This is a genomic window from Psychrobacter sp. TWR1-1-1 (genome assembly GCF_049895865.1).
Classification (GTDB): Bacteria; Pseudomonadota; Gammaproteobacteria; order Pseudomonadales; family Moraxellaceae; genus Psychrobacter; species Psychrobacter immobilis_A.
Genome location: NZ_JAFCTE010000012.1, coordinates 1 through 57,671, shown reverse-complemented (window position 1 = coordinate 57,671; position 57,671 = coordinate 1). Strand labels below are relative to the sequence as shown.

Here is a 57,671-nt window from a genome sequence, read left to right as displayed (position 1 = left end):
TACGTCTACGTAATCGTTGTGCTATCACCGGTCGTCCTCACGGTTACTTCCGCAAGTTTGGCTTATCACGCAATATGCTGCGTGAGCGTGTCATGCAAGGCGATGTGCCTGGTGTTCGTAAAGCAAGCTGGTAAGGGGTAACTATATGAGTATGCAAGATACCGTTGGGGATATGCTAACCCGTATTCGTAACGCACAAATGGCTAACAAAGTATCGGTAGCAATGCCGAGCTCTAAATTACGTAAATCAATTGCTGATTTGCTAGTTAGCGAAGGTTATGTGGCGAGCGCTGTTGTTACTGAAGAAGCAAACAATAAAGCAACCCTATCTATCGAATTGAAATACTTCGAAGGCCGCGCTGTCATCGAAACGATTCAACGTTTTAGCCGTCCTGGTTTACGCCAGTTCCGCGGTAAAGACGCTATCCCTACTGTTAAGCAAGGTATGGGTGTTGCTATCGTATCAACTAGCCAAGGCATCATGAGTGATCGTGCTGCACGCGCTGCTGGTATCGGTGGTGAAATCGTCGCATTTGTAGCGTAAGCTACACGACGATAAAGTCTATTTGATGATTGTTAGACTTCTATTGATTGAGTAATAATGAATTATTTCAAATTGATAGGTGTCTAACGCAGTCAACTATGCTAAACTAACACGCTTTTTAGCCTGTTAGTTTTTTCGCTAATATAAAGAAGTTAATTTTTTAAGGAATATTCCTATGTCTCGTGTGGCTAAAGCCCCAGTGACACTGCCAAACGGCGTAAGTGTTACTTTGAACGATCGGCAGGTCGAAGTGAAAGGCAAGAACGGCATTTTGTCTTTACGCCTGCATGAATTGGTCGAGCTGAAACAGGAAGATGATGCGATCATTTTCTCACCTACAGTCGATTCAAAAGAAGCTATGATGCACACTGGCACCATGCGCGCTCTTGTTAACAACTATGTTAAAGGCGTGAATGAAGGCTTTGAAAAGCGTCTTCAGTTAATTGGTGTTGGTTATCGCGCACAAGTTGCTGGTAACAAGGTAACTTTGAACGTTGGTTACTCTCATCCAGTAGAATATACGTTGCCTGAAGGTGTGTCAGCTGAAACCCCAACGCAAACTGAAATTGTTTTGAAATCAAACAATAAACAGCAGCTTGGTCAAGCAGCGGCTAATATCCGCGGTTTCCGCCCACCTGAGCCTTATAAAGGTAAAGGTATTCGTTATAGTGACGAGCATGTGATTCGCAAAGAAGCCAAGAAAAAATAAGGTGAGTTGAAATGTTTGATAAAAAAGCAGCTCGTCTGCGTCGAGCTAAGAAAACCCGCGCGCATATCCGTTTCTTAGGCGTTCATCGCTTAACGGTTACTCGCACGCCAAAACATATTTATGCCCAGATTATCTCTCCTACCGGTGGTGAAGTGATTGCTCAGGCATCTACCTTAGACGGCAGCTTGCGCTCAGGCGCGACTGGCAATGCTGATGCAGCAACGTCTGTGGGCCAAATGATCGCAGAACGCGCAAAAGCAGCTGGTATCACTAAAGTTGCCTTTGACCGTAGTGGTTTTAAATATCATGGTCGAGTTAAAGCTTTAGCAGAAGCAGCTCGCGAAAACGGATTGGAGTTTTAATCATGGCTAGAAATGATAAAAATGATAAAAATGAACAGACTGACGGTCTAGTAGAACGCTTAGTTACCGTTGATCGCGTTGCAAAAGTTGTTAAAGGTGGTCGTATTTTCTCTTTCACTGCATTGACTGTAGTGGGCGATGGCAATGGTCGTGTTGGTTTTGGTCGCGGTAAAGCACGTGAAGTGCCAGCTGCTATCCAAAAAGCACTAGAAGCTGCCAAACGTAATATGATTACTGTTGAGCTTAATGATGCAACTTTGTATCATCCGATCAAAGCACGTCATGGTGCTAGTAAAGTTTATATGCAGCCTGCATCTGAAGGTACTGGCGTAATCGCTGGTGGCGCAATGCGTGCTGTATTAGAAGTTGCTGGTGTCAAAGATGTTTTGACTAAATGTTATGGTTCTACCAATACTGCTAACGTTGTTCGCGCAACGTTTAACGGTTTACGTGATATGTCAACTCCAGAGAAGATGGCAGCAAAACGTGGTAAATCTGTAGACGAAATCTTGGGTTAACTTAGACTAGGTGAGTTACGATGAAAAAAATGAAAGTCACTCAATTTAAATCGGGTGCCCATCGCCTAAAGAGCCACAAAGCGAGCTTGAAAGGATTGGGTTTACGCCGTATTAATCATACTGTTGAAGTAGAAGATACACCTTCAACACGTGGTATGGTCAATCGCGTTAACTACATGGTAAAAGTGGAGGAAGCGTAATGGGTCTTAGATTAAATGAATTATCACCAGGTGTTGGCGCAAAGAAAACTGCCCAACGTCGTGGTCGTGGTATCGGTTCAGGTCTTGGTAAGACTGGTGGTCGTGGTGTAAAAGGTCAGAAATCTCGTTCAGGTTCTAGCATACGCTCAGGATTTGAAGGTGGTCAAATGCCTTTATATCGTCGTCTACCGAAATTTGGTTTTACCAGTAAAATGGCAATGAAGACGGCTGAAGTACGTCTTTCTGAACTAAATAAAATTGATGGCGATGTGGTTAGCCTTGAAACACTTAAAGCTGCTAACCTAATCCGTCACGACATGAAGCGTGCCCGTATTATGTTGTCAGGCGAAGTCACTAAGGCTTATACCTTTAAAAGTATCAAAGTGACTAAAGGCGCTAAGCTAGCAATCGAAGCTGCTGGTGGTAGCATCGAGGAGTAGTAACGTGTCAAAACAATCAATGTCATCGACTGGTATACCGCTCAATCCATTTGCATTCATACGCAAGTATGATGAATTATGGACGCGTTTATTATTCTTAATCGGCGCATTGGTTGTTTATCGTTTAGGGTCACATATTCCAGTACCGGGCATCAATCCGGTCAACTTGGCTGATCTGTTTTCGCGCAACGAAAACACCATTTTGAGCATGTTTAACATGTTCTCAGGTGGTGCACTAGAGCGTATGTCCATTATGGCGCTCGGCATTATGCCGTATATTTCAGCATCGATTATTGTACAGATGATGTCTGCAGTATTGCCATCGCTTGAAGCCCTCAAAAAAGAAGGCGAAGCGGGACGACGTAAGTTGAACAAGTACACCCGCCAAGGGACACTTGCTTTAGCCCTAGTACAGTCATTAGGAATGTGTGCTGGCTTAATCAGTCAAAATCTTACTTTATCTTCTGGTCTGACCTTTTATATTCCAGCGGTTACCTCATTGGTAGCGGGCGCTATGTTCTTGATGTGGCTTGGTGAGCAGATTACAGAGCGCGGCGTAGGTAATGGTATCTCAATGCTCATTTTTGCGAGTATTGTGGCTGGTACGCCAGGTATGATTTCGCAGTCTATTGAACAGGTTAATCAAGGGCAGATGAACTTGATTGTACTGTTTATTTTTGTGCTACTAGGCATCGCGGTTACTGCTGGTATCGTTTATATTGAACGTGCTCAGCGCCGTGTTCCAGTGAACTATGCGCAGAAGCAGCAACAAGGTCGCAAAATATATGCTCAGCAGCAGTCACATTTGCCGCTGAAGCTTAACATGGCAGGGGTTATCCCAGCCATTTTTGCCAGCTCGTTATTGTTGTTTCCAGCAAGTTTAGGGCAGTGGGTCGGTCAATCAACTGATCCTACCCTTACACAAAAGATACTACAGAATATGGCATTGGTGTTGTCTCCAGGACAGCCGCTATATTTGGTTCTGTTTGGCGCGATGATTATTTTCTTCTGTTACTTCTATACGGCATTGGTATTTAGTCCACGTGAAGTAGCTGAAAACCTTAAACGTAGTGGTGCGTATATCCCAGGTATTCGCCCCGGACAACAAACTCAGCGTTACCTAGATCATGTATTAAACCGACTGACCTTTATTGGCGCGATGTATATGACGGTTATTTGTTTAATGCCAATGGTCGTCCAGTCATCGTTTGGTGTACCGTTTCAACTCGGTGGTACGTCTTTACTGATTATGGTGGTTGTGGTAATGGACTTCATTTCGCAAATCCAAGCGCATTTGATGACCCATCAATATCATGATCAGACGTTAATTCAATCGCCCACTCAACCTTAAATGAGCGGTACGATATCTCAAAGGAGCATGCTATGAAAGTTCAAGCATCAGTTAAAAAGATTTGTGGTAGCTGTAAAGTTGTGCGCCGTAAAGGCCGTGTACATATCATCTGTACAGCAGAACCTCGCCACAAGCAACGTCAAGGTTAATATTTAGTATTATAAAGTCTCAGACTTTTGTTACTATTTCAATTAATACTTGAAAAATGACGGCGGATGGGATATCATCCGCCACTTGCCGTAGTTTATGCAAAAACTTTTATAAGACCGTCAATGAATAGGCTTGTAACCAAGTCAAAGCAGCGATAATAATTATAAAAGCTTTAGTATTGACAGCAACAAATCTGAAAAATAAAGCCTTATTGATAAATAACGCTTATTTTTCTTTAATGGAGAGAAATCAATGGCTCGTATTGCCGGCGTAAACATTCCGGATAATAAGCATGCTGTTATTTCACTAACTTACATCTTTGGTGTAGGTCGTACCACTGCTCAGAAAATCTTAGAAGCAGTTGGCATTGCCCCTACTACTAAAGTTAGTCAGTTAGATGATACACAGTTAGATGCTATCCGTGCACAAGTTGCAAATTACATGACTGAAGGTGATCTTCGTCGTGAAGTGTCAATGAATATCAAGCGTTTAGTTGATCTTGGTTGTTACCGTGGCATCCGTCATCGTCGTAACCTACCAGTTAGAGGTCAGAATACTAAGAATAACGCTCGTACTCGTAAGGGTCCGACACGCCCTCTCAAAAGATAATTAACTTAGGAAGCTAAAAGATGGCTAAAGACACTCGTAGTCGCAAGAAAGTGACTCGTCGTTCAGTATCGGAGGGCATTGCCCATATCCATGCGTCTTTTAATAACACCATTGTTACGATTACCGATCGTCAAGGTAATGCACTGGCTTGGGCCACTTCAGGTGGACAAGGCTTCCGTGGTTCACGTAAATCTACACCATTTGCAGCTCAGGTTGCAGCTGAAGTCGCTGGTAAAGCGGCTCAAGAATATGGTGTTAAGAATATCGACGTTTTGGTCAAAGGACCAGGACCGGGTCGTGAGTCTGCGGTAAGAGCACTAGGTGCATTGGGTTATAAAGTTAACAGCATCTCTGATGTAACCCCAATCCCACACAATGGTTGCCGTGCGCCGAAAAAGCGCCGCGTCTAATATTAAAGACGAAGCTTTTTATCCCAAAAGCTTATAGGAGACATAACAATGGCCCGCTATATTGGACCAAAACTCAAATTATCACGTCGTGAAGGCACGGACTTAGGTCTTAAGTCTGGCGTTAAACCATACGACGTAAAAACGAAAAAAGCTGGTCGTCCACCAGGTCAACACGGTGTAAGCCGTAACAAGACCTCAGAATATGCTTTACAGCTGCGTGAAAAGCAGAAAGTTAAGCGTATCTATGGTGTATTAGAGCGTCAGTTTGCTAATTACTATAAAGAAGCTGCTCGTAAGCGCGGTGCTACTGGTGAAAACCTGTTAGCCATGCTTGAGAGCCGTCTAGATAACGTTGTTTATCGCATGGGCTTTGGCTCAACTCGCGCCGAAGCACGTCAGCTAGTCAGTCATCGTACTGTTATGGTAAAAAAAGCTGGCCGTGATGAGTTTGTTCGTGTGAACATTCCATCAATTCAGTTGCAAGATGGTGATGTCATCGCTATCCAAGAGAAGTCTCGCGAGCAATTACGTATTAAAAACGCAATTGAGCTGGCTACCCAACGTGGTATTCCAGAATGGCTAGATGTTGACCACAGCAAATTACAAGGCACGTTCAAACAAGCGCCTGATCGTATTGATCTACCTGCTGAAATCAACGAAAGCTTGATCGTTGAGCTATACTCTAAGTAATGACGTACTGCTCGATGTCGTGAAAACGGCATTGAGCAATCAACGTTAATTAAACCAGTTTAATAAATCGAGGTGACATCATGATGCTAAATGCAACTGAGTTTCTAACGCCGAATGCCATTAATGTGGATACGGTTAATGAAACGATTGCGAAAGTCACGCTCGAACCGTTAGAACGCGGCTTTGGGCATACCCTTGGTAATGCCTTACGTCGCATCTTGTTATCTTCATTACCTGGTGCTGCAGTCATTGAAGCTGAGATTGATGGTGTTGACCATGAATACTCAACGCTTGAAGGGCTACAAGAAGATGTACTTGACTTGCTTTTGAATCTAAAAGGCTTGGCTATTACGCTTCATGACCAAAATGAAGTATTTTTGACCTTGGATAAACAAGGTCCAGGCACTATTACTGCTGCAGACATCGCGTTACCGCATAATGTAGACATCGTCAATCCAGAATTGGTGTTGGGTACATTGAGTGATCGTGGTCATCTTAAGATGCGTTTGCGTGTAGTAATGGGTCGTGGATATGAGCCAGCAAACCAGCGCCGTGAAGATGGTGATACTAAAGCAATCGGACGTTTAAAGCTTGATGCAAGTTTTAGTCCTGTGCTTCGTGTTGCTTATCAGGTTGAGAACGCTCGTGTAGAGCAGCGTACTGATCTTGATCGTCTTATCATTGAGCTTGAAACTAATGGCACTATAGATCCAGAAGAAGCAATTCGTAAAGCAGCCACTATTTTACAACAACAGATTTCTATCTTTGTTGACCTAGAAGCTGAAGAAGCGCCTGAGCCTGTGAAAGAGAAAGAAGAGGTTGATCCGGTGCTATTACGCCCTGTGGACGATCTTGAACTAACGGTTCGCTCAGCCAACTGCTTGAAAGCTGAAAACATTTACTATATCGGTGATTTGGTACAACGTTCAGAGACTGAACTTCTAAAAACCCCAAATCTTGGTAAGAAATCATTAACGGAAATCAAAGACGTACTAGCGTCTAAAGATTTAGAGCTCGGTATGCGCCTAGATAACTGGCCACCAGCTGACCTTCGTGTTGATGATCGCTTTTCTTATCGTAGCCGTTAAACTTTAAGGATTTTTGACTATGCGCCATCGTAAGAGTGGAGTCAAGCTGGGTCGTACCGGCAGTCATCGTAAGGCAATGTTTCAGAACATGACTAACTCATTATTTGAGCATGAACTGATCAAAACAACTTTACCAAAAGCAAAAGAGTTACGTCGCGTTGCCGAGCCATTAATTACTATGGCTAAAGAAGACAGCGTTGCTAACCGTCGTTTGGCATTTAGCCGTATGCGTAGCAAAGCTATGGTAGGCAAACTATTTGGCACGTTAGGTCCTCGTTACCAGACCCGTCCAGGTGGATATTTGCGTATCGTAAAATGCGGTTACCGTGATGGTGACAATGCGCCAATGGCATATGTAGAATTGGTTGATCGCGACTAATTTTACAATAAGCAAAAGATGTATATAAAAAAGCTCCAATTCAATTGGAGCTTTTTTTGTGTCTGATACTTGAGTCTATTACCGTAGTAGTGAATCTACATCCGCGGCACCTTGTCTGATAATTTCAGGCTGGCCACCAGTCATATCAACAATCGTAGTGAGCTTAGTAGTTTTTATACCTGCATTTATCAAAGCGTCAATTTGATTGCCTAATAAATCCTCAATCTCAAAGGGATCATCTAGTATGTCATCACGGTTAGGCAGTATTAATGAGCTGGTTAAGATAGGTTCATCCATGGCCTCTAAAAGCGCTTGCGCAATGGGGTTGCTAGGTACTCGAATACCGATGGTTTTTTTCTTCGCATGTGCCAATTTTTTTGGTACGTCTTTTGTGGCATTGAGGATAAAGGTGATGGGCGCAGGAGTAAGTGCTTTGAGCTGTTTAAATTGTATATTGTCCACTGCAGCATAGTTGGCAATTTCGCTTAAGTCACGGCACAGTAAGGTAAACTGGTGTTTATCATCAAGTTCACGAATTTGTTTGAGCTTATCGAGTGCATCCTTTGCCCCTAAGCGACAACCAAAAGCATAGCTGGTATCGGTAGGGTAGATAATGAGCTGGTCTTTACGTAACAGATCCGCCACTTGCTCAATCAGCCGTGGCTGTGGATTTTCTGGATGAATATAAAATACTTGCATAGCAGTTCCTTATTTTATAATTATGGGTTTTTAAATGTGAGGTTTTTGACTAAGTAGAATATTGGTGGCGCTTACGCTTCTTTCACTAAGTTTACTAAAAAAGCATCACTGCCTTCCTAGTATAGCGCAAAGCCAATATAAGTTTGGTAGCGAGGCGTTACTATGCGTAGACAATCGTTAACGCAAAAATGCCACACCTTTGCGCTGATATGCTGCTGTTACTCTAGATCAGCTATAGAAACACTGAGTAAGGCGTGTAATAAAGTTTTAGCATCAGGTGGCAATATATTGGGCTTAGCGATGTATTGTTGCACTTGTCGGTAGACGTCATTTGCGAATGTACTATTGCTCGTATCAAAGTCAGCAAACAAATTATCTTGTGACACCTCAAATGATCGTTCACAAGCGAGAGTAAATAAACACTCTAACGCTTGTGGCTTAATCTCTACGCGCTCAAATGCTTGCTGCTGAGCGGCGGTACGCCCATCTGGTGCGTACCAGTAGCCAAAGTCAGGCAAACGTCTACGAGCCTCTCCAGCCACACACCAATGGCTTAGCTCATGCAATGCGCTAGCAAAAAATCCATGAGCAAATTCAATTTTTGCGGGTTCGTTATTTTGTGCCGGAAAGTACTCTGGTTCTCCTTGTCCACGAACCAATGTCACATTTTGATGAGCGAATAAAGTATTGAATAATTGGATGAGCCAATCAGTAGCCGCTTGCTCGTATTTATTAACCAATGATGGAGTGCCATCTAAGCTTTTGATAGCAGCTAACCTTTCTAACCTTTGCCATTCACTTTTTACATCCTCTAAGCACTGATTGTTGTTAAGGTTCCACGAGTCAGTGGAAGAGGCATTCACATTACTGGTTAACGTAGTGAGACGTTGCAATAGTATTTTTGCTTCAAGTGGAGAAAGTAGGTTCGAGAAGTCAGGTTTATCATTAAACACATTCATAGGTAAAACACTGGTCAAATAAAAGATAAAAAGAAGAACTATCTTTGAATATAAATAGGCGAAATAAAGAGATGAAAATAGAGCTCATATCAAATAAATTTAACATACTAGCGCTAGCGTCGCTCAATGCTTTCCGTTAGTATGGCAGGCAATATTATACACCGTTTTGATGAATGAGGTCGCGCATGTCAAGCACTCCAGAAAGTAAACCGTCAGCAGGTTATGCTGATAATAAAAAAGTGCCTTTATCTACTAGTATGCCTGAATCTATTTCTTTGGATAAATGGGCAGATACTGGATATGAATGGACAGGAGAGGTAGAGCCAAGCGCTTTCAAACGTCTTGCTGCTACCTTAGCCACCGAACATGAACAAGCAAACATCTCGCTTAATGCCAATCTGTATCGCCGCAATAATATCTTACATTTGGCATTCACACTGACGGGTGAAGTTTGGTTAACCTGTCAACGTTGTCTACAGCCAGTGGCTATCGATTTGTCTGATGATTATAATATTGCGCTACTAGAAGATGAGAGCCAAGCACGTTCAATCAATGATGAACAAGACTATTTATTACTTGATGAAATTATTACTGAGCCTGCACCAGAGCTTTTATTGCCATTCAAAAAATTGGTAGAAGATGAGATATTACTGAAGACGCCAATGTCGCCAAAACATGACGACTGTGAAATGACGGTAGAGCAATTTGGTGAGATTCCAGAAGAGGAAGAAAGCGAAAATCCTTTTGCTGCTTTAGCCTCGCTAAAAGGCAAGTTGTAATCTTATTAAGAGACAAGTCATATATCAATGTACTACTTAATAAATTTATGATACCTTTCATCAGCTTTCTACCAAAGAGTGAGAAGCAGGGCTTTATTAATCCGCTAAACATGCGTATAATGTCCCGTTTATTGCATTCTAGCAATCTGCTACTGGCAGGTAGATGCTGATCTTGCAGACTAACTATAGATTTTAGACGTAATCAACACTTTACTACGTGGCAATCTATTTAACTAATGATGCGTAAGACTTAGGTTGTTGTGATTATATAGCCTCTGTCAGTGTCGATTAAAGCTGAATTTCAAGCTTATCCCCTTTTAAGTATAGGAGCTATATCATGGCCGTTCAAAAAAGTCGTAAAAGTCGTTCTCGTCGTGACATGCGCCGTTCACATCATCGTATGGAAATCGCTGAGATAAGCGTAGATGCTACCACTGGTGAAAAACATCGTCGTCATCACATGACTAAAGATGGTTTCTACCGTGGTCGCCAGTTGTTTAAAGTTAGTCAAGACGCTTAAATTATTGGCTATTCAATAGCTGATTGTAAAAATAATGATAGTACTGGTGACTGTCATTATTTTTGCAACGCTGTTATTAGGTAATATGCTTTGAGCTGAAGAAAGCCAAGTTATTTCGCTATCATATATTATGTGGCTAGATAACTTGGCTTTTTGCTATTGGCTTTTATGGTAGGTATTTGAACAACCTTTTACCATGCGCCTTTAGAAAATATGAAAATGAACCGATATACTCTACCATTTTAATTTGAGTGGTATCTTTTACTATACGTGTTTCAGTAGCATCCGCTATGATAATAGTGTGCGTCAGTGTATAGTTTATCGATAATCCGTTTTTTTAGACAAATACTAAAGCAACGGCTTTATATCGCCTCTAATAATATAATAAACCCCAATTGTTTTTAGGGATATTTCCAATTAAATAAGGAATATTGGTTATGGCCTCTGTACCCGATATGGTAAAAAAGCCGCCGACACGTATTGCGGTAATTTTTCCTGGTCAAGGATCGCAAGTAGTCGGGATGACTAGTGAGCTTGCTGAAATCTATCCAGAGATTCTCGATACCTTTACTGAAGCTAGCGCCGCGCTTGGTGAAGACTTATGGGCAATCTGTCAAAATGAAGAAAAACTCAATCAAACACAATATACTCAGCCAGCATTACTGACGGCCAGCATCGCCATTTGGCGTATCTTAAAACAAAAAATAACCACAGCGCCTTGTTATTTAGCGGGTCATTCTCTAGGTGAGTACAGTGCGCTTTGTGCGGCTGAAGTCATATCGCTTGCTGATGCGGTTAAATTGGTACATAAGCGCGGTCAGTTGATGCAAGAAGCCGTTGTAGGTGTCGATACTGCCATGGCAGCAGTGTTAGGGCTTGAGGACAATCGAGTAGAAAACTTGTGTGAGCAAGCGACTGAACATGTCGAAGGTGCCATTGTAGGTGCAGCCAACTTTAATAGTCCAGGACAAGTGGTGATATCGGGTAATGCTGCTGGTGTGAATGCCGTTATTGATAAAGTGCAAAACACCGGCAAAAAATCCATCCCGCTAAAGGTAAGCGTACCATCACATTGCGCGCTTATGGAGCCAGCCAGTAGTGCATTGGCTGAGATTCTGGCAGAAATAAAATTTGATCAAGCGACGATTCCTGTTATCCAAAATCGACATGCGCGTGTTGAGAGCAGTGCGGTCGGTATCAAGCAGGCATTAACGGAGCAATTAAGCCAACCAGTATTATGGTCAAAAACCATGCAAGAGTTGGCTGACAAACAAATTAATATTTTAATCGAATGCGGCAGTGGCAATGTATTGAGCAACTTGGCGAAGCGCCAAGCACAGCCAATTACGAGCTATCCTACTGACAAGCCCGCTCGTCTTGATAAATTAATGGAGGTGTTATCATGAGTCGTACGATTACTCTAGTGACAGGTGCTAGCCGTGGTATTGGTAAAGCCGTTGCCAAACGTTTTGCCAAAGAAGGACATTTTGTTATTGGTACAGCGACTACGGAAAAAGGTGCTGAACTGATTGATGGTTATCTCCACGATAGTGGCGGTATTGGACGTGTTTTAGACGTACGCGATACCGCACAAATTGATAAGCTGTTTGAAGAGATTGAGAGCGTCTACGGCGCAGTACAAGTATTGGTCAATAATGCAGGTATCACCCAAGATGGTCTGCTGATGCGTATGAAAGATGACGACTGGGAAAATGTTATCGATACCAATTTGACGTCGGTATACCGCATGAGTAAACGTGCTGTGCGCGGTATGATGAAAGCACGTCGTGGTCGTATCATCAATATAACCTCTGTCGTTGCGCAAATGGGTAATGCAGGTCAATCTAACTATGCGGCGACCAAAGCAGGCGTCGAAGGGTTCAGCCGTACGCTCGCGCGTGAAATTGGCTCACGACAAGTGACGATCAATTGCGTAGCCCCTGGTTTGATCGAAACGGATATGACGGACGAGCTTGATGAGCGCCTATTGAACTCTATGCTAGACGCTGTACCTATCAGTCGCCTTGGACAGCCAGAAGACATTGCAGCAGCCGTACATTTCTTAGCCAGCGATGAGGCCAGTTATATCACAGGCGCTGTTATCCCTGTCAATGGCGGTATGTATATGTAGGTGATAAACAAGTGTTACACAGTTATAATAAAAAACTCTGTGCACGAGTGTAAACTATAATAAAGGGTGTTATAATGACGGATACTTTTATGTCAAAGCCCTGTATTATAGCAGGGCTTTACTAGACATCAGTCAAAACGTATAACCAGCTATAAAACAAGTTACAAAGTACTCAGATAGCTGTGCTAATCTGAAGATATGATTTTATATACAATGCTGTAGAGCCTAATGATAGGCCTATGGTGACTTGCCAAAATAATAGATCAAAAAGGAGAAATCTACATGAGTAATGATACCGAGCTAAGAGTTAAAGCTGCAGTAGCTGAGCAATTGGGTATGAATGTTGAAGATATCAACAATGATGCATCATTTATGGAAGACTTAGGTGCAGATTCGTTAGACCTAGTCGAATTGGTTATGTCATTTGAAAGTGACTTTGGCATTACCATTCCTGATGAAGATTCAGCAGAATTAACGACTGTTCAAAAAGCGATTGATTATGTACAAGCGCAGCTATAATTAGCTAGTGGCTTAGCGAGTTATTTTAGCCGCCTATCTGTAGAGATAGGCGGTTTTTTTATGTTGATAATTTGCCATGGCAACAGGTGGTTATATGACTAATCAATACGTTAACATAAGCTACGCAAAATCAACATTACTCAACATACTATTACTATCTACCTCACATATCTTTGTCTATACTCATAATAGTTAGCAGTAACAAAGTATAGTGATATATAAAGTGTGGTTATATATGAAAGTATATGCCATTAAAACAATAATGATGAATAATAAATAACAATATTTAAAGGAGTATGTAAATGGGTATGTTCAGTTTTGCAAAAGATATCGGTGATAAAATTTTCAATCGTGATGACGCCAAACACGATGCCAAGTCAGAAACAAAAGCAGACGCTAATACGCCAGTACAGAGTAGCGAGCCTTCTGCGCAATCAGTTGCCAATATTTTACTTCGTCGTATTCAGCAGCAAAATCTTAATATTAGCGATTTGAAAATCAAGTATAACGGCTCAACAGATACTGCAGAAATCAGCGGTAAAGCTAAAACACAAGCAGACCGTGAAAAAGCGATTATCGCCATTGGTAATGTACAAAACGTGGCCAAGGTAATCGATAATATTGATATCGAAGAAGATGCGCCTGAGTCAACGATGTATACAGTGAAATCTGGTGATAGCTTGTCTAAGATCGCAAAAGAGGTTTATGGTTCAGCGGATGATTATATGAAAATCTTTGAAGCCAATAAGCCGATGCTATCTAGCCCTGATAAGATTTATCCTGGTCAAGTACTACGCATTCCTAAGCCATAATATGGTTTTGAACTGTCAGAGATATGCGTGAATAAAATAAAGAATGCCTCTTACTGTAGTAAGAGGCATTCTTTTGGCATACAGAAATATAAACTTAAGATTTAGAGATTTTTTAACTTCTCGTACTGTTCTGCTATGGCCCAATTGATATGTACATCGAGCATTTCGTTATGTACGCCCAACTTTGATTGTAACTGAGTAATGGTCTCTTCATTACCATTAGCATTTCCAAGACCAATCGCGATATTACGCAAAAAGTTCACATAGCCTGTGCGTCTAAGCGGGCTGCCTTCAGTTTTTTTCATAAATTCAGTTTCTTGCCATTGCCACAGCTCCAGCAGACTGCTGCTATCAAGGTTATGCCGTGGTGCGAAGTCCTCTACAGGTGTAAGATTGGCGTAGCGATTCCAAGGACAGATGAGTTGACAATCGTCACAGCCAAAGATGCGATTACCAATCGCGCGGCGGTATTTTATATCAATAATACCGTCGTGCTCGATAGTAAGGTAGGAGATACAAGCTGCAGCATTGAGCTCATAGGGCGCGACAATCGCTTGAGTGGGACAGATGTCGATACAAGCGCTACAACTGCCGCAATGCTCTTTGACGGGTTTGTCATCAGGTAACTCAAGGCTAATAAATAGCTCACCCAATACAAAAAATGAACCTGCTTGCTTGTTGATTAATAAGGTGTGCTTTCCTGTCCAGCCAAGACCAGCAGCATCGGCAATGGGTCGCTCGAAAATAGGAGCAGAGTCACTAAAAGGCCTAAAAATAAAATCTTGCTCTGAACCTATATTGAGGTGTTGCCACTCAGGAAGCATGGCTTCTATTTTTAGTGCCAATTGTTTCAAACGACTGCGCATCGTTTTATGATAGTCGCGTCCTCTGGCATAACGAGCAATGATACCTTGATTGGGGTAGTCATTGTCAGTAATCGTACGTGGGGTTGGTGCTTGAGTCAGGTAATCCATACGGACACTGATGATGGTTTTTGCCCCTTCTACCAGTTGGTCAGGATTTGCCCGCAGTTCATGGTTGTTATGCATAAACTGCAGTTGCCCCTCATAACCTTTATCGAGCCATTGTTGCAATTGTACAATCTGCTTAGCAAATAAAGGGTGATGCACCGATAAAAAACCACAGTCGGCAAATCCTAAAGCCTGTGCTTGGGTTTTAATCCATTGTTTGACATCGGCTGTGGTGGTAAATGTTGGGCTATTATTCACCTTAATTTTTTTTTCGGACGCAGGCTTAGGTTCAGTAGAGATTTGCTTAGCTGATTTCTGCTGGGTTGAAGAGATAGGCAAGTTTACTTTAGGAAGATTATTCATGTATGACAGTAGGCGATAGAGTGAATACCGATATAATAAGCCAGTGAGCTAAGAGCGCAAGTATAAAAGCAAATAATTTCACATTCATATTGATACATACGTTGATGTAAGCGTTTGCTAAGCTGATGCTAAATGATAGTAATCATATCTCAATAAAATAAAAAATCAGCAAAAAATACTCAAGGATTAGTTATGAAAAATCAGACCAATTTATCACCTATAAAAAGTGCAAAACCTATCCCGTTATATAGTAGTGAACAACTCTATGCGATGGAGCAAGCATGGTTTGTAGAGAGGCATGATAGTTTTGGGTTGATGAAACAAGCAGCCTGGCAAATGGCGCAAAACATAGAACAATTATATGAACAAAAGCAATTAAATATCTCTTCATCAGCCACTACTTATGTGCCTCTTCGTCATATGCGTCAGCATCGAGTGAGCATTTGGGTTGGAAAGGGTAATAATGGTGGCGACGGTTGGCTCATTGCTTATTATTTACAGCAAATGGGTTGGCAGGTACAAGTGGTAACAGTTGGTTTTGAGAGTGATGATTTTGATACCAATGACATAACAGCATTTTCTGACGCACAAAAAGCCCTAAAAGAGGAACTATTGGCTAATTGCCCTTATCGACGCTTTGAAAATAGTGCTTGTGATCTAGAAGAAGGAATAGATGGTAATCTGCAAGCCGATGTTTATATTGATGCGCTGTTTGGTATTGGACTGGATCGTGCGCCTACAGGTATTTACAAAACAGCCATTAGCACCTTTAATAAGTTATCTGAACAAAATAGTACCTTGGCCATTGCGGTTGATATTCCAAGTGGTCTGGTGGCTTCGACTGGCGAGGTGTTTGAGCAGGTGGCTATACAGGCTGATATAACGCTATGTTTAATTGCACGGAAATTCGGTTTGCATACCAAAGATGGTATGGATTGTAGCGGCAAGGTAATTGATATACCGCTGATACCTTATCCAATAAATGATAAAAGGTTTATGCCAGTAGCAACACTGATTACTACTGCATATGGTCTAAGTCCTCGCCGTCAAAATAGCTACAAAGGTAGCTATGGTCATGTACTGATTATTGGCGGTAATCGTATCGATGGCTCACAAGGTATGGGCGGCGCGGCGATACTGTCTGCTTCGAGCTCGATGGCGGCAGGAGCGGGTAAAATTACAGTTGCTTGCCATGAGGCTTTTCATAGCGCCCTATTAACTTCGCTACCAGATGCAATGACGATTAATTTGCATGATGTGGATGGAGTGCAGGAGTTAATCAAGTCAGCCACTGTGATTGCGATTGGTATGGGGCTTGGTCGTGATGAAAAAGCAAAAGTGTTATTTATAAAGTATCTACAAACTGCGATGACAGCTAAAAAGGCAATAGTGATTGATGCTGATGGACTTTATCATTTAGCATCATTGCCATTAGAGCATCATGAATTGGTCAGCCAGCTGCGAGAATATAGTGTTAATTATCAAGTTTGTTTGACCCCGCACAGTGGCGAAACTGCTAGATTACTGAATAAGAGAATCAGTGAGGTGGAAAGCGATAGACTACAAGCGATAAAACAGTGCGCTACAACTTATGGTGGTGAATGGGTGCTAAAAGGCGCAGGTTCTTTGATATTAGAGCAGGGCTTAGGTGAGCATCACGTTTATGTTTGTGCTGTCGGTAATGCGGGTATGGCGACGGCTGGCATGGGTGATGTGTTATCTGGTGTCATTGCTAGTCTGCTAGCACAACAAGATTTATCATCAGGAATGCAAAGCTTGCATCAAGCGGTTGTTATACATGGATTAGCAGGGGATACGCTGGTCAATCAAAGTAATAATACGTTGTTGGTTGGACAACGAGGACTACAAGCTCAGGATATGCCAGCAGCCCTTCGTCATGTGATGCAGCTATTGATTAACGTCTATAATTAGCATTAAGCCTAGGTAGTTGAGCTGCCACAATACTGATCAATTGCCTGCTGTACGCGTTCACGTTTGAGCTCAATTTCACGACCGTCTAAATATTGACGCTTGCCATTTGCATCCATCTCATAAATACGTCCGCCGACATTCAAGTTGGTCAAATTATTGCGGAGTGACTGGCAACGCTGTGCATTGGCTTGTGCTTCTTGTTCTTTAATCCGTGCTTCAAGCGCTGCAACTCTTTGCTCTTCTACGCTTTGAGTATTAGTACTTTGATTGGCATCTGTTTTGCCAGCCAATTGTCCTGCATTGCTTTGTCTGCCATCACTACGAAATTCAATCAGCTCAATGTTTTTACCATTTTGCGGCGCATGTTGGCTGTATTTGACTTCACCATGTGCACCAACAGATTTATAAACTTGAATAGCATGACTGGCATTCATCGACAGCATTAGCACATACGCAGTACTCACAAGCAGTTTGGTAGCAGTATTTATTTTAGACGCATATGCCATAGTAGCAATCCTCTCAAGGGGTAAAAAACAGATGTGTATATATGTGTCAATATAACATTTAAGTGTTGGAATGGTACTAAAAATGTACCAGCTTTCGATTCTAACAAATAATCCTTATGAATGTATATTATTTAATAACTAATAGTTAGGGATGGGCTTTAGAAGTTTTTCTTGACAATAGCTCACAAACCATCGAATATAATAGCAGTTGATTGGTCAGTGAGCGGCTTTTATGATATTGCCGTGGCACTTGAAAATGAGGATGATAGGTTACTTATCAGTGGCTTACGCATTTTTCGTTTCTTTGTGACAATGATATTGCAAAGATAGTAATCATAACGATTGTTATCGATGACTTTATGTATTGTCTCCGGACTTATCTGTCTACAATGACTAAGATAAACTTATTATTTGAAATGCGCTAAGCGTGACTCTAGCGGTTGTATTAAACATGGAAAAATATTCAGTAATTAAATCTTTTTAATAAGCCTGTCGTAAAATCTAACCATTTTACAAATTAGTATTGGCTGTGAGAGTGATTTAAGTTGTGAATATCAATGCCTCTGTATAAATCAATCTGTTGTAAATGCTATCTGCTATTTATCAATAATAAGCTTCTTTTATAGATGCACACGCATCTTGTCACTGTACATCGATAGACTCCTGCCATAAAACTGACCTTACATATATTGCTGTGTTTGAGTAGCCTGCTGTCTTATAAAACAGCGTTACTTAGAGATAGTGGGCACACATTCTTGATATGGATAAGGATTTGCAGCCATTTCTATAAGACGAACCATCTTGTGTAAATAGCATGATTTCCTCTTGTAAATGAACGCCAATTCTTGACAAAAAAAAGGTGATGACAGTGACGCAAACCACGCAAAGTCCGAATATGACGGGACATACCCAAACGGGGAATGCCGCCAAAAATTTTGAAGAAAAGCAACAACGCCTCGCTGAGGGTAGTGAGCAACCTATAATGCTATCTGGTGCTGAGATGTTGGTGCAATCACTGACTGATGAGGGCGTCAAATATATTTTTGGCTATCCAGGTGGTGCGGTTCTTCATATCTATGATGCTTTGTTTCAACAAGAAAATATCGAGCATATTTTAGTACGTCATGAGCAAGCAGCCGGTCACATGGCAGATGCTTATTCGCGAGTCACAGGGCAGACAGGTGTAGTATTAGCGACGTCAGGTCCGGGTGCTACTAATACCGTAACGGCTATCGCAACAGCGTTTATGGATTCTGTGCCGATGGTGGTCATCGCAGGTCAGGTACCTAGCAGCCTAATTGGGGAAGATGCCTTCCAAGAAACAGATATGGTCGGTGTATCACGTCCTATCGTGAAGCATAGCTTTCAAGTGCGCCACGCTAGCGAAATCCCAATGATTGTCAAAAAAGCCTTTTATATTGCCCAGTCTGGACGCCCAGGTCCTGTAGTCATTGATGTGCCAAAAGATATGACCGCGCCAAGTGAAAAGTTTGCTTACGCTTATCCAGAAGAAGTGTTTATACGTTCGTATCAGCCGTCATTAAAAGGCCATAGTGGTCAGATTAAAAAAGCGGTTGAAACGCTGCTTGCTGCAAAGCGTCCGATTGTTTACTCTGGTGGTGGTGTTGTTTTAGGCAATGCGCATAAAGAGCTTACTAATCTTGCGCACCGTTTAAATTTACCAGTAACCAATACCTTAATGGGCTTGGGCGCGTTCCCTGGTTCTGATAGTCAGTTCTTGGGTATGCTCGGTATGCATGGCACTTATGAAGCCAATATGACCATGCATCATGCCGACGTCATCTTGGCAGTTGGCGCACGTTTTGATGACCGTGTCACTAATAATGTCAAAAAATTCTGTCCGAATGCGACGATTATTCATATTGATATTGATCCTACCTCTATTTCAAAAACGATTAATGCGCATATTCCGATCGTGGGTGATGTTAAATCTGTCCTGACCGATATACTAGAGATTGTCGGTGATGATAAAGAGCTAGACCAACCAGCATTGTTGGATTGGTGGTCACAGATTAATGAGTGGCGTAAGCGTCATGGCCTGCGTTATGACACTAGCACCGATAACGGCATTAAGCCCCAAGCGGTCGTTCAAGCTTTAGATAAAGTGACGAATAGTAACGCTATTATCACCAGTGACGTCGGTCAGCATCAGATGTTTGCCGCGCTTTATTATACCTATAATGAGCCGCGCCAATGGCTAAACTCAGGTGGTTTAGGGACGATGGGTGTTGGCTTGCCGTATGCGATGGCAGCCAAACTTGCTCACCCTGAGCGTGACGTGGTTTGTATCACGGGTGAAGGCTCTATTCAGATGAATATTCAAGAGCTCTCAACCTGCTTACAATATAATTTGCCAGTTAAAATCTTAAATCTAAATAACGCCCAATTAGGCATGGTGAAGCAGTGGCAAGATATGCTGTATGAAGGTCGTCATGCCCATTCTTATATGAATTCACTACCAGACTTTGTCAAACTCGCTGAAAGCTATGGTCACGTCGGTATCAAGATTACTGATCCTGCGACCATGGAAGCGCAATTGGCGGAAGCCATGGCAATAACAGATAGATTGGTATTTATTGACGTTTATGTCGATCGTAACGAGCATGTATATCCAATGCAAATCGCTGGGCAAGCGATGCGTGATATGTGGTTAACAAAAGGGGAGCGTACCTAATGCAACAACAACATCTGATTTCGGTATTGATGGAAAACGAAGCGGGTTCGTTGTCGCGAGTGGTCGGTTTGTTCTCTCAACGTGGCTACAACATTGAAACTTTGAACGTTGCGCCAACAGACGATTCGAGTATTTCTCGCTTAACATTGACTACTATTACATCACCTGAAAAAATAGAACAAATCACCAAGCAATTGCATAAATTGATTGAAGTGGTTAAAGTGCTTAATCTATCAGATACCGTGCACGTCGAGCGCGAGTTGATGCTCATAAAAGTACGGGCGACGGGTGGCGTACGTGAAGAGATTAAACGCAGTGCCGATATTTTCCGCGCACAAATCGTTGATGTGAACGCCAATCTATATACCATTCAAATCGTCGGTGACAAAGCCAAACTTGACGGCTTTATTGATGTGATTGGTCGTGAACGTATTATGGAAGTGGTGCGTTCGGGTGTGATTGGTATTGCACGCGGCGAAAAAACGCTCAGTTTATAATGGGTGCTTACTGTACCTATTGTAGGTCAAATTATTTATTCAAACATTAACATAGCGCTTATCTCACCCATCACTTCGATAAGGTGATTATAATTTAAGTGTTTATTTATCCATGGCAAGCCATGATTTAGGAAAAGGACTCTGTTTATGAACGTTTATTATGATAAAGATTGTGATCTATCAATCATCCAAGGCAAAAAAGTTGCCATTATTGGTTATGGTTCACAAGGCCATGCACACGCGCTTAACCTACAAGATTCAGATGTTGATGTGACCGTTGGTCTACGTGCTAACTCTGGCTCATGGAAAAAAGCAGAAAACGCAGGTCTAAAAGTAGCTGAAGTAGAAGAAGCGGTAAAAGCTGCTGATGTCATCATGATTTTGACGCCTGATGAGTTTCAAAAAGAGCTATATAATGATGTAATCGAACCAAATATCAAAGAAGGTGCAACCCTAGCGTTTGCTCATGGTTTTGCGATTCATTATAACCAAGTCGTACCACGTGGTGATCTTGATGTCATTATGGTTGCACCAAAAGCACCAGGTCATACGGTACGTTCAGAGTTTGCCAAAGGCGGCGGTATCCCTGATCTTATCGCTATCTACCAAGATGCTTCAGGTCAAGCCAAACAATTAGCACTCTCTTATGCTGCTGGTGTTGGTGGTGGTCGTTCAGGTATTATCGAAACAACCTTTAAAGACGAAACTGAAACTGATCTATTCGGTGAGCAAGCAGTACTTTGTGGCGGCGCAGTAGAGCTGGTTAAAATGGGCTTTGAAACCCTAACTGAAGCTGGCTATGCCCCAGAAATGGCTTACTTTGAGTGCTTGCATGAGCTTAAGCTTATTGTAGACCTCATGTATGAAGGCGGTATCGCTGACATGAACTATTCAATCAGTAACAACGCTGAATATGGCGAATACGTAACTGGTCCTGAAGTCATCAATGAGCAATCACGTGAAGCCATGCGTAATGCCCTAAAACGCATTCAGTCTGGTGAGTACGCGAAGATGTTTATCTCTGAAGGCGCAACCAACTATCCCTCAATGACGGCTCGTCGTCGTAACAATGCAGAGCATCAAATCGAAATCACTGGCGCTAAGCTACGTGGCATGATGCCTTGGATCGGCGGTAATAAAATCATCGATAAAGAAAAAAACTAATTCAGTATTAGGCTATTAAGAGATTAATCGCTGATATAGACCTAAGAGCCCATGCTATTACTTAATAGTGTGGGCTTTTTTAGTTTGCACTACTTTAGTGAAATTTTAACCACAATCGCTTTGGTGTTGGTTGAAAACGACCAATCGATGCCTCATATATCTAGCCTTCATTGATTTTTTGAATATTCTTAGTGCAACCAGTTGCTGGTTAATTATCAAGACGATTGAGTTGCGCGTTCTTATTTTTTATAGATTATAGGTTGTGTGTTGTGCAAATATCTTATCCAGACTGGCTAACGCCGCAATTCGTATATATTACTCTTAGCGCTGTGGTAGCTGTTTTAATATGGATAGAAGGGGAGATGCTCAAAAAAACCGATGGCAAATTGCCTAAATCTAAGTTTTTTCAAATCAGCTCACTCTTGGATACTTTGTGGTTCTTTATTTCCGTTGTCATATTATATGTGATTGACTTGACGCCACTAGCCATTACGGTACCTGCTGCTTATGGCATCTATACTACCTTTGGATGGATATACGGGACGCGTTTACTAAAACGTAAAGGTATTCCTGATTCTCCTAAAGACTTGGTGATACCTGCTAAATACATCGCCTATAGTCAGTCATTTTCGCTGATATTTTTTGCGCTTTGTTTGTTAGTATTAAGTTCACCGTGGCTACCGATATCTCAATGAAGCATATGCTGACTTATCACCTATTTATTATTTGAGATAATGCTGTCACCAACTTAAATGACACCTTTACGTTAGAATGATAGATAGTAAATGATATAAAATATCTTTCTTATCAATGTATTAGATAGTATTTAATTGGCTTTCGTGACTTTTAAAAACGGATTGTCGTTGTTTACAAAAATCATCAATTTAACCTGTTGCGATTATAAAAAGCTGCTATAATCAGGCTGTACTCAAAAGATTTTAGGTCGTAATTTCAAGCTATCTAACGATATTTTGATCGTATTGACTGTTGCATTTAGCAGAAAATAGTTTGGGTATATATCAATTAATCGGTGACGACACACGTCTCGCCAACAGTTAAAGAGTTAGGAAAATTTATGTCAGATAAAGTTGAAGGCACTGTAAAGTGGTTTAATGAAGCTAAAGGTTTTGGTTTTATCGCTCAAGACAATGGCGGACAAGACGTATTCGCTCACTACAGCGCTATCCAAGGTGGTGGTTTCAAAACTCTAGCCGAAGGCCAAAAAGTGTCTTTCATCTTAGGTGATGGCAAAAAAGGCCCACAAGCCGAGCAAATCGAAGCTATCTAATCTCATTTGACATCTGGTAAGCTGATTAGTCAGTAAGCTTGATGACAGTAAGATTATCAATATGCATTGATGCCTTTGTTTGTTAAAACAATAAAAATACTGTTTCAACTCTAAAAAAAAGCAACCTCTTATCAGGTTGCTTTTTTTATGCCATTTTTTTTGCTATAAACGTAAAATCATCAAAAGCATACTGATATTAGCTGTCAGTCATCAGCACTGACTCAAAAAAGATCTAACAAAATAAGGTTGTTTTATGAAGTGGGAGGCATGGTTTTCAATCGATTGGCAGTAAGTGCTGGGTATTTCTCTATCTGCAATCGGTTTTTATTTAGGGTTAATGTTATTTACAAGATTGATGGGGTTGCGAAGTTTCTCCAAGCTCTCAAGCCATGATTTTGCGATGACTGTCGGTATTGGCAGTATACTCGCTTCAACGGTGCTATCAGACACACCGTCATTAATGCAAGGGCTGTTTTCTGTCGCAGTATTGTTTGTGATTCAAGGGGTTATCTCATTTATCAGGCGTAAATTCAAACCGTTAAAATCTCTGATAGACAATCGAGCCATTATATTAATGGCGCATGGCGAGTATTTTAGTAGAAATTTAAAAGAGGCCAATCTTAGTACCAGTGATGTTCAACAGGTTTTACGCAAGAATGGGATCAAGTCTAAAACGGAAGTATTTGCTGTCATTATGGAAACCACAGGGGATATGAGTGTCATCAAAAATAATGCAGTCACGCCTGACTGGTCATTATTCGATGATATACGCGACAGTGAGTTGCTGATTGGTTCCAGTAAAAATAGAAAATCGTAGATTTTGAGTTTTTGATTATTGTTGTCGATTGATGTTCTCGATTGATGCCAGCGAGATAGATCACAACAATCCATTAAGTAACTATCGTATTGACAGTGCTAAAAATAGGTGAAATATTGAGAATGTAGGTTAAAGAAGACTGTAAAATTGTGTACTTATAAACTATTTATTATAGAATGGTGACAAATTTATGACGCATTATTCACGGCGTTGTCTTGACCTTATGCCTGTGCTCACGCAAGATACAGGGGTCTGATAATAATGGTTGGCTTAGCTTTAGCAGATTTTATCAATGAGTAGTGTGATACTAATACCATTTTCGGTATTGTTTCTTCTCGCTTAATTAACTACTATCTGTTGACGCAGTAATAACCCTAAGTAGTATTTTGAACGACAGTTTAAAAAAATGAACCTTTGGTTCTTAACTGACAATTTTTAATTCATAACATTAATAAACGAGGAACGTATGAAAGCATTAGTAGCGGTCAAGCGTGTCATTGATTACAACGTAAAAGTTCGTGTAAAAGCTGACAACTCTGGCGTTGATTTATCAAACACTAAGATGTCAATCAATCCTTTTGATGAGATTGCAGTAGAAGAAGCGGTTCGTCTAAAAGAAGCAGGTGTGATTGATGAAATCATTGTTGCTTCAATCGGTCCAAAAGAATCACAAGAGCAAATTCGTGCAGCGTTAGCATTGGGCGCTGATCGTGGTGTTTTAGTGTTGACTGACGACAAGCCGTATCCATTACAAATTGCTAAGATCCTCAAAAATATCGCCGAGAGTGAAGGCACTGATATTATCTTATTGGGTAAGCAAGCCATTGATGATGATAACAACCAGACTGGTCAGATGCTAGCGGCATTGATGGGTATCGGTCAGGGTACGTTTGCATCAGAAGTAAAAGTTGAAGGCGATAAAGTAAACGTGACTCGTGAAATCGACGGTGGTTTACAGACGCTAGCACTTGAGTTACCAGCGGTTATCACCACTGATTTACGTTTGAATGAGCCTCGTTATGCTAAATTGCCTAACATCATGAAAGCGAAGAAAAAACCACTTGACGAAAAAACGCCTGCTGATTTTGGTGTTGATATGGCCTCTAAGCAAGAGATCATTAAAGTTGTGCCACCTGCTGAACGTAAAGCTGGCATCAAAGTGGGTTCAGTGGATGAGTTGGTCGATAAGCTAAGAAACGAAGCAAAAGTCATTTAATGTTTCAATGATTGGATACTTCGCTACGGCATATCCTGTACAAAGCTATAGATTTAACTGATTTATTTTATATAAAATAATAGTTGCTCAAACAGCTTTGTACACAAACAACCGCATGAATAGATGATACGAATAAAAAAGGATTAAAATCATGGCAATTTTGGTATATGCAGAACATGACAATGCCAGTCTGAAAAAGGCAACTTTGAATACCATCGCTGCTGCTAAGCAAATGGGTGATGATATCCATGTGTTGGTTGCAGGTAGTGGTGCTCAAGCTGTCGCTGACCAAGCAGCTAAAGCAGAAGGCGTGACTAAAGTATTATTAGCAGACAACGCTGCCTATGAGCATCAATTAGCGGGTAACGTTGCGCTATTGGTTGCTGATATCGCTGGTGATTACAGCCATATCCTTGCACCAGCAACAACCACTGGTAAGAACTTTATGCCACGTGTTGCCGCTTTACTTGACGTAAGCATGCTATCAGAAATCTCAGCCGTCGTAGATGCGCAAACGTTTGAGCGTCCTATCTATGCTGGTAACGCAACAGCAACTGTTAAGACCACAGAAGATAAAGCCGTCATAACAGTACGTACCACAGCTTTTGACCCAGTAGCAAGCGAAGGTGGTTCAGCTACTGTTGAGACAATCGACAACGTGCAAGAAACTGGCAAAGCAAGCTTCGTTAATGAAGAGATGGCGAAATCTGATCGTCCTGAATTGACTTCAGCAGGCATTGTGGTTTCTGGTGGTCGTGCCTTAGCAAATGGCGAGAACTTTACCAAATATATCGAACCATTGGCTGATAAACTTGGCGCTGCCGTTGGTGCATCACGTGCCGCTGTTGACGCAGGTTACGTACCAAACGATATGCAGGTCGGTCAAACGGGTAAAATCGTTGCACCAGACTTATATATTGCAGCGGGCATTTCAGGCGCGATTCAGCATTTAGCGGGTATGAAAGATTCTAAAGTTATTGTTGCTATCAACAATGACCCAGAAGCACCTATCGCTAGCGTTGCTGATTATTTCTTAGAAGCGGATTTATTTACAGCATTGCCTGAGCTTACTAGCAAGGTTTAATCGTTATTTAGTGATTAGTTAAGTATAAAAACCCGCTATTATTTATAGCGGGTTTTTCGTATTTGAGAGGTATGTTTTTGATTCAGTCAAACAACATTAGTTATAGTTTCTTTGACGTAGCGTTTCATATAAGCATAATGAGCCTGCAATGGCGACATTAAGGCTTTCTTGACCATTAGGCTGTGGTAGAGCGATAGGGGTGGCGCACTGCATCAGTTCGTCACAAACGCCTTGTCCTTCATGCCCCATAATCCAAGCGATAGGTTTTTTTAAGTCATGTTTATAAATGACTGTATCAGTATGGGAGCTGGTAGCAAATAGCGGTGTTTGCACATGGTCTAAAATATCTTGCACACTTAGATCTTCATAAATGGTCAGGGCAAACTGAGCGCCCATGCCTGCTCGTAATGTCTTAGGGGACCACGCTTGTGCTGTCGCACTGGTACAGAGTATATTCTTGATGCCAACCGCTGCTGCGGTGCGTAATAGGGTGCCCACATTGCCACTGTCTTGCACATCATTTAAAATCAAGCAGTCATCATTAATCATCGATAAACGAGGCGTTGGTACCTTAATGATTGCCATGATATCGATACCAGTACCTAAGCTACGAATGCTCTCATACAGCGAATTTGATAACGTTAAAACAGGCGTATAAGTAGGCAAGCGCGTCAAAATTTGCTGAACCTCAGGATGATTGTGCGCAGACTCTGCGAGTAGGATTTGGACAAACGGGTAGTCACTACGCAGCGCCGCATCGATGAGATGCACGCCCTCAATCACCGTTTGCCCTTGCTTCTTCCGCTGCCGCGCTTGCGTTAACAAGGATTTGACAAGTTTAACGGTCGTATTTTTATCTGAGGTAATAAGCTCGGTGGGATTTGCTACCATAGTGGATCGCTTAGAAAAAAATATAGAAAAATTAAACAATCAGTATAAAGCCTATACATGCTGTAGTTTTATACTGATTGTTATCAAAGTAAAGGCAAAGTGCTTATTTATCAGCGTAATTTACATGCAGATTTTTAACATAATCGACTTCATTTTTACTGCCTAGTACCACTGGGACGCGTTGGTGAATATCGGTTGGCTCTATGTCTAAAATGCGATTGACTGCATCAGTAGCAGCGCCACCCGCACGCTCAATCAATAAGCTCATTGGATTGGCTTCATACATCAAGCGTAATTTGCCCGCTTTATTGGCATATTTGGTATCGAACGGATAAGTGAAGAGACCACCACGACATAAAATACGATGCACATCACCGACCATGGCCGCCACCCAGCGTGTATTGAAATCGCGACCACGGACACCCGTTTCGCCAGCAATTAACTCATCGATATACTGCTGCATGGGTGCGCGCCAGTAGCGGTAGTTTGAAGCATTGATGGCATATTCGCTGGTATCGGCATCGATTTGCACGTTTTCTTGTATCAATACATAATCGTTAGTGTCAGGGTCTAGGCTAAACATCACGACATGATCGGCGATAGTTAGCGCTAGTACGGTAGAGGTGCCATATAATAAATAGCCTGCTGCTAGCTGTTGATTACCAGCTTGCAAGAAGTCGCTATTTTCACTGATTTGACCTTGGCGCTGGTACGGTAAAACAGAAAAGATAGTGCCAACGGCCATATTAATATCGATGTTTGATGAACCATCAAGCGGGTCGAACAATACCAACAAACTGCCATCTGCATTGGCAGGGGTAGCATCGTCAAGCTCTTCTGAGGCCACGCCTGCACAATCGGTATTCTTCGCCAAAGCATCTAATAATAAGTCATTGGCCAGTACGTCCAGTTTCTTTTGGTCTTCACCTTGGACGTTTTGGTTGCCAGCTTCTCCTAGAATGTCTGCTAGCGCTCCTTTTCTCAATAATTGTGAGATGGTTTTACCCACGTCAGTGACAGTCGTAATAACGTCACTCAGTGCAGGATTGGGTGAATAATCATTGAGATAGTCTGTAAGGGTTGTCATAAGGCTTCCTAATAAATGCTGTTAAAATAAAGGCTACTGAAACTAAGGATTAAATAAGGGGTTGGAAAATCGGTTGGGTCGCACGTTACAGACCTAAATCTGGCAAATTTTTAAATACCTCGCACGGCATCTTTGTCCTGACCACAAAATCAGCTACACTATCACTATTATTATTTATTTATCGTTTGGCTAAGCGGATTTTTAATGATGGTTTTGACAGGTCTATGGCTACTGCCCAAGAGGATGACGATGGCTGTTTTTTACAGCGCTATGTCTCTCACTGCCACTGGGGTAAATTGTAGCAAATAAGTGCCAAAATGTCCTTGTCTCTGTGCTTATCGTCGACTATAAATCGCCAAAAAACGCATAAATAATGATTATTAAATCATATAAACCAACAATAAAGACCTGCCATTATGCCAAATTCTATCGATAGCCGCTCAACTCAGACAGTCTCGCCAACGGATTATGCCAAATTCGACCCTGATACCATTCATGAGAAACTTGATGCGTCGTTAAGTCGTCCGCAGCTTAATAGCGATGGCAGTATTCGCCATTTTTTGGGGGTGGAAGGTCTTAATAAAGCGCAGCTGCAAGCGATTATTGCCAAAGCAGAGACGTTTTTTGATGATAATGGACAGCTCATTAACCGTCCTGAGCTCGAAGGCTATACGGTAATGAATTTGTTTTTTGAGCCGTCAACGCGTACCCGTACGACCTTTGAAGTAGCCGAAAAGCGTCTAGGTGCCAATGTGCTTAATATCGATATCGAGCGCTCTAGCACTAAAAAAGGCGAAAGCTTGCGTGATACGCTGTGGAATCTACAAGCCATGACGGCAGATATCTTTGTGGTACGGCATTCAGCATCAGGTGCTGCCCATTTTATGGCAACAGAGGTCACACCGAATATTGCTATTATTAATGGCGGTGATGGCTGGCATGCGCATCCAACGCAAGGGATGCTCGATATGCTCACTATTCATCGTGAAGCGCCGCGCCCATTTGAGGAGCTGTCAGTGGCTATCGTTGGCGATATCAAGCATTCGCGAGTGGCGCGCTCAGACATTAGTGCGCTACAAACCTTGGGTGTAAAAGACATTCGCGTCTGTGCGCCGCGTACCTTATTACCGAAAGGCATTGAGCGTTTTGGGGTACAAGTCTATGAAGATATGAATGACTGTGTCACGAACTGTGATGTCATTATGGGATTAAGAATACAGAACGAACGTATCGGCTCGCCACTATTGGCATCATCGAGTGAATATTATAAACACTACGGTATTACACCAGAGCGCATGGCGTTGGCTAAGCCCGATGCGTTGGTCATGCATCCAGGGCCGATGAACCGCGGTGTTGAGATTGCATCAAGCGTTGCTGATGGCGACCAGTCAGTGATTTTAAAACAGGTGAATAACGGCATCGCTATTCGTATGGCAGTACTGTCGTTAGCTATGGAAGGTCAGCGCGCTCACCAAGCTGCGAGTAAATAATCCTCTGCCTCGCTGTTTTATATTTATTTATCCCATTTTATTGATACGGTAATAACGCTCATGACAACTATGTTAAATATAGATGCACCGATAATTAACCATCTTCCTCAATCATTTAAAGACTCACTATCAAGTGCTGCGACAGATAAGTTGGCGTCACTCGAAGCTGGTCGTGAAATGTGGCTACTGCCGCCTTTGGTGGATCTGTGCGCCCGCCTACGTGAACCAGGTCAACAACAACATGGCACTTTGGAGTCAGAAGGGCGCGCTGCTCGTGGCAATGGTTTTTTGCATGTGGTCATTCCTCCTGATACCAATCCTATCTTAGAGAACGGTTCATTATTAAAAGGCTTACGTGAGCGCGCGCTTGGTGATGGCGGCATATATTTGCATATTTTGGGTGCATTGACTGCTGGTTTAGAAGGTGAGCGCCCATCAAATATCGCTGGGCTTAAAAAAGGCGGTTGCATAGCCGTTTCTAATGCGCGCCGCCCTTTTCGCAATGATTTAGTATTACTGCGTACACTGGAATACGCCGCGACTTTTAATATGAAAGTGTTCTTTTATCCTGATGAGCCAAGTCTATCTGGTGATGGCGTGGCTCATGAAGGTTATATCGCTTCATATCATGGCTTGCAGGGGATTCCTTGGATTGCTGAAACGGTTGCCTTATCAACGCAGTTGCTAATGGTTGAAGAAACGGGCATCGCCGCTCACTTTAGTCAATTATCCTGTAAATCTTCAATTGAATTAATGCGCTGGGCAAAAGATAAAGGCCTGCCCGTGACTTGTGATGTGGCCATGCATCAGTTGTATTTGACCGATGACAATTTAGAGGGTTTTAACGCCCAAGCCTATGTATTACCACCCCTGCGTAGTAATACCGATCAGCAAGCCATCCGCCGTGGTCTAAAAGATGGCACCATTGATGCGATATGTAGCCATCATGAACCCTTGAACAGTACCGCCAAAAAAGCCCCATTTGCTGAGAGTACACCAGGCATCTCAAATTTTGATACCTTTATGGCGCTGGCTTGTCAGCTAGTCAATGATGAGGTGTTAACCTTAGAGCAACTTGTCGATAAAATCTGTCTCAATCCGGCGAAAATCGCTGGTATTAGTGAGCAATATGAAAAAATCGGCGGCGCAGTACTGGTGGATCCTAAGTTAGAGTGGCAAGTGACCGCCCAATCCATGCTGTCCAATGGTAAAAACACGCCATTCTTTAATCAGCAGTTGCAAGGCCACGTTGTGGAGACTTTCTTTGGCTAATTTGCCTAGGCAGGATGATAGTCTGCAACCATCCTCGAAGGATAGCGATCATCACTTGCACAACCAAACCATCAAGTCGCACAGTACTGCCAGTGAGTCTATCAAAGCGGTGGCAATCTATGAGGTGGTTAAAGGGGTCGGTGCGCTATTAGGGGCAGGGGCTTTATGGTCATGGCATGCTGACCTTGAGCATTGGCTGACGACAGCGACTGCTTCTTGGCAACAGACTTTTGGACAGCTACTGGCACCGCAAGTTGACAGTGCAGTACGGATTGCCCAGCAAGCAAGTAAAAACTGGCCATTATTCTTGTTATTAATCTTTGCTTACGCCAGTCTGCGTTTCCTTGAGGCTTATGGCTTATGGCAAGATAAAACATGGGCGTATTGGTTTGGTGTGCTGGGTTATGGGGTGTTTATTCCTATTGAGCTTTACTATCTAATCGTTAGCCCATTTGATTGGTTTAAGCTTGGGATATTAGTCTCGAATCTTCTTATTGTGGTCGTGGTCTATCGTAATATGAAGCGAAAGGGTCTGATATAAAAAGGGCTTATTATAGCGCCTATCAAAAAAACTGAATGTGTATGAAAAAGCCAGCGTAAGATACTATCTTATGCTGGCTTTCTTTTGCTAAAACGATTGGCTTAAAACTGGTTATAAATTATGGCTTTGCTGTACTCTTATCAGTGCGAATGCTTTTGGCGACTTTGCCAATACTCAAACCTTGCACCAAGATAGAGAATATCACGACTGCATAAGTGAGCGCCAACAAGATATCGCGTTCGGTTCCCAGCGGCAGCTGCAACACTAAGGCAACCGAAATACCCCCACGTAATCCGCCCCATGTCAGCACTTTCCATGCACCAGTCGGCAAATCGAGCTGACGATGAAAGGTTTTGGTCGTCATACCTACAACGATAAAACGCGCAAGTAGGGCAATGACAATCGTCAAGCCAGCGGCGATAAATAAATTACCCGAATAAGCAATCATCACTACTTCTAAACCGATGAGTACGAATAAAATAGCATTGAGAATTTCATCGATTAATTCCCAAAATAAATCAATATAATGCCGCGTTTTATCGCTCATCGCCAATGCGCGTCCGCGATTACCAACCATTAATCCCATCATCACCATGGCGAGTGGTCCTGATAAATGCCAATGACTGGCGAGTGCATAACCACCTATCACACCAGCAAGCGTTAACAACACTTCTTCTTGATAGCTATCGATACTTTTCAGCATGTAATACAAAATCGACCCAAGTATCAACCCAAAAATAATGCCGCCACCGGCTTCAACCGCTAGAGTATGCGCCACATAATTGGCGGTTGGGATATCACCACTGGATAAAATACCTAGCAGCAATACAAAGATGACGACGCCGATACCATCATTAAATAAAGACTCGCCCGCGATGACCGTTTCTATACTTTTTGGCGCGCCAGCCGATGCCAAAATACCCATTACGGCAATGGGGTCGGTCGGTGATATTAGAGCACCGAATAGCAAACACCAAAGAAACGGCAAACCGAAACCAAGCAGCGGCAGCATAAAATAAAGCGCCGTGGCGATAAGCATCGCAGAGACGATGGTACCGACGCAAGCAAGGATGCCAATAGGCAGTTTATAACGTTTTAAATCGCTGATATTGACGTGCAGCGCCCCTGCAAATAACAGCATAGAGAGCATGCCATCTAATAAGACTTCGGTAAAATCAAGCTGCTCTAATAAGCTTACTTCATAATCAATCAGCTGATCAAATCCCAAAAATCCCAAAAATATCGCGCCAATAGATAATAAAATGGAGATAACCATCACGCCAATCGTGGTCGGTAGACCAATAAAACGATGGTTAACGTAAGTTAATAGGGCTGTGATGGATAAAAATATGGCGCTGATTTCAAGTATGGTTAGGCTACTGGTAGGGGCCATGAAAAAATTCTCAAGTGAGTTTAAAATTGTCATAAGCTTAGCGCTTACAAACACTAAATAGGTTTGATTTTAGTTTAGTTATCGTTTGTCTTTTTATTTTGATTGCGTTTGTAATACTTGGCGAATATGGCTGTCAAACGCGCTAACATAGTCAAAATACTGATGATGAGCATCGTTGCTAAGTATGAATTGCTGGGCTTGTTGGCACATTGCGCTCAAGTCATCTATCAGCTCTTGATAGCTTAGGTTTTCTTCTCCTGCGCGCTCAATCAGTTTTATCTCATGCAATAGGGTTTGCTGCTGTGCGTTATTTACGCGAGCATAACTTAGATTGACCATCGCCTGACATAGCGCTTTTAAGACCATCAAATCTGCTGCTGCATACCGACGTATCTCGCCTAGTGATGTATTGATAAAATCAGATATTTTGGGAGTATGAGTAACTATGGCTAATATCGCCAAGCGTCGCTGTTTAACTTCGGCTTTGGATGAATCATCGTTTTGTGCTGGTGTATAAAAATGATAGGGACTGGGCGGCTGACGACGCATCATAATACTTAAGCAACTGGTCAGTGATTGTACGCAGTTGACTGCTGTTTTTGGATCATTGATACCAGGCGATAAGGCGCGTACGGCGATTTCAGTCATTTGTCCCAAGCTATAAGCAATATCGTTAGAATGAGTCAGTCGTTGTTCGATACGTATACAGCCGGCAAAACGTTGCCAAAAAAGTCCGTCAGGGGCGCGCGGCACAACAGCTAAAGATGGCGTCGCTGTTTTTTGTTGATTGCTTGGATGATCTGCTGGACGCTGGTAAAAGTAACCGATGACATTTTTGTCAGTGACATAATCACCAAGATTAATACGCATTTGCACCACGCCGCCATAGTCTTGTGTCAGTGTAATCAGCGACTCAAGGTAAAATTGTTGGACATAACCTGAGCTTGGTGGATAAATGGGCATCGCTGACCAATGATGAAACTGTTCAATGTCATGATGTTCTATATCGCGTTGATGCTGGATATCGCAATGATCGCGATACCAATAGTGAATATTATTAATCGCATCATTGCTGGCGTTTTGAATTACATGTGAGGCTTGAATGGCATGTACCATATGCTGTACAAAGTACACCAGCAACAGCGCACATATAATTGCCATGATAATCGCAAAAGTCACGGCGAGCTGTGGCACACCAAAAGCCACGTCATATTTATGGATGGATTTTAACACCAATAAACTATAACTAAAGGTGCCAATGAACGCCCCCAATACAAATTGATTGGGTGTATCGGTCAAAAAATTGCGCAACAGCCGTGGGCCAAATTGCGAAGAGGCCATCGACAGTACCGCGATTGTGATAGAAAAGGTCGTACCTGCTACGCCTAATACTGCGCCTGCGATGGCAGTCATGATGGCGCGCGCCGCATCGTCGTCACCGGTAAAAGCAAAGGTAATCTCTCTGACGGTTTCGCGGTCAAAGTGTTGATCGATAGTGACCAATAAAGGCGCTAGCAATATACCTACAATGACGCATGCCGTTGGGATAAACCAATAAGAGCCAATAAGCTGCTGCCATAGGTTTCTTAGTCGATCAGGCATATCGGTCAGTGTTTGTAGCGACCACAATTGAAAAAACTGCCTCACCCCTTGCATCATGGTTGTCATTATTCGCGTGAACAAGCCGCTTTCGGGGGAATTATTCAATGTGGTCAGCTCCAAAAGTGACGCCGATTTTTATTCATCATAAAACTTATTTGTCACAAAACGGCGATATTTTTTGACGAATAAAAACGCTTAAAAGTAAATTAGCTTATCATATAACAGATTGCGCACAAAAATTTAGTAAAAAATAAGCCCCTATCATAGGAGCTTATTTTTAGCATGATGGATTGTTTTGTTAATTGACTAGATTGTCAATCCAATTGCTTATCGCAGTGCTTACTTTTGCTAGCACTGATGGCTCTTCTTTACTGTCCATACTTAATGAACGCGTTTGCATATCATCCGTCGATACTGGCTGTTTTTGCAGACTATCTACGATTAACGGTAGATTATTACCAGCGGTTGCTAAGATAAAGCTTGGGTTTTTGGTTAACGTTGTCCACTTCTGATTCCATCCACCACTACAATTGTAAGTAATTAAGCTTCCGCGATTATCTACTAAATTACCAGTACGCAAATCAAAGCATTTGCCACCTTGTTTGATTTGGTCAGTACCGTTCATCTCCCAAACTTGCGCTGGCGAGTCCAAGCTACAAGCACCCAAAACCACCCAAGAACCTTGTTCCGTTAAGCACTTATCTAATGCCATTTTGCTGTGAATTTTGCCTTTAAGATCGTAAATCCACTGTTCAGAGTCGTCACCAGTACAGCCACTTGGGCCACTAATAAAGCTATTTAACTTACCACCTTCTAGAGTTTCAACTTTAAGGCAGTTGTTGCCATTACGGATAGTAGTCACATTATCTAAAGGTTTGTCATCTTGTAGCTCTAAATCTACAACAAACTTTTGAAATTCGGTAAGTGCTTCAGGCTCTTTCTTGATTAAATCTGTACGATAGACATTGACCCAACGGTTTAGACGATGTAGAGTTTCTTGCTGCTTCTCATAACGCTCTAATGTTTGGAGTGCTAAAGGGCTAAGCTCATCACGATACTCTTTGTAAGAATCATATAATAACTGACCGTTGGCGTCTAAACTAATAGTCGAATTTTCTGCTTGAGCAAGAAGTTTCTGCTCTAAGATTGGCAATTCTACCTTTCTTAGTGCCGTATAGCCCTGTTCTTTACCAAAGGTAACCGCGGGTTTAATCGCCTCACTATATTGACGAATATCAATGGTTGAGAGCTGTACTTGTGCTTCATTGACCTTTTTACAGTATAAATCTACTTTTTTCGGGTTGTCTGCAATCGCTAAATTAACATGGAACTTATTGGCGTTACTGGTCATCCGATTAGGAGCCAACGCAATATCATTAATCGTGTTATTACTATAAGTAACGCTTAACCAGCAGCTTGCTGATTCAAGCGAGTTATGCGGTGTCGCTAACTCAAAAACGTTGCCCCAGTTACCACGTGCTTCTGGATAAATAATACCCTTTTGCGCGACAGGGTCATAACCGCCTAAAATGGTAAAGACTGGCACGCCTTGTAAGCGTGGTTTTAAGTAATTACCGTCGGTACTGTTGTACCAAACGTTTTTAGAACCTTGCCATACCTTAGGCTGGATGACTTCCATCTTTCTGAGATCGGCATTCCATTTCTTATAGCCAGTTGGTGAATCAGCGTCAAATACAGCCCGATCAAATGCTGGCTGGATCTTAATTTTTGTACTATAACCCGTATAGTGAGTATAGTTTGAATAAGCGCCACTCTGTGATCCACCAGACATCGCATCGCGACCATAGCCATAGGTGGCTAAGAAAAGAGGTTTACCAGTGAGACCATCACCCTCGACCTGTCGTGGCCAGTCTAAGTTGCTGCGCATTTTGTTTCTGACGCCATTATAGCCCCAGCCACTATTGGCATGATGCTCGGCCCAAAAGAAATCGCCGTTCTGTTCACCAGGATAATGACCCAATCCATAATGATGACCGATTTCGTGGCTGAACTCATTACCTTGAGAGTCGATTAGGGTCAACATACCATTACCGCCGCTTAAGCCGTGGTTATATTCACCATTCTTATATTTACCGCGAGCGTGATGCGCATTGACGTTCTGGGTCAATTGCGGTTGCTCTTGACTTTGCATTGAAGCACTGGTGACGCCCCAATTGGCTAAATTAATGCCAACACCAAAGGTTGATTTCGCGGTGTTTTCGCGCATATCACCAGCATAAACGCCAGCATCATTTGAGTCACTGACTGAATCATAAATAGTGCCATTGGCGACCATTACTCGTTCGAGCTTCATGTCATCATAGCTAGCAACGGTCATTTGTGCTGCTGGAATGGTTTGGAAGTAGTCTGAACCCGCTCTTTCTGGATCGCGTAGCATATAATGACCCCAAGATTGAGGTGCATCCGTTAACATGCCTAGACGGATATTGGTCAATACCAACTCACCAGGGGCGGCAAAATCTATGTTATCTTCTGACAGTTCACCGCTACGATTTTGGTCATCCACAATGCGAATTTTGAGACCACCTTGTACCTCATCCCAGTTGAGTTTGGTTGACCATGCACGCTTACTGTAAGCAACGCGTGCGCGCTGATCAGTGTTAGTCTGATCCGTGTCTGGGATTTGAGTCGGATCGGCTAAATTGACAGTTCGTAATAAAAACCCGTCTTTGTAAATTTCAGCCGCTAATTTATTAATGTCACCCATTTCAAGCGTAGGCGTCACCAATAACAGCGCCTCTTTTTCTGCCGTCAGGCGCGGCATGTTTTTTGCTTCGTTACCCTGTGGATCAACGGTATGATTTTGCCCAAACTGTATCATCGCTTGAAATTCGCCAACCAAGTCTGGACGAATAGCACGAATTTCTCCCGCTCTACCATCGTGATCAAAAAACCCTAATAAATAAAAATCAGCGATGTCCTTTTTGGGTTCTGGATATTTGATAGGCGTAGCTGGCACAAGTGGCGTAGCAGGAATGCTCGTTATTGGTGGTTTAATAGGCGTGCTTGGTTCAAGTGGCGTAGCAGGAAGACTCGTTACTGGTGGCTTAATAGGCGTACTTGGTTCGAGTGGCGTAGCAGGAATGCTCGTTACTGGTGGTTTAACAGGCGGCGTTTCTACTGGTAGATTAACTGTTGGTGCAGGTGATGATGTGCTGCCATCACCTTCACCACAAGCAGAAAGCATAATGGATACGACACAAATGCTTAGCGCTTTTACTGGGAATGCTATTGTGTTTTTCAATTTATTGCCCTAATAAAGTTTAAGGCAATATAACAGCTGTGTTAGTATCTCGTACGACTTTTGTTCTATAGATAATAATAAGTTCTATTACAAACTCTAGTGAAAATTAATTTTTATTATTCAATATACCTCATTCATTACTAACGCTTTTCTTAATTCGTCTTTGGGTTATCTGATTCAGTAATGATATCGCCTTTATGATTAAAGAGATTACCATTGGTTTTAGTTTGAGAGTCATTCAAATCTTTAGGAATAAGAATCTCATTATCCTGCTCATCGCATTCAATATCACTGTCTTTATCATAAGCTATTGGGTCAAAGTGTGGGGTGTCTTTGTTCGGCTCATTCTTGTCTAATGCTGCAGTGGTCGCCGAGGTTTTTCTAAATAAATTTGATTGACCGCCTTTGATGCCTTTTCCATTAGAATCAGCTTTTTTACGTGGCTCACTATTGGCAAAAATAGCATTTAACGGTAGATCTAACTGTTGCTTGGCATAAGCTTCCGTATTCTCAAAACGGTTGACTAGCAAGCTAAGCCAAGGTTTTTGATCTTCTGGCCCCATCTCATCTAGCTCATCTTTGATAGGCAAGGGGTAAGGTAGGGTGCGATAAAAATCCCATAACGTCATTTTGCTCAAATCTCTCTTGAGCACATAATCATTATCTTCAGTCATGGTGATTAAATTGCTGTCTTGCAGATAATTAATATAGGTATACCATTTTGGTAGCTCTTTGCGTCCTAGCACATTACGTAGCGCTTGTTCGCTTACCGCTTCCCCTTTTAAATGATGGGTATAAACGAGGTTTAGCATATCGAGCAAACTTAGGAGCGGGTGGCGTGGATAGACCTCTTTAGTCTCAAAAATCGTCAAGGTATAGCTAATTTCAACACCTAATAGAATTAAATTCCAAGACAAATATATCCATAATAAGAAGATGGGCAGTGCCGCAAAAGCCCCGTAAATCGCTTCATAACTGGTGAAGTTTGCCATTACTGTACCAAACAGGTGCTTCATCAGCTCGAATACGATAGCGACGAAGAGACCAGCAATGGCTGCATTTTTCGCGGGTACGCGTGCTTTTGGGATGAACCAGTACATACCAATAAAGCCTGCGACAGTGATACCAATGGATACGGCTTGTACCCAAAAAGACCAGTCAATGCCATAACCAGCAATTTGTCGATTTAAAAAACTCAAGCTTTGTACCGCGCTTGAAGCAAGAAATGCCGTACCCAGTACTAACGGTCCTAACGTGACGATGGTCCAGTAGCGCAGCATGCTTTTCATACCGCCAGAGCGGTTTTCCACCCGCCAGATTTGGTTAAATGCGCGCTCGATAGTTGTTAGCGTCATAATGGTCGTAAAAAATAACACCATTGCCCCAATGATGGTTAGATTTGAGGATTTTTCAGCGAAGCTATTGATATACTCACTGACCTGCATGCTTGATTGTGGTAGCAAGTTACTATAAATCACTTCATATATCTGTGCTCTAACGGACGCAAGTGCGGGTACAGAAGATAGGATCATCAATAGGACGGTTAGGACGGGTACAATTGACAACATAGTCGTGTAGGTCAGCGATGCCGCTTTTTGCTGGCAATTGTCTTCAAAAAAGTGCCGAGTCAAGAATCGTAAGAATTGAAACCAGCGTTGATGTAAAAACGGGATTTTTTTTGATAAATTTTCCATATCGACCATTTAGCAGGTGTTTGAGTGACAGTAGTGTAACAAAGATATGCTGTTACCATCTGCGGTTTAATTGTGTCAAAATGCACAGCAGCAACCTCTCTAGCAGGCTATTAGCGACAATGTGTACCAAGGCTGTTTGCATGTCGGTGAATGACTGGGGCATAATATATGCCTATATTGCAGTATCTGTCACAGATTATGTATATAGTCATTCCACTATAAAATTATTACAGCGTTAACCTCGCTTGAAGTATTTAATATACATCTACACTCGGTTGCCTTGCACTAGTACTATTTTTAAATTGAATCGACTATAGCTACATAATCAATAAGGTTTTATGCTAAAGAAATAGACTGCATAGAAGCGGTTGTAGGTGATTGGAATCAACAATAACATTAATGGTTTTATGAGGAAGTATTGCTAATGAGTCAGACCGCCCCTTATGTTTTGGTGCTCTATTATTCAAATTACGGTACGACTAAGACATTGGCTTATGCTATCGCTCAAGGTATTGAGGATGCTGGTATGACAGCCCGTATCCGTACTGTACCAACGGTTGCACCAGAGACCACGTCGAGCAAGCCTGCGATACCTGATGAAGGTGACTTATATTGCACTATGGATGATCTAAGAGACTGTATGGGTTTGGCGCTTGGTAGCCCGACGCACTTCGGTAATATGGCTGCCCCCATGAAATATTTTTGGGACAATACGGTCACTATTTGGCTGGCAGGTAATTTACAGAACAAACCTGCTGCTGTATTTACTGCGACCGGCTCGATGCACGGCGGTCAAGAGACGACATTGCTGACCATGATGTTGCCGTTGATGCATCACGGCATGATCCTTGTTGGTGTGCCTTATGCTGAGCCTGCGCTTAATCGTACTCATCGTGGTGGCTCGCCTTATGGTGCCAGCCACGTGAGTGGGGCGTTGCATGATCAACCCGTCTCAGCTGATGAGCGCGAGTTGGCTATCGCCCAAGGTCGCCGCTTGGCTATTAGTGCTACTGCATTGGCGCAAGCTAACTGGACTCGCTAAGCGGATTTTTATAGCATGCAACGTCTTATATAACGCTATTAATTAGGAAGTAAATATATCTAATGGTCACTAACCGCTCCGATAGTGAGATAAGCGCACCAGCCAAAAAATCTGCCAAAGCTGCTAAGCTTAAAAAGCCAATTACGCCCATTCGTCAGCGCTTGATGGTGACTTGGCTGATTTGGTTGGTTTATAGACTGCTTGGGCTACCTATTTTTATCAATGTTTTTAATCCCAGTAGTCCTGATATCATTGGCGGTATCGCCTGGCAAGCATTATGGCTAGTGCCAGCATTTATTTTGACGCCCGCGATACTACGGGGTCGTTCGCCATATGTGCTATTGATAGGCAGTATGCTGACCTTGGTTTATTTAGGGGCGAGTGGTGTGGTGCTGTTTACCCGCGTTTACGGCAGCAGCTGGGCAGAGATAGTGGTTTATCTGCTTGATTTTGTCTTATTACTGGCAATCAATATTTGGTTATTTATTCTACTAAAGCGTCTTCCTTCAATGAACAACGTCGTTAAGCAGCCACGTTAGTTGATTTCGCTAAATTTAAGACATAAAAAAGCGGCGCTCTATTTAGAGTGCCGCTTTTTTTATGCTATTTCTGCTTATTTAATAAAAAGCTTAATTTACTTTGGTTAATTCTAAATCCATCTTTTTGCCATCATTAATTTGGCTAACTTTTACTGGTAGGTAATCTAAGCTTGGTGCGAGCCAAAAACTGGTAGAACGACTATTGTCATCGTGGATACGGTCGACACGTACAGTATCAAATGTGCCAGCTGGAACGGTAATCTTGGTGTTACCAGATTTTTTGAAAGGGGTTTTCTCTATTTTGTCTTTTTTCGCCATGTAATAGTTGCCAGAGAATTTACCGTTCAATAAGTCTTGGCGAATTTGCACTTCCAAACTTAAATCATCAAAAGCTTGTTGTGCCATGTTCATGGTCGTCGATTTGCCTTTATAGTTACTCACCACCTTTTTACTGTTTGGATTGAAGTCTAATTTGTGCGTACGACCAACGCCTAATAGCTTATAAGTGGTGCTGGCTTGAGTCGGAATGACATTATTACCGTTGATGGTAAAAGTGCTGTTTTGCGAAGCACTTGCAACACCTGCCACCCGAGCATTGACATTATATTTCCAAGTATTGCCAGATTTGTTAAGCGTGCGAGTAGCCGTGCCTTTATATTTGTCCTCAACGGTGAAGCTGTAGTTGGCGCTTGAAGGTTCGATATTCTTTGCGCTGGCAAGGGTTGGTGCAGTCATACTTATCGCTCCAATCGTAGCAATACTGGCCCCAGTGGTTAGGGCGGTTAAAAACTTAGACTTGCTACGTTTAGTATTATTAGTATCGGTTGTTAACGACTTTTGATCGTTTGATAAAAAACTCATGGACATTCCTTAATCGCTATTTATGGCATTGCTTATAACTATCGTTATTTTCTCAAGGACTATAATGGTCATGTTCTGCTATCTTTTCAAGAGTGCCAGCTGTCCCAGTGGTGTTGCTATTGTAGTCAAGGTTGCTGGTATCGAGCGCGATATCATAAGGCGTCACTTGCTGTAAGTTTCGTAAAAAGAGGTAAGTTAATCGGTCAGTGGCAAAAGATATGGTGTCACTTAACTAACTCCATTCAGTATTGAAATTTACCCCTCATATCGCTGCTTTTATAATCTTGCTAAAGCCTTTCATACTGTGCAATCCAATCAAATGACTGTTCATAAACGTCATTACCAACTAAATAATCCATGATATGCAAAATTCTTGTAAATTTTTGGGCTTTACACTTGAAGCTAACTCACTTTGCCCCCACTTTTTGATACAAGCTCAAAGCTTATCTTTAGAATGCTGTTTTAAGCAGTAGTGCCTATAGATATTGGTATTGAGACCATTAATTCAAATAAACCCTTATTGCAAATAACCAAATTATTGGAGACATATTGATGAATATTCGTCCTTTACATGATCGCATCGTTGTCCGCCGCATAGAAGAAGAAACAAAAACGGCTGGTGGTATCTTGCTTCCTGGTTCTGCTCAAGAAAAACCTTCACAAGGTGAAGTGCTAGCAACTGGTAACGGTCAGATTCGTGACAACGGCGAAACTCGCGCGTTAGATGTAAAAACTGGCGACAAAGTCTTGTTCGGTCAATATGCTGGTCAAACCGTGAAAGTTGACGGCGAAGAACTATTGATTATGAAAGAATCTGATGTATTGGGTGTGCTTGAAGGCTAATTGTCCACGAGGCAATGTTAGCTAATTATTGTTAGCTGACACCATGTATACCTCAAGAGCATTTATAAAAAATTTCTTTGAAACATTTAATTGCATTCTCATACTTATAATAGTGGAGTAATTTAACATGGCAAAAGACGTAAAATTCGGCATTGATGCCCGTAAACAAATGATGGACGGCGTAAACGTTCTAGCAAATGCGGTAAAAGTAACTTTAGGCCCTAAAGGTCGTAACGTGGTTATCGATAAATCATTTGGCGCACCTACCATCACTAAAGATGGTGTTTCAGTTGCCAAAGAAATCGAGCTTGAAAACAAATTTGAAAACATGGGCGCGCAATTGGTGCGTGAAGTTGCTAGCCGTACCAACGATGTTGCTGGTGATGGTACAACGACTGCGACCGTATTGGCTCAGTCAATCTTGCAAGAAGGCATGAAATCAGTTGCTGCTGGCATGAACCCAATGGATCTAAAACGCGGTATCGATAAAGCCGTTCGCGCTGCTGTTGAGCAAATCCATTTGCTATCAACGCCAGCTGATGATTCAAAAGCGATTGCTCAAGTTGGTTCTATCTCTGCTAACTCAGACACCAAAATCGGCGAACTGATTGCCCAAGCGATGGAAAGAGTTGGTAAGCAAGGCGTTATCACCGTTGAAGAAGGTTCAAGCTTTGAAGATACCTTGGAAGTTGTCGAAGGTATGCAGTTTGACCGTGGTTATATCAGCCCGTACTTTGCTAACAAGCAGGACAGCTTAACTGCTGAATTTGAAAACCCATATATCTTGTTGGTTGATAAAAAAATCAGCAATATCCGTGAAATCGTGCCATTACTTGAGCAAGTGATGCAGCAGAGCAAGCCATTGCTAATCATCGCTGAAGACGTAGAAAACGAAGCATTGGCGACATTGGTTGTCAACAACATGCGTGGCGGCTTGAAAACTTGTGCCGTAAAAGCACCAGGTTTCGGCGATCGTCGTAAAGCCATGCTTGAAGATATCGCAACGCTAACTGGCGGTACTGTGATTTCTGAAGAGATTGGTCTAAGTTTAGAGACTGCTACTCTTGAGCAACTTGGTACCGCTAAGAAAGTCACTGTCGGTAAAGAAAATACCGTGATCGTTGATGGCGCTGGTAACTCTGCTGACATCGAAAATCGCGTTGAATCTATTAAGCGTCAAGTTGAAGAATCAACGTCTGACTACGATAAAGAAAAGCTACAAGAGCGTATGGCGAAACTGGCTGGCGGCGTTGCCGTTATCAAAGTTGGCGCTGCGACTGAAACTGAAATGAAAGAGAAGAAAGATCGTGTTGACGATGCGCTACATGCGACTCGTGCAGCGGTTGAAGAAGGCGTTGTCCCTGGCGGCGGTGTTGCCTTAGTTCGTGCAATGAATGCATTGTCTGAGCTACGTGGCGATAACGATGACCAAAACGCGGGTATCAATATCTTACGTCGCGCAATGGAAGCACCATTACGTCAAATCGTAACCAACGCTGGCGAAGAAGCATCAGTTGTGGTCAACGAAGTGAAGAGTGGCAGCGGTAACTATGGTTACAACGCAGCTTCTAGCGAATACGGCGATATGTTAGAGATGGGTATTCTTGATCCAGCTAAAGTAGCTCGTTCAGCGCTAGAAAACGCAGCATCTGTAGCTGGCTTAATGCTAACGACCGAAGTCATGATTACTGATTTGCCACAAGGTGATGACGGTATGGCTGGCATGGGCGGTGCTGGTGGAATGGGCGGTATGGGTGGAATGGGCGGCATGATGTAATTTTACTTCTGCTACAAAGCGATTTCTTTTCGTCAGATGCGCTCAATGTACAACAGGTACTATTTTTGCGCATCTTCCTCGACAAATCGCTTTTCGCTAGAAGTATGATTTTGTCATAAAGTTTATTTGATCATTAGAAGCTCTGTTATCGGAAGATAGCAGGGCTTTTTTTTGCCTAATTTTTATAGCGCTACTCATTGATATATGAGGTATTCATAGTTTTATATGCATTCATTCGATAGTGTTGGATAAGTGTTTTATGCTTGGAAAGGTTGCCAATTGACAGACATAGTGAGGGCGTTGCAGTTTCCCAGACTCAGTGGTGACACTCTACCTACTATTTACTCATAGTCTTTGATACATCCCAAAGATTTCAACAAGTACAATGCCAATTAGATCGACAAAATCGACCTGACATTATCAAAAGCATTGAATATATAAAGTTTTTTTATATATGTTATTATTTAAATGTAATTAATAAATATAATCAATGGACTGATACTTTATCAAAGGACAATTGAGCACGTGTTATGGCTGCCCAGCCACAAACTCTTGTGCAATTCAAGGTGATGATGATGAAAAAAATTAGGCTTGGGATTCTCATCGAAGAGGAAACATTGGCATGGTATAAGTTCAAACCATTAAAATCTCTCGTCGATGAAGGCAAGGTTGAGGTTTGTATTGCTGTCCAACGGGATAAAAAACAAGCGTCTCACATGTCTCGTCTATCCAAAGTTATTCCTTCCATTAATCAAAAGTTATTTTCTTTTCTTTCTCGAAATAAGAGTAATACCAAGCGTTATTCTATTCATGACTTGGTGGCTAATGGTGAGATGCCCATCGTAATATCAGTCGCAAATCAGGATAAGATTTATGATGAGATTGAGGATTCAGTAATTGAGAAACTTGAAGCCGCCAATCTAGATTATCTGATCAAATTTGGCTTTCGAACCTTAGCAGGGAGAATTCTGAGTGTTTCAAAAAAAGGAATTCTCTTATTTCGTTACGGCGATGAAACCAAACAAAGACGCGGATCAGCATTGTATTGGCAGTTTGCCGAACAATGGGAGAATAGCGTAGTCACGCTACATCTGTTAAATGAGCATCTTAATGGTGATAAAGTCGTTGGGAGAGGTTACGGCTCTTTATTTTACTGGGACTATAATTTAACCGAGCATAAATTAAATGGTGTCACAGCATCTATATTGTATTGGTATTTCCATAAAAATAAAATTGGAGTTAAAAATGGAAATTTGACGAATTTAATGCTTGACGATGCAATTTATGAAGAACCCCAGCAACTGACTGCCTTACGGCATTTGATGAGTTTTTTTAAAAACTATACGATAAAGACTTTCTATAAGAGTCTTTATCACAATAACTGGAGTATTTTGATTGGTTCTATTGATCAGTCGATGCAAACATACACTGAGCTATTGCCTGAAAAAGGATGTTTTTGGGCTGACCCTTTTTATATTGAGCGAGATTCAAGGCGTTATATATTTTTTGAGAGCTTAAACTACAAAGAAGGTATCGGCCGTATAGAGTGGGTGGAACTGGATGAGCACCATCAAGTTATCAATTCTGGACCAGTCGATTTAGGTATTAGCTCTCATTTAAGCTTTCCTAATGTATTCGAGCATGAGAACGCTGTATATATGATTCCAGAAGCCGCCAAGACCAATTGTATCAACCTATTAAAAGCGACGGATTTTCCGCAGAAGTGGAAAAAAGTTCATGAGTTGGTGTCTGGGGTTCAGGCAGCAGATAGTGCCGTTATTGAGCACAATGGCTTATGGTATCTTTTTACCACGCATGGTTCAATTTCAGTCCTTACGATGGATTTAGAATTGCATATTTATACGTCTGATAAGTTGGAGTCAGATAACTGGAGCATTCATCCCTCGGCGCCTTTAAAAATTGATGTGCGTGGATCACGATTAGCAGGTGCATTATTTAAGAGAGATGGTCAGCTGTTCCGTACGGCTCAAGATGGCACTATTAGGTATGGACGTAGAGTGGCTTTGTATCTGGTAGAAGAGTTGACACCGACATCTTACAAAGAAACCTTTGTGCGTTATATCGAACCCAATTGGGAAAACGAGATCGATCGTCTTCATACCTACAACGTATATGATCAAACTGTCGTACTTGATGTCTCAAGAGATAAGTTGCGCTTTACCGTATAATCATTGAGAGGTTTTACGGCAACTAGTGATAATATTTTTTCGAAAAACCCTGATAGGCTGAGCCGATCGGGGTTTATTTATACAAATTAGATGTTTTTAAAAACTACTGACTGGCTGCATCCCGTCTAAACGTCCACGTTTTATCATCAGAAGCCTCTTCATAGTAATAATATCCCGCCAAATCAAACTGCTTTAGCTGCTCAGCATTGGTTAGCTTATTATCAGCAGCATACTTCACCATCAGTCCGCGTGCTTTTTTGGCATAAAAGCTAATGACTTTATATTGACCATTCTTTTCATCTTCAAATCGTGGCGTGATAACTTCCGCATTCAGCGCTTTCTTCTTGACCACTTTGAAATATTCATTTGACGCCAGATTAATCAAAATATTATCATCACTATCTGCCATACGTGCATTGATAACGGCAGTTACTTCCTCGCCCCAAAACTCATAAAGGTTATCGCCACGTTCATTTTTCAGTTTGGTACCCATCTCTAAACGATAAGGTTGAATTAAATCGAGCGGTTTCAGTACGCCATATAATCCAGACAAGATACCCAGATGCTTATTGACGTAAATGGCGCTGTCTTTATCCATATGATACATATCAAGACCCGTATAAACATCACCGTCGAACAAGTAGCCTGCAGGCTTGGCATTGCCTAAAGTAAATGGCTTATCGTTGCTCCAACGCCACTCTTGATTGCGCTTGGCATTGAGCTGTGCCAAATCATCAGAGATGCCCATCAGTTCTTGTAAGTCAATCGGTTCTTTTGATTTTAAGTTTTTCATCAATGCTTGCGCATGTTCGATGAGCTCTGGTTGACTATAATATTTGTCTAAGTTCACTGGCACCGCATCTTTCTCATTTAAAGATTTGGCAGGGGAAAGTAAAAAATACATCGTCATTCCTTATTATAGTGAGTCAATGGGTATTCTATTTATATATCAAGTTTTCTTATTATACGATATGCAGCATTGTATCTTGACCTACCCGTCGTTATTTCGTGTTGTTTAACGTTATCCTTAAAAATGACAGATATTTGAGTGATATAAGCCGATAGCTTGTCAAGTCTAGCGTTTAATTGAAAAGGAAAAATTTTTAATATAACAATAAAAGTTATGTAGATGGTGTAAACGCCTAACTTTTTATTTTACTTGTGGGTCATCATTAGGCAATGAAAGTTGGCAGATGATGTCTCTATAATAAAAAGGCATGATGGCAAAGTCGCTATCATTTATTAAATTGATAATCTTTGGTCATGATGTTGAACCAACCATGACCAAAGGTTTTTTTGTCCCCTGTGCTTTTTAAATGTGCGTTGAGGGTGTTAAAGGTAGTCGTGAGACGTAAGTATAGTCATTAGACGTGAGTAAGGAGACGGTATGAAAATCGGTGTAATCAGTGCAGATGTCGCGAGCGAGAGCCGTGTAGCGATAACCCCAGACGCAGTCAAAAAATTGCGTAAGCTTGGGTTTGAAGTCGTCATACAGTCAGGTGCAGGTAAAGCGGCATATTATGCTGATGAGTTATATCAGGCTGCAGGTGCCGATATTGCCAGCAGCAGCGCCGAGGTAATCGCACAGTCTCGAATTATTACCACCGTCAATGACTTGCCTGCTGCAGCTATTGAAGGCTTGACGTCAGGTCAGATTGTCATTGGCATGCTTGACCCGTATCGTAATACTCAACTAGATAGCTATGCAGCCAAAGGCGCAACAGTCTTTGCGATGGAGTTATTGCCTCGCACATTGTCACGCGCACAGAATATGGACGTACTGTCATCACAGGCCAACCTTGCAGGTTATAAAGCCGTGCTGCTGGCGGCCAATGAGTATTCGCGTCCATTTCCAATGTTTATGACTTCAGCCGGTACGGTTAAGCCTGCCAAAGTCGTCATCCTCGGTGTGGGTGTGGCAGGTCTGCAAGCGATTGCGACGGCGAAGCGTTTGGGTGCAGTGGTAGAAGCGAGTGATTTACGTCCAACCGCTCGCGAGCAAGTGGAGTCACTCGGTGGTAAGTGGCTGGATGTACCAATGAGTGCAGAGGAGGCTGAGACAGCTAAGTCTACCGGTGGTTATGCGTGGACACCATCAGAGCGATATGTCAAAGATCAAGCGGCAGTGGTTGACAAGGCATTAAGCAATGCTGATATCGTCATCACTACAGCGCAAATTCCTGGTCGTAACGCTCCTCGTTTGGTGCACGGGACGACGCTTGCCAAAATGAAGGCAGGTTCAGTACTGATTGATATGGCAGCTGGTACCGGTGGTAACGTCGAAGGCAGTGTGCCTAACGAAACCATCACTACAAACAACGGCGTACGTATCGTTGGTGCTGCCAATATCCCATCGTTGCTCGCCGCGCAGTCTTCAGATTTGTATGCCAATAATTTGGTTAACTTTATCACGACCTTAATTGCGCCTGCTAGCGATGACGCTTCAGCAAGTGACGCATCAACTAATTTGGCACTTAAATTAGACATGGAAGACGAGATTCAGGGCGCACTGGCAGTGACACATGACAGTCAGGTACGACTAGCCAAACGCTAGTTTTAACGGTTTATCACCATATGCTTTGTCACTATACATTTGCCAGACACGAATAAATTTTTAGGAGGATTAGATGATTGCCACTGTTTTAGCGGCAGCGCCAGCTGGTGCGGCCATGAGTAGCACCCCATTTGTAGCGATTTTTACCGTATTTGTACTCGCTATTTTTGTCGGATATTACGTGGTTTGGGGCGTCACGCCTGCACTACATACACCATTGATGGCCGTCACCAACGCACTATCAAGTATCGTCATCGTTGGTGCCATGCTACAGACCGTCACCATTGATGGTGACGTCTTTACACCGACCAGTATCCTTGGTGCTTTTGCCGTGTTTTTAGCCAGTATCAATATCTTTGGTGGTTTTGCCGTGACTGAGCGTATGCTTGCGATGTTTAAACCGAAAGTAAAAAAAGCACCCGCTCTTGAAACTGGGACGACTGAAACTGGAGGCGACGCATGAATGATTTAACGAACTTCATTGCCACCAATGCTGATTGGTTTTATTTGGTTGGCGCCATTCTTTTCGTATTAACGTTACGTGGTTTATCGAGTCCAAAAACAGCCATTCGTGGTAACCGCTTCGGTATGGCGGCGATGGCTATTGCTGTTATTACCACATTCTTCCTAGCCGAAGGTCCTATTTTATGGATGATTGTCGGCGCTATGGTTTTAGGTGCAGTGGTCGGTATGTGGAAGGCAAAAACGGTCGCGATGACGCAAATGCCAGAAACCGTTGCTTTGATGCACTCGTTTGTCGGTTTGGCAGCAGTAGCGATTGCACTGGCAACCGTATTGCATACTGAACAGCAGCATGGTGCCGTTGCCCGTGTCGAACTATTTATCGGTTGCTTCATCGGTGCGATTACGTTCTCAGCTTCGGTCTTTGCCTTTGGTAAATTGGCAGCGAAGAGCTGGGCGAAAACATTGGTTGGGGGTTGGGTAAAACCCGTCCAAGCATTATTATTCATTGCGATGATTGCTTTCGGTGGCGTGTATTTCGTCACTGACTCATTACCAGCGTTTTATGCGATGGCAGTGATTGCCGTGATATTTGGTTGGATGTGGATTGCCCCAATTGGCGGCGGTGACATGCCAGTGGTGGTCTCACTATTGAACTCGTTTTCTGGTTGGGCGGCGGCAGGAATTGGTTTCACCCTCGGCAATTCGATGTTGATTATCGCAGGGTCGCTCGTCGGTTCATCAGGCGCGATTTTATCTTATATCATGTGTAAAGCCATGAACCGCTCATTACTCAACGTCTTATTTGGCGGTATGGGTACAGGAGCCGTAGCAGCAGGCGCTGATGATGGTGCACCTAAAAACTACAAGGCAGGATCAGCAGAAGATGCTGGCTTCTTGATGGCCAATGCCAGTAGTGTGGTTATTGTTCCGGGTTATGGTATGGCGCAAGGTCGTGCACAGAACGCGGTAAAAGAGCTATATGAATTGCTAAAAGAAGAAGGTGTGAACGTGCGTTTTGCCATTCATCCAGTCGCTGGTCGTATGCCAGGACACATGAACGTCCTATTGGCTGAAGCGGATGTGCCTTACGATGATATTTTAGAGATGGATGAAATCAACTCAGACTTCGCGAGTACAGATGTCGTCTTGGTAATCGGTGCAAATGATGTGGTCAACCCTTCTGCAAAAGATGATCCAACGTCGCCAATCTTTGGGATGCCGATTCTAGAAGTGACTAAAGCTCAAACCGTTATGGTCATCAAGCGCTCGATGAGTACCGGTTACGCAGGGCTTGATAATAGCCTGTTCTATATGGACAAGACGATGATGATCTTTGGTGATGCCAAGAAAATGGTTGAAGAGATGGTTCGTAGTATCAATGGTGCAGGTCATTAATCTCTAAAATTAGTTTTTAAATATAAGCTTTTAAATATCCGCTTTTAAATAAAAAAGTCACTTAGGTGGCTTTTTTGCGTTAAGGTACGCTGCATTTATAGCCAGTCGCTGTTTATATATTATATACAATAATTTATACCCAATAAATTTACACAAAATAAGCGTTAAGAGAGTCATTTATGAATATGTTGATACGTTTTTTTATTATGGTCAGCTTGCTAAAACAACAACTTAAGCAGCAATCAGTAAGCGAGCGCCTTAGTATTGAGCTCTTGATTGCACCGACAGTTCGTCATTATCGAGTGTTGCCGCATGATATGGGCTTTCGGAATCATCTGCCTAATTATCGTTATTTGTCTTTTATCGAGCTAAACATTACTCGCTGGCTGATGGCGTGCTGTCATCAAAAAGGTATTAAACCATTAAATTGGGTTATCGCCATGCAAGAAATGGTTTATCTGAAAGAAATTAAATTTTTAGATAAGATGACGGTAAGTAGCACGCTTGTTGGCTGGGATAAAAAATACGTTTATTTTGAAACGCGCTTTTTTGTAAAAAACCAGCTGATGGGCGTTGGTATGACTAAGTTTGTATTGACCAATAAAAAAGGCAAATGTGCGCCAGAGATATTGGATATGATAGGTGAGCGGTTGAATGAGGTCATTGATTCTTGGAATCAGCATCAAGTGGCGATTAAATCTGCCAAATCTGCTGAAACGAGTAAAACAACAAGTGCGGCATAACGAACTTGTCTATAAACAGCAGGCGAATTTTGGTAGGATAGCGGTTATTAAGTTGCCAATCAAATCACCAGTCAAATTGACTACTGATTTGATGAGGTGTATAAAAATGATTAAAAGTTAAGGAGCTATCATGACCCCGCAAAAATTAAAATGGACAGACAGCTTAGATATCGCTATTGAGCTGTATGAGAAGTTTCCAGAGACCGACCCGCAGTACATCCGTTTTACTGATTTACATCGCTGGGTGACTGAGCTTGAAGGTTTTGATGATGATCCACAAAAATCAAATGAAGGCATCTTGGAAGCGATTCAAATGAATTGGATTGATGAAGCAGATTAGATTTATACCCTGAAGCGCTATTTTTAATACTATCTCAAATAGAAAACTGAATAAATATATAGGACTTACAGATCATGACGTCACAAATTAAAGAGTTACCTGAAGCAATAACTTGTAAAGGTATTAGCGTTCGTACGACCAATAACGCTGAGATTAGCGAAGACACGGCGAAACTGGGTCGTTTATGGCAAAAGTTTTATCAAAATCATGCCAGTGATCTGCCTAAAGGCGAAGACATTTATGGTGTCTATCATAACTATGAGAGCGATGATTTGGTCGGCGCTTTTGATGTGGTTGCCAGTTGGAAAGTAGCCAGCGAGCAAGAGCCATCAGACAGTGAAAATATGTCTAAGGCTGCAAACCTAGTAACAGTATATATTCCTGCAGGAAAGTATTTGGTATTCTCTGAGCAGGGTAGAATGCCATACACGGTGATGAATGCTTGGGAAAAGGCTTGGACCTATTTTAATGATCGCAGCTGTGAGCATACCCGAACTTTTGATGTCGATTTTGAGCATTATATCGGTGGTAATCTAGAGTATGGTCAAGTTGATCTCTATATTGGTATTGAGTAAAATTAGTATTGAATAAATCAGTCAAAATAATAAAAAAGCGCCAAGTCTGCTATCAGACTTGGCGCTTTCTTTGCTTACTTCAACGAATGATTAATTTAGTAGCAGGTTCTCTAAAATCCCTTCATAAATCTGCGCAAGCTTGCCTAAGTCATCGACTTCTACCTTTTCGTCAACCTGATGAATCGTCGCATTTCTTACGCCAAGCTCAACGACTTGTGCACCCGTTGGTGCAATAAAGCGTCCATCAGAAGTACCACCTGATGTAGATAGTGTCGTGTCAGTATCAGTTACCTTTTTGATCGCTTTTTGACAGGCAGAAACCAACTTACCTTCAGGGGTCAAAAACGGCTGACCAGATAATTTCCAATGGATATCGTAGCTGGCCTTGCTATCAGCAAAATGCTTATCAAAGATAGCATGCGTTTTTGCCTTTAGCTCATTTTCAGTGGTTTCCGTTGAAAAGCGAAAGTTAAACACAGCTTCTAGTGTTTCAGGAATGACGTTGGTTGCGCCTGTGCCACTATTGATATTTGATATTTGCAGTGATGTCGCAGGGAAGTAGTCATTGCCATTGTCCCAAGTAGCAGCTGTTAGTTCTGCCAAAGCTGACATGGCGGCATGGATAGGATTACAGGCTAGATGTGGATAAGCCACATGACCTTGTTTACCAGTAACGGTAAGCTCTGCACCCAATGAGCCACGACGACCATTTTTAATGATATCGCCTAGCGTATCGGTACTTGATGGTTCGCCAACCAAGCAATAGGTGATTTTTTCATTGCGGGCTTCTAAGGTCTCAATGACTTTGACCGTGCCATTAATAGACGGGCCTTCTTCATCTGAGGTGATTAAAAAAGCAATCGAACCATTGTGCTCAGGATAATTAGCGACGAAACGCTCGGCAGCGACGGTAAAAGCCGCAATCCCCGTTTTCATGTCAGCCGCACCGCGAGCCCATAGGTAACCATCAGCGATGGTTGGCGTAAATGGCGGATACGTCCAATTTTTTTCATCACCCGTAGGCACGACGTCGGTATGACCAGCAAAACAAATAACTGGATCAGTGGTGCCACGGCGCGCCCATAGATTTTTGACTTCAGCGTGCTCGCCCTTTGCTTGTCTATCACCATAGTACATAAATTCGCAGTCAAACCCAGCTTGTGATAATCGCTCTGACAATATATCTTGACAGCCATCATCATCTGGGGTGACGGAGGGACGTTCAAGTAGCGCAATACTTAAATCTAGCGTTTGCTGCTGATGGCTTTCTTGTTGATGGATGGTTTGTTTATTAAAGTCCGACATGAATAAACCTTTTTATTATAAATTAAAATGATAAATTTTTAAGATTGGCAGCCACGATACAATACAATCAGTCGTTGGTTGTTACTTGCTAATGCGTTTTAAATACTGTCTTCAACAAAAGGCACCAAACCATCACGGCGCATCCACGTAGCGATAGAGTAACGCTGCCGATGGGCAATTTGTACTTGATGTTGTAGGTCACTGTCAAATATCACCAATCTATTGGCGACAGGCATGACGTTATGATGAACGCCATGTTTATCAATGATTTCTAGTGCGCCGCCGTCAGTTGGTTCCCATTCATCATTGAGATAAAACACCGCAGAGATAACGCGTTCATCACGCCCAGCTGGATTGTCACTATGCCATTGATAGCCAAAACCTACCGGATAGCAAGCATAATGCGCTTCACTGTGGCGAATACCGGCAAATAAACTGCGATTAAATAAGGCGGCAAGCGCATTGATACTTTGCAAATAATAAAACCCAGCAAAGAAGTTTTCTGTAATCCAGCGGATGCGATCACCGCGAATATCACTGACACGAATCCCAGCCGTCAGCTCTGCGTCACGATAGTCAATAAAACCACTCTCTGCTTGCAAGGCTAACAGCGCTTTCGTTTCAAAGACCTCATCAATAATGATCCAACCATCATCAACGAATGTATCCAGTTGTGTATCAGTCAGCTTATCTTGCCAACTGATATCGAAATCAGACTGTTGTAATACGCGCTGAGTCAGTGGTTTTTGGCTTGGGTCGTCGCTATGAGGAAATAATAATGGTGGATTATCTTCTCCTATCGGATGATCAATCACCAACTTTGTCACATCAAGATTGCTAATAATCTCTGTCATTTCGTCTCACTATGGTCAGTTAGCTAGCAATACATAGCCAATCAATGCCTTTTTACCAAAACCATCGTTATCTTTTACTCTGCCTATGCTACCATAGATGTAATTTTTCTTATTTAAACTTTTGAGATTATGAACTATAAACACGCCTACCACGCTGGTAACTTTGCTGATGTGGTTAAACACATTTTATTGGTACAACTCCTTAATCAATTGGGGCAAAAAAACAAACCTTTTTATGTGCTTGATGCTTATGGTGGTCGCGGACTGTATTCACTGAGCAGTGAAGAAGCGCGCAAGACAGGTGAGGCCAAAGGTGGTATCCAAGCGTTACTAAATGCCAATACCGACAAGGCACCCGCTGCTGTCAAAGATTATATGGAAGGCATTAAGCAAGCGCGTTTCACTTATGACAATAAAGTCTATCCTGGTTCTCCTTGGTGGGTTGCCCATCATATCGAGAAAAATCCAGATGCGGGCGTGCGCGGTGAAGCTTTTGAAGCCAAAGCTAGCGAATATGATGCGCTAAATTATCAGTTGCACAAGTTACCCATTGGTATACAGCATCGTGATGCCTTTGAAGGTATTACCGCCGTTATTCCGCCAAAAGAAAAGCGTGGTCTGATTTTTCTTGATCCGCCTTATGAGCAAGAGCACAAAGATTTTACCCGCCTTATAAATTTACTCGTTGCTGCTTATAATAAATGGCCACAAGGCACTTATGCGCTTTGGTTCCCTATTAAGAACGTTGAAGCCGTTGAATTGTTTTATAAAAAACTGAAGCGTACTGAAATGCGCCGCCAGTTGGTTTGTGAGCTGAATATTTATCCAAATGATGTGGCGGTTGGTCTTAACGGTACAGGTTTACTGGTAATCAATCCACCTTGGCAATTTGATAATCATGCACGTGAGATATTACGCTTCTTACAGCCTGCATTAAAAGTGGCTGATGCTCCAGACTTAACGCCTGATAGCGCAACCAATGTACGCTGGCTAGTCGGCGAATAACCATGTTAGTGAATAACTATGCCGGCAAATAAGGATATTGAGATGACTAACGTGCAATCACCTAAAGACGAATCAAATCATCCGCTTCTAAATGATGGATTGTTACAAGACAGCGCAGCCGCCCAGCCGCCCTTTGTCGATGAGCATGATTTCAATATTCGCTTAGCGGATAATGAGAGTTATGATGGCTTGACCTTTGAAGTGATTGAAGCAGAAGTTGCTGAAGGGCAGCGAGTAGTCAGTCGCGGTGTCTATTTAGCGCCAAACCTAATTACAACCTTGTCACTGCTATCTGGCTTTTATTCGATTTTAGCCAGTACGCAAGGCGAGTTCTACAAAGCTTCTTTAGCCATCTTTTTGTCCGCTATTCTCGACGGTGCTGATGGGCGAGTGGCGCGTATGCTTAATGCGCAAAGCCCCTTTGGCGAGCAATATGATTCGCTTGCCGATATGCTGGCTTTTGGTGTTGCACCAGCGATCTTAGTTTATAGTTTTGCGCTACAGCCGTTAGGTCGCATTGGCTTGGGCTGTGCGTTTGTCTTTACCGCCTGTGCCGCCTTCCGTCTCGCACGTTTTAACGTTCAGGTCGGTATTGTTGATAAAAAATACTTTGTCGGTTTGGCCAGTCCACTTGCTGCTATATTAGTAACGGCAGCCGTTATGGTCGCTGTTGACCATAATGAATGGGTTGGGCAGTACGATACGGCAGTCATATTCTTATTTGCTGCTTGGGTGGTGATTTGTGGTTTACTGATGGTTAGTAATGTCAAATACTATAGCTTTAAAGAGTTTGATAAAAAGAAAGTACCTTTTGTAGTTCTAATAATTGGTGTGTTGGTTATGAGTATTGTGCTCTATGATATACCTGTTGGTATCTTGGCGATTGGTATTATTTATGCGTTATCGGGTATTGTTACGACGATTAAAGCAAAAGCAAATTTTTAGAATTGATTGTTCGTGTCATATTAAGGAATTTACCGTAGGGTAAGTTCCTTTTTTTATACGCTTTATATATCAAACCGGCTATCAGTGTATTCATCACGATAAGATAAAGAAAGACCAGCTCATTTTTTAGATAATGATCATTGATAACGACTCATTAAAGAAACCTACTGTAATTGAGATGAAATAAGTACTCTTATTTACGAGCTTACCTCAGCCCAGCGCAAATAAACATACACTGCCATTCTGCCAATTTTTAGTCTAATCACCAAGATTATTCAAATTAAGATAAAATAGCCCTTGACTAAAGATTCAAACCCTCTATAATACGCCCTCATCAAGACGAGCTGGCAGTGATTAGTGTGTAGATTACACATGAATAACTCAATTCACTTGAATGAGAAAAACATAAAAAAGCTTGACAATTCAAATCATTATGATAAGATAGTCGGCTCGCTAGATAGCTTGACCCGCAAGGGATTAAAGCTAAACAGCAAGAGAATTACCCTATATATCAGTTACTGGACGACAGTGATTGAGCACTATTTAAAAGCATAACTAAAGAACAACTTGTGTGGATTTTTGCTGATTCAGAATGCTAAAAA

The 57,671-nt window shown here is 42.2% G+C and carries 59 protein-coding genes (1 of these 59 running past the window's edge); 45 read left to right on the top strand and 14 right to left on the bottom strand.

Translation table 11 applies throughout. The features are described 5' to 3' along the window. The 14 genes from rpsN to rplQ form a co-directional block, all read left to right on the top strand. On the top strand, positions 1-134 hold the 3' end of the coding sequence (gene rpsN / locus ACP69U_RS11325; RefSeq protein WP_021813378.1) for a 30S ribosomal protein S14. 172 nt of this gene lie to the left of the window's left edge; only the last 134 of its 306 coding nucleotides appear in the window; the start codon falls outside the window, past its left edge; the stop codon is at positions 132-134. Positions 135-145: 11 nt separating this feature from the next. Continuing rightward, entirely contained in the window at positions 146-544 is a 399-nt protein-coding gene (gene rpsH, locus ACP69U_RS11320; protein WP_045446631.1) for a 30S ribosomal protein S8, read from the top strand. 175 nt (positions 545-719) lie between these two features. Then, the gene (gene rplF / locus ACP69U_RS11315) at positions 720-1,253 is read left to right on the top strand and encodes a 50S ribosomal protein L6 (protein ID WP_045446634.1); all 534 of its coding nucleotides are present in this window, start codon (positions 720-722) and stop codon (positions 1,251-1,253) included. A gap of 11 nt (positions 1,254-1,264) precedes the next feature. Then, complete coding sequence (gene rplR, locus ACP69U_RS11310) at positions 1,265-1,615, top strand: 50S ribosomal protein L18 (protein ID WP_021813381.1); 351 nt, start codon at positions 1,265-1,267, stop codon at positions 1,613-1,615. 2 nt (positions 1,616-1,617) lie between these two features. Beyond that, positions 1,618-2,133, top strand: a complete 516-nt coding sequence (rpsE, locus tag ACP69U_RS11305) for a 30S ribosomal protein S5 (RefSeq protein ID WP_010196711.1) — start codon at positions 1,618-1,620, stop codon at positions 2,131-2,133. A gap of 20 nt (positions 2,134-2,153) precedes the next feature. Then, the gene (gene rpmD, locus ACP69U_RS11300; RefSeq protein ID WP_010196714.1) at positions 2,154-2,333 is read left to right on the top strand and encodes a 50S ribosomal protein L30; all 180 of its coding nucleotides are present in this window, start codon (positions 2,154-2,156) and stop codon (positions 2,331-2,333) included. Beyond that, positions 2,333-2,773, top strand: a complete 441-nt coding sequence (gene rplO, locus ACP69U_RS11295; protein ID WP_426138579.1) for a 50S ribosomal protein L15 — start codon at positions 2,333-2,335, stop codon at positions 2,771-2,773. Before rpmD ends, rplO begins: the two co-directional genes overlap by 1 nt. Before the next feature lie 19 nt (positions 2,774-2,792). Then, the gene (gene secY, locus ACP69U_RS11290; RefSeq protein ID WP_173936727.1) at positions 2,793-4,124 is read left to right on the top strand and encodes a preprotein translocase subunit SecY; all 1,332 of its coding nucleotides are present in this window, start codon (positions 2,793-2,795) and stop codon (positions 4,122-4,124) included. Between the two features lie 32 nt (positions 4,125-4,156). Further along, positions 4,157-4,273 carry a 50S ribosomal protein L36 gene (rpmJ, locus tag ACP69U_RS11285; protein WP_010196721.1) on the top strand — a complete coding sequence of 39 codons (117 nt, stop codon included), beginning with the start codon at positions 4,157-4,159 and terminating at the stop codon, positions 4,271-4,273. A gap of 253 nt (positions 4,274-4,526) precedes the next feature. Then, positions 4,527-4,883, top strand: a complete 357-nt coding sequence (gene rpsM / locus ACP69U_RS11280) for a 30S ribosomal protein S13 (RefSeq protein WP_021813384.1) — start codon at positions 4,527-4,529, stop codon at positions 4,881-4,883. A gap of 20 nt (positions 4,884-4,903) precedes the next feature. Continuing rightward, positions 4,904-5,293 (top strand): 30S ribosomal protein S11, encoded by a 390-nt coding sequence (rpsK, locus tag ACP69U_RS11275; protein WP_045454458.1) that lies wholly within the window; start codon positions 4,904-4,906, stop codon positions 5,291-5,293. A 48-nt stretch (positions 5,294-5,341) separates the two neighbouring features. Continuing rightward, positions 5,342-5,983 carry a 30S ribosomal protein S4 gene (gene rpsD / locus ACP69U_RS11270; protein WP_010196731.1) on the top strand — a complete coding sequence of 214 codons (642 nt, stop codon included), beginning with the start codon at positions 5,342-5,344 and terminating at the stop codon, positions 5,981-5,983. A gap of 80 nt (positions 5,984-6,063) precedes the next feature. Then, positions 6,064-7,071, top strand: coding sequence for a DNA-directed RNA polymerase subunit alpha (locus tag ACP69U_RS11265; RefSeq protein ID WP_045446643.1), 1,008 nt, complete (start codon positions 6,064-6,066; stop codon positions 7,069-7,071). Positions 7,072-7,090: 19 nt separating this feature from the next. Beyond that, positions 7,091-7,450, top strand: coding sequence for a 50S ribosomal protein L17 (gene rplQ, locus ACP69U_RS11260; RefSeq protein WP_021813387.1), 360 nt, complete (start codon positions 7,091-7,093; stop codon positions 7,448-7,450). Positions 7,451-7,528: 78 nt separating this feature from the next. On the opposite strand, the gene ACP69U_RS11255 is transcribed toward rplQ, so the two are convergent. Together ACP69U_RS11255 and ACP69U_RS11250 are read right to left on the bottom strand one after the other, a co-directional pair. After that, positions 7,529-8,149 (bottom strand): L-threonylcarbamoyladenylate synthase, encoded by a 621-nt coding sequence (locus ACP69U_RS11255; protein ID WP_270895572.1) that lies wholly within the window; start codon positions 8,147-8,149, stop codon positions 7,529-7,531. Positions 8,150-8,367: 218 nt separating this feature from the next. Next, positions 8,368-9,108 carry an elongation factor P hydroxylase gene (locus tag ACP69U_RS11250; RefSeq protein ID WP_426138578.1) on the bottom strand — a complete coding sequence of 247 codons (741 nt, stop codon included), beginning with the start codon at positions 9,106-9,108 and terminating at the stop codon, positions 8,368-8,370. 185 nt (positions 9,109-9,293) lie between these two features. Here ACP69U_RS11250 and ACP69U_RS11245 point away from each other — a divergent pair, with 185 nt between their 5' ends. From ACP69U_RS11245 to lysM, 6 genes are all read left to right on the top strand, one after another. After that, positions 9,294-9,887 (top strand): YceD family protein, encoded by a 594-nt coding sequence (locus ACP69U_RS11245; RefSeq protein WP_426138577.1) that lies wholly within the window; start codon positions 9,294-9,296, stop codon positions 9,885-9,887. A 337-nt stretch (positions 9,888-10,224) separates the two neighbouring features. Further along, a complete protein-coding gene (gene rpmF, locus ACP69U_RS11240) occupies positions 10,225-10,407 on the top strand; it encodes a 50S ribosomal protein L32 (RefSeq protein WP_011512869.1) in 183 nt (60 codons plus the stop codon). Between the two features lie 437 nt (positions 10,408-10,844). Next, positions 10,845-11,813 (top strand): ACP S-malonyltransferase, encoded by a 969-nt coding sequence (fabD, locus tag ACP69U_RS11235; RefSeq protein ID WP_087814664.1) that lies wholly within the window; start codon positions 10,845-10,847, stop codon positions 11,811-11,813. After that, positions 11,810-12,538, top strand: coding sequence for a 3-oxoacyl-ACP reductase FabG (gene fabG, locus ACP69U_RS11230; protein WP_045454442.1), 729 nt, complete (start codon positions 11,810-11,812; stop codon positions 12,536-12,538). The genes fabD and fabG overlap by 4 nt, the downstream gene beginning before the upstream one ends. A gap of 282 nt (positions 12,539-12,820) precedes the next feature. After that, the gene (acpP, locus tag ACP69U_RS11225) at positions 12,821-13,057 is read left to right on the top strand and encodes an acyl carrier protein (RefSeq protein WP_025652201.1); all 237 of its coding nucleotides are present in this window, start codon (positions 12,821-12,823) and stop codon (positions 13,055-13,057) included. Positions 13,058-13,359: 302 nt separating this feature from the next. Beyond that, positions 13,360-13,869, top strand: a complete 510-nt coding sequence (gene lysM, locus ACP69U_RS11220) for a peptidoglycan-binding protein LysM (RefSeq protein WP_055125278.1) — start codon at positions 13,360-13,362, stop codon at positions 13,867-13,869. Between the two features lie 101 nt (positions 13,870-13,970). Here the strand turns inward: lysM and queG are convergent, their stop codons facing one another. Then, positions 13,971-15,203 carry a tRNA epoxyqueuosine(34) reductase QueG gene (gene queG, locus ACP69U_RS11215; RefSeq protein ID WP_426138576.1) on the bottom strand — a complete coding sequence of 411 codons (1,233 nt, stop codon included), beginning with the start codon at positions 15,201-15,203 and terminating at the stop codon, positions 13,971-13,973. 192 nt (positions 15,204-15,395) lie between these two features. Here queG and ACP69U_RS11210 point away from each other — a divergent pair, with 192 nt between their 5' ends. Beyond that, complete coding sequence (locus ACP69U_RS11210) at positions 15,396-17,135, top strand: NAD(P)H-hydrate dehydratase (protein ID WP_426138575.1); 1,740 nt, start codon at positions 15,396-15,398, stop codon at positions 17,133-17,135. A gap of 8 nt (positions 17,136-17,143) precedes the next feature. Here the strand turns inward: ACP69U_RS11210 and ACP69U_RS11205 are convergent, their stop codons facing one another. After that, on the bottom strand, positions 17,144-17,641 hold the full coding sequence (locus ACP69U_RS11205; RefSeq protein WP_426138574.1) for a DUF4124 domain-containing protein: 498 nt from the start codon (positions 17,639-17,641) through the stop codon (positions 17,144-17,146). 862 nt (positions 17,642-18,503) lie between these two features. Here ACP69U_RS11205 and ACP69U_RS11200 point away from each other — a divergent pair. The 8 genes from ACP69U_RS11200 to ACP69U_RS11165 all read left to right on the top strand — a co-directional run bounded on the left by ACP69U_RS11200 (position 18,504) and on the right by ACP69U_RS11165 (position 26,402). Beyond that, a complete protein-coding gene (locus tag ACP69U_RS11200; protein ID WP_426138573.1) occupies positions 18,504-20,336 on the top strand; it encodes an acetolactate synthase 3 large subunit in 1,833 nt (610 codons plus the stop codon). Further along, positions 20,336-20,833, top strand: coding sequence for an acetolactate synthase small subunit (ilvN, locus tag ACP69U_RS11195; RefSeq protein WP_045454430.1), 498 nt, complete (start codon positions 20,336-20,338; stop codon positions 20,831-20,833). The genes ACP69U_RS11200 and ilvN overlap by 1 nt, the downstream gene beginning before the upstream one ends. 147 nt (positions 20,834-20,980) lie before the next feature. Further along, positions 20,981-21,997 (top strand): ketol-acid reductoisomerase, encoded by a 1,017-nt coding sequence (gene ilvC, locus ACP69U_RS11190; protein WP_045446660.1) that lies wholly within the window; start codon positions 20,981-20,983, stop codon positions 21,995-21,997. A gap of 269 nt (positions 21,998-22,266) precedes the next feature. Further along, entirely contained in the window at positions 22,267-22,692 is a 426-nt protein-coding gene (locus tag ACP69U_RS11185; RefSeq protein WP_045454429.1) for a hypothetical protein, read from the top strand. A 380-nt stretch (positions 22,693-23,072) separates the two neighbouring features. Continuing rightward, positions 23,073-23,285 (top strand): cold-shock protein, encoded by a 213-nt coding sequence (locus tag ACP69U_RS11180; protein ID WP_010196799.1) that lies wholly within the window; start codon positions 23,073-23,075, stop codon positions 23,283-23,285. 400 nt (positions 23,286-23,685) lie between these two features. After that, positions 23,686-24,102, top strand: coding sequence for a DUF421 domain-containing protein (locus tag ACP69U_RS11175; protein ID WP_226950247.1), 417 nt, complete (start codon positions 23,686-23,688; stop codon positions 24,100-24,102). Positions 24,103-24,568: 466 nt separating this feature from the next. Next, positions 24,569-25,318 (top strand): electron transfer flavoprotein subunit beta/FixA family protein, encoded by a 750-nt coding sequence (locus ACP69U_RS11170; protein ID WP_045446670.1) that lies wholly within the window; start codon positions 24,569-24,571, stop codon positions 25,316-25,318. A 151-nt stretch (positions 25,319-25,469) separates the two neighbouring features. Continuing rightward, positions 25,470-26,402 carry an electron transfer flavoprotein subunit alpha/FixB family protein gene (locus ACP69U_RS11165; protein WP_193007805.1) on the top strand — a complete coding sequence of 311 codons (933 nt, stop codon included), beginning with the start codon at positions 25,470-25,472 and terminating at the stop codon, positions 26,400-26,402. Positions 26,403-26,498: 96 nt separating this feature from the next. On the opposite strand, the gene ACP69U_RS11160 is transcribed toward ACP69U_RS11165, so the two are convergent. Continuing rightward, complete coding sequence (locus ACP69U_RS11160; protein ID WP_426138572.1) at positions 26,499-27,293, bottom strand: TrmH family RNA methyltransferase; 795 nt, start codon at positions 27,291-27,293, stop codon at positions 26,499-26,501. 103 nt (positions 27,294-27,396) lie between these two features. Beyond that, positions 27,397-28,380, bottom strand: a complete 984-nt coding sequence (locus ACP69U_RS11155) for a class 1 fructose-bisphosphatase (protein ID WP_426138571.1) — start codon at positions 28,378-28,380, stop codon at positions 27,397-27,399. A 416-nt stretch (positions 28,381-28,796) separates the two neighbouring features. On the opposite strand from ACP69U_RS11155, the gene ACP69U_RS11150 reads away from it, so the two are divergent. From ACP69U_RS11150 to ACP69U_RS11140, 3 genes are read left to right on the top strand one after another with little or no spacing between them, the layout of a single operon-like run. Further along, positions 28,797-29,870: an aspartate carbamoyltransferase catalytic subunit gene (locus tag ACP69U_RS11150; RefSeq protein WP_426138570.1), complete on the top strand. Its 1,074-nt coding sequence runs from the start codon at positions 28,797-28,799 to the stop codon at positions 29,868-29,870. Positions 29,871-29,930: 60 nt separating this feature from the next. Then, positions 29,931-31,142, top strand: a complete 1,212-nt coding sequence (locus tag ACP69U_RS11145) for a dihydroorotase (RefSeq protein ID WP_193007801.1) — start codon at positions 29,931-29,933, stop codon at positions 31,140-31,142. After that, positions 31,135-31,683 (top strand): DUF2127 domain-containing protein, encoded by a 549-nt coding sequence (locus tag ACP69U_RS11140; protein WP_426138569.1) that lies wholly within the window; start codon positions 31,135-31,137, stop codon positions 31,681-31,683. The genes ACP69U_RS11145 and ACP69U_RS11140 overlap by 8 nt, the downstream gene beginning before the upstream one ends. Positions 31,684-31,801: 118 nt before the next feature. On the opposite strand, the gene ACP69U_RS11135 is transcribed toward ACP69U_RS11140, so the two are convergent. From ACP69U_RS11135 to ACP69U_RS11120, 4 genes are all read right to left on the bottom strand, one after another. Continuing rightward, positions 31,802-33,076 carry a cation:proton antiporter gene (locus ACP69U_RS11135; RefSeq protein ID WP_426138568.1) on the bottom strand — a complete coding sequence of 425 codons (1,275 nt, stop codon included), beginning with the start codon at positions 33,074-33,076 and terminating at the stop codon, positions 31,802-31,804. Positions 33,077-33,169: 93 nt separating this feature from the next. Then, a complete protein-coding gene (locus ACP69U_RS11130; protein ID WP_426138567.1) occupies positions 33,170-34,783 on the bottom strand; it encodes a DUF2254 domain-containing protein in 1,614 nt (537 codons plus the stop codon). A gap of 193 nt (positions 34,784-34,976) precedes the next feature. Further along, the gene (locus ACP69U_RS11125) at positions 34,977-37,931 is read right to left on the bottom strand and encodes a M66 family metalloprotease (protein ID WP_426138584.1); all 2,955 of its coding nucleotides are present in this window, start codon (positions 37,929-37,931) and stop codon (positions 34,977-34,979) included. A 164-nt stretch (positions 37,932-38,095) separates the two neighbouring features. Further along, the gene (locus ACP69U_RS11120) at positions 38,096-39,637 is read right to left on the bottom strand and encodes a YihY/virulence factor BrkB family protein (protein WP_426138566.1); all 1,542 of its coding nucleotides are present in this window, start codon (positions 39,635-39,637) and stop codon (positions 38,096-38,098) included. A 424-nt stretch (positions 39,638-40,061) separates the two neighbouring features. Here ACP69U_RS11120 and wrbA point away from each other — a divergent pair, with 424 nt between their 5' ends. Both wrbA and ACP69U_RS11110 read left to right on the top strand, forming a co-directional pair. Next, positions 40,062-40,679 (top strand): NAD(P)H:quinone oxidoreductase, encoded by a 618-nt coding sequence (wrbA, locus tag ACP69U_RS11115; RefSeq protein WP_055125290.1) that lies wholly within the window; start codon positions 40,062-40,064, stop codon positions 40,677-40,679. A gap of 62 nt (positions 40,680-40,741) precedes the next feature. After that, a complete protein-coding gene (locus tag ACP69U_RS11110; RefSeq protein ID WP_198330452.1) occupies positions 40,742-41,218 on the top strand; it encodes a hypothetical protein in 477 nt (158 codons plus the stop codon). A 90-nt stretch (positions 41,219-41,308) separates the two neighbouring features. Here ACP69U_RS11110 and ACP69U_RS11105 read toward each other — a convergent pair whose 3' ends face one another. Beyond that, entirely contained in the window at positions 41,309-42,079 is a 771-nt protein-coding gene (locus tag ACP69U_RS11105; RefSeq protein WP_426138565.1) for a DUF3108 domain-containing protein, read from the bottom strand. Positions 42,080-42,628: 549 nt separating this feature from the next. Here ACP69U_RS11105 and ACP69U_RS11100 point away from each other — a divergent pair. The 3 genes from ACP69U_RS11100 (at position 42,629) to ACP69U_RS11090 (ending at position 46,888) form a co-directional block, all read left to right on the top strand. Next, complete coding sequence (locus ACP69U_RS11100; protein WP_041757514.1) at positions 42,629-42,922, top strand: co-chaperone GroES; 294 nt, start codon at positions 42,629-42,631, stop codon at positions 42,920-42,922. A gap of 127 nt (positions 42,923-43,049) precedes the next feature. Then, on the top strand, positions 43,050-44,699 hold the full coding sequence (gene groL, locus ACP69U_RS11095; RefSeq protein ID WP_426138564.1) for a chaperonin GroEL: 1,650 nt from the start codon (positions 43,050-43,052) through the stop codon (positions 44,697-44,699). 530 nt (positions 44,700-45,229) lie between these two features. Then, positions 45,230-46,888: a glucosamine inositolphosphorylceramide transferase family protein gene (locus tag ACP69U_RS11090; RefSeq protein WP_426138563.1), complete on the top strand. Its 1,659-nt coding sequence runs from the start codon at positions 45,230-45,232 to the stop codon at positions 46,886-46,888. 103 nt (positions 46,889-46,991) lie between these two features. Here ACP69U_RS11090 and yaaA read toward each other — a convergent pair whose 3' ends face one another. After that, positions 46,992-47,792, bottom strand: a complete 801-nt coding sequence (yaaA, locus tag ACP69U_RS11085; protein WP_426138562.1) for a peroxide stress protein YaaA — start codon at positions 47,790-47,792, stop codon at positions 46,992-46,994. Positions 47,793-48,275: 483 nt separating this feature from the next. On the opposite strand from yaaA, the gene ACP69U_RS11080 reads away from it, so the two are divergent. The 6 genes from ACP69U_RS11080 to ACP69U_RS11055 all read left to right on the top strand — a co-directional run bounded on the left by ACP69U_RS11080 (position 48,276) and on the right by ACP69U_RS11055 (position 52,960). Beyond that, on the top strand, positions 48,276-49,442 hold the full coding sequence (locus ACP69U_RS11080) for an NAD(P) transhydrogenase subunit alpha (RefSeq protein WP_426138560.1): 1,167 nt from the start codon (positions 48,276-48,278) through the stop codon (positions 49,440-49,442). A 115-nt stretch (positions 49,443-49,557) separates the two neighbouring features. Further along, complete coding sequence (locus ACP69U_RS11075; protein WP_372861861.1) at positions 49,558-49,905, top strand: proton-translocating transhydrogenase family protein; 348 nt, start codon at positions 49,558-49,560, stop codon at positions 49,903-49,905. Beyond that, a complete protein-coding gene (locus tag ACP69U_RS11070; protein WP_426138559.1) occupies positions 49,902-51,302 on the top strand; it encodes an NAD(P)(+) transhydrogenase (Re/Si-specific) subunit beta in 1,401 nt (466 codons plus the stop codon). The genes ACP69U_RS11075 and ACP69U_RS11070 overlap by 4 nt, the downstream gene beginning before the upstream one ends. 179 nt (positions 51,303-51,481) lie before the next feature. Continuing rightward, entirely contained in the window at positions 51,482-52,045 is a 564-nt protein-coding gene (locus ACP69U_RS11065) for an acyl-CoA thioesterase (RefSeq protein ID WP_426138558.1), read from the top strand. Between the two features lie 130 nt (positions 52,046-52,175). Then, on the top strand, positions 52,176-52,385 hold the full coding sequence (iscX, locus tag ACP69U_RS11060) for a Fe-S cluster assembly protein IscX (protein WP_021812734.1): 210 nt from the start codon (positions 52,176-52,178) through the stop codon (positions 52,383-52,385). A gap of 74 nt (positions 52,386-52,459) precedes the next feature. Beyond that, the gene (locus ACP69U_RS11055) at positions 52,460-52,960 is read left to right on the top strand and encodes a GyrI-like domain-containing protein (RefSeq protein WP_426138557.1); all 501 of its coding nucleotides are present in this window, start codon (positions 52,460-52,462) and stop codon (positions 52,958-52,960) included. 90 nt (positions 52,961-53,050) lie between these two features. Here the strand turns inward: ACP69U_RS11055 and dapE are convergent, their stop codons facing one another. Then, entirely contained in the window at positions 53,051-54,265 is a 1,215-nt protein-coding gene (gene dapE / locus ACP69U_RS11050; RefSeq protein ID WP_426138556.1) for a succinyl-diaminopimelate desuccinylase, read from the bottom strand. A gap of 98 nt (positions 54,266-54,363) precedes the next feature. Next, positions 54,364-55,119, bottom strand: coding sequence for a 2OG-Fe(II) oxygenase (locus ACP69U_RS11045; RefSeq protein WP_426138555.1), 756 nt, complete (start codon positions 55,117-55,119; stop codon positions 54,364-54,366). A 129-nt stretch (positions 55,120-55,248) separates the two neighbouring features. Here ACP69U_RS11045 and ACP69U_RS11040 point away from each other — a divergent pair, with 129 nt between their 5' ends. Beyond that, on the top strand, positions 55,249-56,124 hold the full coding sequence (locus tag ACP69U_RS11040; RefSeq protein ID WP_045446718.1) for a 23S rRNA (adenine(2030)-N(6))-methyltransferase RlmJ: 876 nt from the start codon (positions 55,249-55,251) through the stop codon (positions 56,122-56,124). Between the two features lie 42 nt (positions 56,125-56,166). Next, positions 56,167-57,069: a CDP-diacylglycerol--serine O-phosphatidyltransferase gene (gene pssA / locus ACP69U_RS11035; RefSeq protein WP_227676082.1), complete on the top strand. Its 903-nt coding sequence runs from the start codon at positions 56,167-56,169 to the stop codon at positions 57,067-57,069. Positions 57,070-57,671 lie beyond the last annotated feature (602 nt).

Excerpts from the sequence above, each read along its gene's own strand:
- pssA (WP_227676082.1), top strand. The coding sequence starts at position 56,167 with ATGACTAACGTGCAATCACCTAAAGACGAATCAAATCATCCGCTTCTA.
- acpP (WP_025652201.1), top strand. The coding sequence starts at position 12,821 with ATGAGTAATGATACCGAGCTAAGAGTTAAAGCTGCAGTAGCTGAGCAA.
- ACP69U_RS11090 (WP_426138563.1), top strand. The coding sequence starts at position 45,230 with ATGGCTGCCCAGCCACAAACTCTTGTGCAATTCAAGGTGATGATGATG.
- ACP69U_RS11155 (WP_426138571.1), bottom strand. The coding sequence starts at position 28,380 with ATGACAACCCTTACAGACTATCTCAATGATTATTCACCCAATCCTGCA.
- secY (WP_173936727.1), top strand. The coding sequence starts at position 2,793 with ATGTCATCGACTGGTATACCGCTCAATCCATTTGCATTCATACGCAAG.
- ACP69U_RS11150 (WP_426138570.1), top strand. The coding sequence starts at position 28,797 with ATGCCAAATTCTATCGATAGCCGCTCAACTCAGACAGTCTCGCCAACG.
- ACP69U_RS11055 (WP_426138557.1), top strand. The coding sequence starts at position 52,460 with ATGACGTCACAAATTAAAGAGTTACCTGAAGCAATAACTTGTAAAGGT.
- rpmJ (WP_010196721.1), top strand. The coding sequence starts at position 4,157 with ATGAAAGTTCAAGCATCAGTTAAAAAGATTTGTGGTAGCTGTAAAGTT.
- ACP69U_RS11040 (WP_045446718.1), top strand. The coding sequence starts at position 55,249 with ATGAACTATAAACACGCCTACCACGCTGGTAACTTTGCTGATGTGGTT.
- ACP69U_RS11175 (WP_226950247.1), top strand. The coding sequence starts at position 23,686 with ATGACTGTCGGTATTGGCAGTATACTCGCTTCAACGGTGCTATCAGAC.
- rpsK (WP_045454458.1), top strand. The coding sequence starts at position 4,904 with ATGGCTAAAGACACTCGTAGTCGCAAGAAAGTGACTCGTCGTTCAGTA.
- dapE (WP_426138556.1), bottom strand. The coding sequence starts at position 54,265 with ATGTCGGACTTTAATAAACAAACCATCCATCAACAAGAAAGCCATCAG.
- yaaA (WP_426138562.1), bottom strand. The coding sequence starts at position 47,792 with ATGTATTTTTTACTTTCCCCTGCCAAATCTTTAAATGAGAAAGATGCG.
- rpsD (WP_010196731.1), top strand. The coding sequence starts at position 5,342 with ATGGCCCGCTATATTGGACCAAAACTCAAATTATCACGTCGTGAAGGC.
- rplF (WP_045446634.1), top strand. The coding sequence starts at position 720 with ATGTCTCGTGTGGCTAAAGCCCCAGTGACACTGCCAAACGGCGTAAGT.
- ACP69U_RS11080 (WP_426138560.1), top strand. The coding sequence starts at position 48,276 with ATGAAAATCGGTGTAATCAGTGCAGATGTCGCGAGCGAGAGCCGTGTA.
- ACP69U_RS11135 (WP_426138568.1), bottom strand. The coding sequence starts at position 33,076 with ATGGCCCCTACCAGTAGCCTAACCATACTTGAAATCAGCGCCATATTT.
- queG (WP_426138576.1), bottom strand. The coding sequence starts at position 15,203 with ATGAATAATCTTCCTAAAGTAAACTTGCCTATCTCTTCAACCCAGCAG.
- ilvC (WP_045446660.1), top strand. The coding sequence starts at position 20,981 with ATGAACGTTTATTATGATAAAGATTGTGATCTATCAATCATCCAAGGC.
- rpsH (WP_045446631.1), top strand. The coding sequence starts at position 146 with ATGAGTATGCAAGATACCGTTGGGGATATGCTAACCCGTATTCGTAAC.
- rplQ (WP_021813387.1), top strand. The coding sequence starts at position 7,091 with ATGCGCCATCGTAAGAGTGGAGTCAAGCTGGGTCGTACCGGCAGTCAT.
- ACP69U_RS11065 (WP_426138558.1), top strand. The coding sequence starts at position 51,482 with ATGAATATGTTGATACGTTTTTTTATTATGGTCAGCTTGCTAAAACAA.
- ACP69U_RS11205 (WP_426138574.1), bottom strand. The coding sequence starts at position 17,641 with ATGGCATATGCGTCTAAAATAAATACTGCTACCAAACTGCTTGTGAGT.
- rpsE (WP_010196711.1), top strand. The coding sequence starts at position 1,618 with ATGGCTAGAAATGATAAAAATGATAAAAATGAACAGACTGACGGTCTA.
- ACP69U_RS11170 (WP_045446670.1), top strand. The coding sequence starts at position 24,569 with ATGAAAGCATTAGTAGCGGTCAAGCGTGTCATTGATTACAACGTAAAA.
- ACP69U_RS11105 (WP_426138565.1), bottom strand. The coding sequence starts at position 42,079 with ATGAGTTTTTTATCAAACGATCAAAAGTCGTTAACAACCGATACTAAT.
- fabG (WP_045454442.1), top strand. The coding sequence starts at position 11,810 with ATGAGTCGTACGATTACTCTAGTGACAGGTGCTAGCCGTGGTATTGGT.
- ACP69U_RS11210 (WP_426138575.1), top strand. The coding sequence starts at position 15,396 with ATGAAAAATCAGACCAATTTATCACCTATAAAAAGTGCAAAACCTATC.
- ACP69U_RS11160 (WP_426138572.1), bottom strand. The coding sequence starts at position 27,293 with ATGGTAGCAAATCCCACCGAGCTTATTACCTCAGATAAAAATACGACC.
- ilvN (WP_045454430.1), top strand. The coding sequence starts at position 20,336 with ATGCAACAACAACATCTGATTTCGGTATTGATGGAAAACGAAGCGGGT.
- ACP69U_RS11075 (WP_372861861.1), top strand. The coding sequence starts at position 49,558 with ATGAGTAGCACCCCATTTGTAGCGATTTTTACCGTATTTGTACTCGCT.
- ACP69U_RS11180 (WP_010196799.1), top strand. The coding sequence starts at position 23,073 with ATGTCAGATAAAGTTGAAGGCACTGTAAAGTGGTTTAATGAAGCTAAA.
- fabD (WP_087814664.1), top strand. The coding sequence starts at position 10,845 with ATGGCCTCTGTACCCGATATGGTAAAAAAGCCGCCGACACGTATTGCG.
- ACP69U_RS11265 (WP_045446643.1), top strand. The coding sequence starts at position 6,064 with ATGATGCTAAATGCAACTGAGTTTCTAACGCCGAATGCCATTAATGTG.
- ACP69U_RS11200 (WP_426138573.1), top strand. The coding sequence starts at position 18,504 with ATGACAGTGACGCAAACCACGCAAAGTCCGAATATGACGGGACATACC.
- ACP69U_RS11110 (WP_198330452.1), top strand. The coding sequence starts at position 40,742 with ATGGTCACTAACCGCTCCGATAGTGAGATAAGCGCACCAGCCAAAAAA.
- ACP69U_RS11245 (WP_426138577.1), top strand. The coding sequence starts at position 9,294 with ATGTCAAGCACTCCAGAAAGTAAACCGTCAGCAGGTTATGCTGATAAT.
- ACP69U_RS11250 (WP_426138578.1), bottom strand. The coding sequence starts at position 9,108 with ATGAATGTGTTTAATGATAAACCTGACTTCTCGAACCTACTTTCTCCA.
- wrbA (WP_055125290.1), top strand. The coding sequence starts at position 40,062 with ATGAGTCAGACCGCCCCTTATGTTTTGGTGCTCTATTATTCAAATTAC.
- ACP69U_RS11120 (WP_426138566.1), bottom strand. The coding sequence starts at position 39,637 with ATGGAAAATTTATCAAAAAAAATCCCGTTTTTACATCAACGCTGGTTT.
- lysM (WP_055125278.1), top strand. The coding sequence starts at position 13,360 with ATGGGTATGTTCAGTTTTGCAAAAGATATCGGTGATAAAATTTTCAAT.
- ACP69U_RS11165 (WP_193007805.1), top strand. The coding sequence starts at position 25,470 with ATGGCAATTTTGGTATATGCAGAACATGACAATGCCAGTCTGAAAAAG.
- rpmD (WP_010196714.1), top strand. The coding sequence starts at position 2,154 with ATGAAAAAAATGAAAGTCACTCAATTTAAATCGGGTGCCCATCGCCTA.
- ACP69U_RS11070 (WP_426138559.1), top strand. The coding sequence starts at position 49,902 with ATGAATGATTTAACGAACTTCATTGCCACCAATGCTGATTGGTTTTAT.
- iscX (WP_021812734.1), top strand. The coding sequence starts at position 52,176 with ATGACCCCGCAAAAATTAAAATGGACAGACAGCTTAGATATCGCTATT.
- groL (WP_426138564.1), top strand. The coding sequence starts at position 43,050 with ATGGCAAAAGACGTAAAATTCGGCATTGATGCCCGTAAACAAATGATG.
- rpmF (WP_011512869.1), top strand. The coding sequence starts at position 10,225 with ATGGCCGTTCAAAAAAGTCGTAAAAGTCGTTCTCGTCGTGACATGCGC.
- rplR (WP_021813381.1), top strand. The coding sequence starts at position 1,265 with ATGTTTGATAAAAAAGCAGCTCGTCTGCGTCGAGCTAAGAAAACCCGC.
- ACP69U_RS11255 (WP_270895572.1), bottom strand. The coding sequence starts at position 8,149 with ATGCAAGTATTTTATATTCATCCAGAAAATCCACAGCCACGGCTGATT.
- ACP69U_RS11045 (WP_426138555.1), bottom strand. The coding sequence starts at position 55,119 with ATGACAGAGATTATTAGCAATCTTGATGTGACAAAGTTGGTGATTGAT.
- rplO (WP_426138579.1), top strand. The coding sequence starts at position 2,333 with ATGGGTCTTAGATTAAATGAATTATCACCAGGTGTTGGCGCAAAGAAA.
- rpsM (WP_021813384.1), top strand. The coding sequence starts at position 4,527 with ATGGCTCGTATTGCCGGCGTAAACATTCCGGATAATAAGCATGCTGTT.
- ACP69U_RS11145 (WP_193007801.1), top strand. The coding sequence starts at position 29,931 with ATGACAACTATGTTAAATATAGATGCACCGATAATTAACCATCTTCCT.